Annotated in this window: 44 protein-coding genes and 1 pseudogene; 11 read left to right on the top strand and 34 right to left on the bottom strand. The window is 58.3% G+C overall.

The features are described 5' to 3' along the window. The first annotated feature begins 141 nt into the window (after positions 1-141). Positions 142-2,976: a hypothetical protein gene (locus AC33YF_RS04560; RefSeq protein WP_491776017.1), complete on the top strand. Its 2,835-nt coding sequence runs from the start codon at positions 142-144 to the stop codon at positions 2,974-2,976. 200 nt (positions 2,977-3,176) lie between these two features. Here AC33YF_RS04560 and AC33YF_RS04555 read toward each other — a convergent pair whose 3' ends face one another. Genes AC33YF_RS04555 through AC33YF_RS04545 form a run of 3 tightly spaced genes read right to left on the bottom strand, consistent with a single transcriptional unit; the run spans position 3,177 to position 5,998 of the window. Further along, entirely contained in the window at positions 3,177-3,995 is an 819-nt protein-coding gene (locus AC33YF_RS04555) for an MlaD family protein (RefSeq protein WP_491776016.1), read from the bottom strand. Positions 3,996-4,022: 27 nt separating this feature from the next. After that, positions 4,023-4,823: an ABC transporter ATP-binding protein gene (locus AC33YF_RS04550; protein WP_491776015.1), complete on the bottom strand. Its 801-nt coding sequence runs from the start codon at positions 4,821-4,823 to the stop codon at positions 4,023-4,025. After that, positions 4,820-5,998: an ABC transporter permease gene (locus AC33YF_RS04545; protein WP_491776014.1), complete on the bottom strand. Its 1,179-nt coding sequence runs from the start codon at positions 5,996-5,998 to the stop codon at positions 4,820-4,822. The genes AC33YF_RS04550 and AC33YF_RS04545 overlap by 4 nt, the downstream gene beginning before the upstream one ends. Before the next feature lie 102 nt (positions 5,999-6,100). Between AC33YF_RS04545 and dgcA the strand changes: the two genes are divergently transcribed. Then, positions 6,101-7,120, top strand: a complete 1,020-nt coding sequence (gene dgcA / locus AC33YF_RS04540) for an N-acetyl-D-Glu racemase DgcA (RefSeq protein ID WP_491776013.1) — start codon at positions 6,101-6,103, stop codon at positions 7,118-7,120. Here the strand turns inward: dgcA and AC33YF_RS04535 are convergent. The 3 genes from AC33YF_RS04535 to AC33YF_RS04525 form a co-directional block, all read right to left on the bottom strand. After that, complete coding sequence (locus tag AC33YF_RS04535) at positions 7,090-8,361, bottom strand: MFS transporter (protein WP_491776012.1); 1,272 nt, start codon at positions 8,359-8,361, stop codon at positions 7,090-7,092. The genes dgcA and AC33YF_RS04535 overlap by 31 nt on opposite strands. A 415-nt stretch (positions 8,362-8,776) precedes the next feature. Then, positions 8,777-9,850, bottom strand: coding sequence for a glycosyltransferase family 4 protein (locus AC33YF_RS04530; RefSeq protein WP_491776011.1), 1,074 nt, complete (start codon positions 9,848-9,850; stop codon positions 8,777-8,779). Beyond that, on the bottom strand, positions 9,850-10,680 hold the full coding sequence (locus AC33YF_RS04525; RefSeq protein WP_491776010.1) for a UDP-2,3-diacylglucosamine diphosphatase: 831 nt from the start codon (positions 10,678-10,680) through the stop codon (positions 9,850-9,852). The genes AC33YF_RS04530 and AC33YF_RS04525 overlap by 1 nt, the downstream gene beginning before the upstream one ends. 82 nt (positions 10,681-10,762) lie before the next feature. On the opposite strand from AC33YF_RS04525, the gene AC33YF_RS04520 reads away from it, so the two are divergent. Next, positions 10,763-11,641, top strand: coding sequence for a fructosamine kinase family protein (locus tag AC33YF_RS04520; RefSeq protein WP_491776009.1), 879 nt, complete (start codon positions 10,763-10,765; stop codon positions 11,639-11,641). 657 nt (positions 11,642-12,298) lie between these two features. After that, on the top strand, positions 12,299-13,144 hold the full coding sequence (locus AC33YF_RS04515) for a fumarylacetoacetate hydrolase family protein (RefSeq protein WP_491776008.1): 846 nt from the start codon (positions 12,299-12,301) through the stop codon (positions 13,142-13,144). Here the strand turns inward: AC33YF_RS04515 and thiD are convergent. The 14 genes from thiD to AC33YF_RS04445 form a co-directional block, all read right to left on the bottom strand. Next, positions 13,141-13,974 carry a bifunctional hydroxymethylpyrimidine kinase/phosphomethylpyrimidine kinase gene (gene thiD, locus AC33YF_RS04510; protein WP_491776007.1) on the bottom strand — a complete coding sequence of 278 codons (834 nt, stop codon included), beginning with the start codon at positions 13,972-13,974 and terminating at the stop codon, positions 13,141-13,143. The two genes, AC33YF_RS04515 and thiD, sit on opposite strands and share 4 nt — an antisense overlap. A 90-nt stretch (positions 13,975-14,064) precedes the next feature. Beyond that, a complete protein-coding gene (locus AC33YF_RS04505; RefSeq protein WP_491776006.1) occupies positions 14,065-14,799 on the bottom strand; it encodes a cytochrome c biogenesis CcdA family protein in 735 nt (244 codons plus the stop codon). Between the two features lie 9 nt (positions 14,800-14,808). Continuing rightward, a complete protein-coding gene (locus AC33YF_RS04500; RefSeq protein ID WP_491776005.1) occupies positions 14,809-15,495 on the bottom strand; it encodes an HAD-IA family hydrolase in 687 nt (228 codons plus the stop codon). Further along, a complete protein-coding gene (gene rpe, locus AC33YF_RS04495) occupies positions 15,495-16,166 on the bottom strand; it encodes a ribulose-phosphate 3-epimerase (protein WP_491776004.1) in 672 nt (223 codons plus the stop codon). Before rpe ends, AC33YF_RS04500 begins: the two co-directional genes overlap by 1 nt. Before the next feature lie 2 nt (positions 16,167-16,168). Next, positions 16,169-17,425, bottom strand: coding sequence for a phosphoglycerate kinase (locus AC33YF_RS04490; protein ID WP_491776003.1), 1,257 nt, complete (start codon positions 17,423-17,425; stop codon positions 16,169-16,171). Further along, on the bottom strand, positions 17,422-18,435 hold the full coding sequence (gene gap, locus AC33YF_RS04485; protein WP_491776002.1) for a type I glyceraldehyde-3-phosphate dehydrogenase: 1,014 nt from the start codon (positions 18,433-18,435) through the stop codon (positions 17,422-17,424). Before gap ends, AC33YF_RS04490 begins: the two co-directional genes overlap by 4 nt. Before the next feature lie 28 nt (positions 18,436-18,463). Further along, positions 18,464-20,461 carry a transketolase gene (gene tkt / locus AC33YF_RS04480; RefSeq protein WP_491776001.1) on the bottom strand — a complete coding sequence of 666 codons (1,998 nt, stop codon included), beginning with the start codon at positions 20,459-20,461 and terminating at the stop codon, positions 18,464-18,466. 41 nt (positions 20,462-20,502) lie between these two features. Continuing rightward, positions 20,503-21,459, bottom strand: coding sequence for a phosphoribulokinase (locus AC33YF_RS04475; RefSeq protein ID WP_491776000.1), 957 nt, complete (start codon positions 21,457-21,459; stop codon positions 20,503-20,505). 32 nt (positions 21,460-21,491) lie between these two features. Next, on the bottom strand, positions 21,492-22,487 hold the full coding sequence (locus tag AC33YF_RS04470) for a class II fructose-bisphosphatase family protein (protein WP_491775999.1): 996 nt from the start codon (positions 22,485-22,487) through the stop codon (positions 21,492-21,494). A gap of 134 nt (positions 22,488-22,621) precedes the next feature. After that, positions 22,622-23,542 carry an ABC transporter permease gene (locus AC33YF_RS04465; protein WP_491775998.1) on the bottom strand — a complete coding sequence of 307 codons (921 nt, stop codon included), beginning with the start codon at positions 23,540-23,542 and terminating at the stop codon, positions 22,622-22,624. Further along, on the bottom strand, positions 23,539-24,531 hold the full coding sequence (locus AC33YF_RS04460; RefSeq protein WP_491775997.1) for an ABC transporter permease: 993 nt from the start codon (positions 24,529-24,531) through the stop codon (positions 23,539-23,541). Before AC33YF_RS04460 ends, AC33YF_RS04465 begins: the two co-directional genes overlap by 4 nt. A 64-nt stretch (positions 24,532-24,595) precedes the next feature. Beyond that, positions 24,596-25,225, bottom strand: coding sequence for a hypothetical protein (locus AC33YF_RS04455; protein ID WP_491775996.1), 630 nt, complete (start codon positions 25,223-25,225; stop codon positions 24,596-24,598). A 160-nt stretch (positions 25,226-25,385) separates the two neighbouring features. Then, complete coding sequence (locus AC33YF_RS04450) at positions 25,386-25,916, bottom strand: SRPBCC family protein (protein ID WP_491775995.1); 531 nt, start codon at positions 25,914-25,916, stop codon at positions 25,386-25,388. Positions 25,917-25,942: 26 nt separating this feature from the next. Continuing rightward, positions 25,943-27,496, bottom strand: coding sequence for an ABC transporter substrate-binding protein (locus AC33YF_RS04445; RefSeq protein ID WP_491775994.1), 1,554 nt, complete (start codon positions 27,494-27,496; stop codon positions 25,943-25,945). 170 nt (positions 27,497-27,666) lie between these two features. Between AC33YF_RS04445 and bioD the strand changes: the two genes are divergently transcribed. Together bioD and bioA are read left to right on the top strand one after the other, a co-directional pair. After that, a complete protein-coding gene (gene bioD / locus AC33YF_RS04440) occupies positions 27,667-28,299 on the top strand; it encodes a dethiobiotin synthase (RefSeq protein ID WP_491775993.1) in 633 nt (210 codons plus the stop codon). Further along, the gene (gene bioA, locus AC33YF_RS04435; protein WP_491775992.1) at positions 28,296-29,645 is read left to right on the top strand and encodes an adenosylmethionine--8-amino-7-oxononanoate transaminase; all 1,350 of its coding nucleotides are present in this window, start codon (positions 28,296-28,298) and stop codon (positions 29,643-29,645) included. Before bioD ends, bioA begins: the two co-directional genes overlap by 4 nt. Here the strand turns inward: bioA and AC33YF_RS04430 are convergent. From AC33YF_RS04430 to AC33YF_RS04415, 4 genes are all read right to left on the bottom strand, one after another. Further along, complete coding sequence (locus AC33YF_RS04430; RefSeq protein WP_491775991.1) at positions 29,631-30,377, bottom strand: methyltransferase domain-containing protein; 747 nt, start codon at positions 30,375-30,377, stop codon at positions 29,631-29,633. The two genes, bioA and AC33YF_RS04430, sit on opposite strands and share 15 nt — an antisense overlap. Beyond that, the gene (locus AC33YF_RS04425; protein ID WP_491775990.1) at positions 30,343-30,972 is read right to left on the bottom strand and encodes an alpha/beta fold hydrolase; all 630 of its coding nucleotides are present in this window, start codon (positions 30,970-30,972) and stop codon (positions 30,343-30,345) included. The genes AC33YF_RS04430 and AC33YF_RS04425 overlap by 35 nt, the downstream gene beginning before the upstream one ends. Further along, positions 30,973-32,160, bottom strand: a complete 1,188-nt coding sequence (locus AC33YF_RS04420) for an aminotransferase class I/II-fold pyridoxal phosphate-dependent enzyme (protein WP_491775989.1) — start codon at positions 32,158-32,160, stop codon at positions 30,973-30,975. Positions 32,161-32,595: 435 nt separating this feature from the next. After that, a complete protein-coding gene (locus AC33YF_RS04415; protein ID WP_491775988.1) occupies positions 32,596-33,225 on the bottom strand; it encodes a hypothetical protein in 630 nt (209 codons plus the stop codon). 353 nt (positions 33,226-33,578) lie between these two features. On the opposite strand from AC33YF_RS04415, the gene bioB reads away from it, so the two are divergent. Continuing rightward, the gene (gene bioB / locus AC33YF_RS04410) at positions 33,579-34,634 is read left to right on the top strand and encodes a biotin synthase BioB (protein WP_491775987.1); all 1,056 of its coding nucleotides are present in this window, start codon (positions 33,579-33,581) and stop codon (positions 34,632-34,634) included. A 16-nt stretch (positions 34,635-34,650) separates the two neighbouring features. Next, positions 34,651-35,505: a D-amino-acid transaminase gene (locus AC33YF_RS04405; RefSeq protein ID WP_491775986.1), complete on the top strand. Its 855-nt coding sequence runs from the start codon at positions 34,651-34,653 to the stop codon at positions 35,503-35,505. Here the strand turns inward: AC33YF_RS04405 and AC33YF_RS04400 are convergent. Together AC33YF_RS04400 and AC33YF_RS04395 are read right to left on the bottom strand one after the other, a co-directional pair. Next, positions 35,472-35,666, bottom strand: a complete 195-nt coding sequence (locus AC33YF_RS04400; RefSeq protein WP_491775985.1) for a hypothetical protein — start codon at positions 35,664-35,666, stop codon at positions 35,472-35,474. The genes AC33YF_RS04405 and AC33YF_RS04400 overlap by 34 nt on opposite strands. Before the next feature lie 68 nt (positions 35,667-35,734). After that, positions 35,735-36,760, bottom strand: coding sequence for a methyltransferase (locus AC33YF_RS04395; protein WP_491775984.1), 1,026 nt, complete (start codon positions 36,758-36,760; stop codon positions 35,735-35,737). Between the two features lie 1,058 nt (positions 36,761-37,818). On the opposite strand from AC33YF_RS04395, the gene AC33YF_RS04390 reads away from it, so the two are divergent. Continuing rightward, on the top strand, positions 37,819-39,777 hold the full coding sequence (locus AC33YF_RS04390) for a response regulator (protein WP_491775983.1): 1,959 nt from the start codon (positions 37,819-37,821) through the stop codon (positions 39,775-39,777). A 205-nt stretch (positions 39,778-39,982) separates the two neighbouring features. Here the strand turns inward: AC33YF_RS04390 and AC33YF_RS04385 are convergent, their stop codons facing one another. Further along, positions 39,983-40,480: a hypothetical protein gene (locus tag AC33YF_RS04385; RefSeq protein WP_491775982.1), complete on the bottom strand. Its 498-nt coding sequence runs from the start codon at positions 40,478-40,480 to the stop codon at positions 39,983-39,985. After that, positions 40,470-40,595, bottom strand: coding sequence for a hypothetical protein (locus tag AC33YF_RS04380; protein WP_491775981.1), 126 nt, complete (start codon positions 40,593-40,595; stop codon positions 40,470-40,472). The genes AC33YF_RS04385 and AC33YF_RS04380 overlap by 11 nt, the downstream gene beginning before the upstream one ends. Before the next feature lie 147 nt (positions 40,596-40,742). Between AC33YF_RS04380 and AC33YF_RS04375 the strand changes: the two genes are divergently transcribed. Next, positions 40,743-41,027 (top strand): hypothetical protein, encoded by a 285-nt coding sequence (locus tag AC33YF_RS04375; RefSeq protein ID WP_491775980.1) that lies wholly within the window; start codon positions 40,743-40,745, stop codon positions 41,025-41,027. A gap of 499 nt (positions 41,028-41,526) precedes the next feature. On the opposite strand, the gene AC33YF_RS04370 is transcribed toward AC33YF_RS04375, so the two are convergent. Together AC33YF_RS04370 and AC33YF_RS04365 are read right to left on the bottom strand one after the other, a co-directional pair. After that, entirely contained in the window at positions 41,527-41,976 is a 450-nt protein-coding gene (locus AC33YF_RS04370; RefSeq protein WP_491775979.1) for a nuclear transport factor 2 family protein, read from the bottom strand. 1,065 nt (positions 41,977-43,041) lie between these two features. Next, complete coding sequence (locus AC33YF_RS04365) at positions 43,042-43,197, bottom strand: hypothetical protein (protein ID WP_491775978.1); 156 nt, start codon at positions 43,195-43,197, stop codon at positions 43,042-43,044. 525 nt (positions 43,198-43,722) lie between these two features. On the opposite strand from AC33YF_RS04365, the gene AC33YF_RS04360 reads away from it, so the two are divergent. After that, entirely contained in the window at positions 43,723-43,908 is a 186-nt protein-coding gene (locus AC33YF_RS04360; protein WP_491775977.1) for a hypothetical protein, read from the top strand. A 152-nt stretch (positions 43,909-44,060) separates the two neighbouring features. Here the strand turns inward: AC33YF_RS04360 and AC33YF_RS04355 are convergent, their stop codons facing one another. The 4 genes and pseudogenes from AC33YF_RS04355 to AC33YF_RS04340 form a co-directional block, all read right to left on the bottom strand. Continuing rightward, positions 44,061-44,315, bottom strand: a complete 255-nt coding sequence (locus AC33YF_RS04355; RefSeq protein ID WP_491775976.1) for a hypothetical protein — start codon at positions 44,313-44,315, stop codon at positions 44,061-44,063. Between the two features lie 5 nt (positions 44,316-44,320). Then, entirely contained in the window at positions 44,321-44,533 is a 213-nt protein-coding gene (locus tag AC33YF_RS04350; RefSeq protein WP_491775975.1) for a hypothetical protein, read from the bottom strand. After that, positions 44,530-45,117, bottom strand: a complete 588-nt coding sequence (locus AC33YF_RS04345; RefSeq protein ID WP_491775974.1) for a DUF2939 domain-containing protein — start codon at positions 45,115-45,117, stop codon at positions 44,530-44,532. Before AC33YF_RS04345 ends, AC33YF_RS04350 begins: the two co-directional genes overlap by 4 nt. 290 nt (positions 45,118-45,407) lie before the next feature. Continuing rightward, positions 45,408-45,626 (bottom strand): annotated as a pseudogene (locus AC33YF_RS04340) (hypothetical protein); the annotation flags it as partial.

Genomic DNA, 45,626 nt, shown 5'->3' with positions numbered 1-45,626 from the left:
GACAAGACGCTTACCGAGCGCACCGAGGCCCTTACCAGTGTTGTCGCCGAAAGCGCGGTAACGCTCGACAAGACGCTTACCGAGCGCACCGAGGCCCTTACCAGTGTTGTCGCCGAAAGCGCGGTAACGCTCGACAAGACTATGAGCGAGCACACCGAGGCATTCACAAATCTGGCTGCCGAAAGTGCTATTGCCCTGGGACAGACGTTCACTGACAAGACCGCCGAGCTCACAAACCTCGTGGCCGAAGGTGCGGTTGCACTTGAAACAACTCTGACGGAGAAAACACAGGCCTTCACCAACGTTGCAGCCGAGAGTGCCGTCACGCTCGATAAGATGCTCTCCGAGCGAACCGACACGCTGAACACTGTCATTACCGACAGTGCAGTAACGTTGGATCAGTCGCTGAGCGAGCGCACGACCGCCTTCACTAATGTTGTGGCCGAGAGCGCCGTGACACTTGAGAGAACGCTGCAAGATAAGACTGACGGTCTCACCAATATTGCCGCCGACTGTGCGGTTACCTTCGAAAAGACGCTTGCTGATCGGACCGAAGCGCTGACCGCCACCGTTGCCGCGGGAACGGCCAAGCTTGGTGAGACAATTGCCCACCACACCGACGCCCTCACGGGAATTGTCGCCCAGGGCGCTGTCAGTTTCGACCAAACACTGCAGGACCGCACATTGGGCTTTGCCGCTGCCGTCGAAGAGCAAACCTCTAAGGTTGACAAGGCTCTTGCCGATCGCACGGCGCAGTTCACGTCAGCGGTCAACCAGGGCGCTGTCGCGCTCGACAAGACCTTGGCGGAGCGCTCCGATACCTTCACCCGGCTCATTACAGGCCAGGCCGACGCTTTCACGCAGACGCTGCTTGAACGCGCTAAAGGCTTGGAATCATCGATCACCGAGCAAGCACAATCGTTCGACACGGTCATGAACGAACGCGCTCAATACGTAATCAATGCTCTCGCGGAACGGTTGAAAGTCATCGAGACTGCGTTTGGTCAGAATACGGCCGAAACGGACAAGATGCTCGGCGAGCACACGCGTATGGTTGGCCAGGTCTTCTCCTCGCAAACCATGCAGCTCAACGAGGTCCTGGCGAACAACTCGCAGATGATGCAGCAAACCGCTGAACAGGTCGGCGCGCAGTCCACTGAGGCCGTCAACATTCTGACGAGTCAAACCGGAACGCTGCGTGAGGTGTCTCGTGGGCTGCTCGATCAGATTCATGGTCTCACTCAGCGCTTTGAGAGCCAAGGACAAGCGATCCTGACCGCAGCGAAGGCGCTCGATTCATCCAATGCTAAGATCGACTCAATCCTTGAGGGCCGCCATCAAGCCATCATCTCTCTCCTCCACACGGTGAACACCAAGGCGCAGGAACTCGACGGCATGATGCAGAACTATTCCGGTCTCATGGAGAGCGCCCTCACCCACGCAGAGGAACGCGCGAAGCAGCTCACCACGTCGCTTAGCAACGAAACGAGCGGCCAGGTTCAGCAGACCCTCGGCCAGATCCAAAAGCTCCGCGACGAGGCGCAGGCTCATACCGCACGCGCGGTCAGCGACCTCAAGGGTAACTTCGACACGGTGATCACGCAGGTGGGCCGTCAGCTTGAGCAGATCCGGGGTCAGTTCGACAATACCTCGCGCGGCATGCGGGAGCAGGCGCAGAAGACTGCTGTGGATCTCGACTCGCTTCGCCAGAACATGCAGTCCCGCTTGGAATCCATGCCCGACCAAGCCGCTCAGGCGACAACAGCCATCCGCAAGGCTCTCAACGATCAGCTGCGTGAGATTGAGGCGATGACGCCGAACTTGACCCAAGCGGTTTCACAAGCCGCGTCCGTAGCGGCGACACAAGCGGCGTCCAGCGCTGCTACGCAAGCCGCAAAGGACGCCGCAAGACAAGCTGCGACTGAGGCGGCAACGGTTGCCGCATCTGAGGCCGCAAAACGCGCGGCGTCTCAGGCTGCGAGTGAGGCGGCTCAGCAGGCAGCATCTCAGGCCGCGACACAGGCTGCATCACAAGCAGCAAGTGAAGCAGCCCAGCTGGCAGCATCGCAGGCCGCGACACAAGCAGCGACGCAAGCTGCGAACGAAGCGGCCCAACAGGCCGCAACACAAGCGGCTAACGAAGCAGCACAACAGGCTGCAACGCAGGCGGCGACACAAGCAGCTAATGAAGCGGCTCAACAGGCAGTCTCGCAGGCGGCTTCTCAAACCGCTCAGCTTGCGGCTGCAACGCTTGCCCCGCAGGCCCCATTTGCAGAGGCCCCACCCGTTGCTAGGCCACCCGCCGCTGACCCTCTTGGCTCGGCGCCGCTGACGCTAACTCCCGAGCCAGCCCTACAGCAGCCCGTTCCACAGCAGCCACCGGTCCAGCAGGCACCGGTCCAGCAGCCGTCTCAGGCCCCATATACACCGCAACCTGAGGAAACCCGGCCGGCGGCGGATGACTTCGGGCTCGCGCCAATGCCTAGCTTCGACGCTCAGGGGCGCCAAGTGGCGGGCACTCAAGAAGCCACCGATTTAGACCAGGCTGCCGGCGGCTTGCCTCCGCAGGTGTCCGGCGGCCAAGGCGGCCAGGGTTGGGCTCCTGCAGAAGCAGAGCCGCGTGGCGGCTACGCCTCAACTGGCGCGGGCCAGCTTCGCATCGACGAGCTCGCGCGTTCGATCGACATCCGGACAGCCACGGAAGTCTGGTATCGGATGCGGGCCGGCGAACGGGGCGTTCTCGGACGTCACATCTACACCTATGAAGGTCAGACCACGTTCGATGAGATCTCGAACCGATTTGAGCGCGACCCTGAGTTCCGCAACACCGTTGACCGATATGTCGCCGACTTTGAACGCTTGCTGGCTGAAGCGGAACAATCCGATCCAACCGGCAACATGCTTCAGAACTATCTGACGTCGGAGACTGGGCGCGTTTACCTGCTTCTCGCGCATGCGAGCGGTCGGCTCCAGTAAACACGGCAAGACGGCGGGCAAGCGGAGTCAAAGTTCCGCGGCCCAACTCCCCCATACTAATGACCCCCTCCTCCTTGTTTGTGAGCGAGGGGGTTTTCTTCTACTTAAGAACCGACGGGAGCGGAGCAAGCGACAGTCGAAAAGCCCTGGGAGGCGCTTGGCGCCGCGCACCTATAAGCCAGTCACTTGAGCGTTTGCGGTTACCGGCGCTGTGCTGTGCCGCCTCGCGATCCACCGAACAAGAAGCTGGCCGGGTTAGCTTCGAACTTCCTGAGAACCCGGTCCATCGTCGCGGCCGTCCGGCGCGCCTGCTGCATCGCTGCGCTGAAGTCTTGCATGCCCTTCTTCGCCTCAAGCGCTAGCTCGTCCAGGTTCTTGTCGAGCTTGTCCGTGATCTGACTGAAGTCCTCAGCGCCAGCACGCAGATCCACGATAGCCTGCTCGATTTCCTCGTTCTTGCCTTCCAGCATGGTGGTCACCGCCTCGACATTCTTCATCGTGTCGGTGATTTGTTGCTCATTCGCCACAACAAGAGCATCCAAACGCTTGATGAAAGCGTTCGCCGTATTGAGCGCGGCCGGCGCCGCCTCGAAAATGCCAGCGCCCGCCATCGGCGCCGCTCGGATTGTTGGGATCGGCACGGCTTCCGACGCCAGGAGCAGCGGTGACTCTGGGGACCCCGGTGAAATCTCGACGCCGCTTCCACCGGCCAGTCCCATGGACTTGATGGTCGCGAGTGAATCCTCGCGGATCGGCGTATCGTCCGTCACGCTGATGACAACGCGAACTTTGCGCGCGTCTTGCGGATCCAACTCAAAGGATTGGACTTCCCCGACTTTGATGCCATTGAAACCAACGCGAGAGCCCGTCGTCAGACCGGCGACCGAGCTATCAAAGATGATCTGGTAGCGGTTGCCGCCCCCAGCGATGTTGGCGACCCAAAAAACAAACATGAAGATGAGCGCAAGCGCACCGAGGATGAAACCGCCGATCATCAAGTAGTTGGCTCGAGTTTCCATCGGATCCTCTTAATGGGCACGCGCCGGTTAGCCAACCTCGCGCCGCTCAGCCTCGGGGCTCGCAGCGCGGGCTCGCTCGCCGCAAAAATAGTCCTTGATCCACGGGTGGTCAGGCTTGGCTTGAAGCTCCGTGGGAGACCCCGTCCGGACAATCCTCTTGTCTGCCAGAACCGCCACCCTGTCACATACAGTGAAGATGGTATCAAGGTCGTGGGTCACCATATAGACCGTGAGGCCAAGTGTCTGTTGTAGCTTCCGAATAAGATGATCGAATTCTGTGGCACCAATCGGGTCGAGACCAGCAGTGGGCTCGTCCAGAAACACAATTTCGGGATCTAGGGCAAGTGCGCGTGCAAGACCCGCACGCTTGCGCATGCCTCCGGACAGCTCCGACGGAAATTTGTGGGCGGCCTCAGGCTTCAATCCCACCATAGACAGCTTGAGGAACGCGAGATCGTCCATCATCGCCTGGGGAAGATTCAAGTGCTCACGCATGGGAACCTGGATGTTTTGCAAAACCGTGAGAGACGAAAATAGTGCGCCGTCTTGAAACAAGATGCCCCAGCGCTTTTCGATCTCAAGCCGTGCTGCGGGCGTCAGCTTGTGTTCCTCTTGCCCGAATAATGTGACAACGCCGTCGTCGGGCTCAACCAAGCCGGTAATCACCCGCATCAACACGGACTTGCCTTGACCCGATCCACCCACAATGGCCAAGATCTCTCCCCGATATACATCGAGGTTGAGTGACTCCCAAATCTGATGAGATCCGAAACTCTTGGCGAGTGAGCGCACGCGGATCACGATCTCTCGTCCATCTTCAACGATCACTGGCCAATCCCCGCAAGGAACATGGCAAAGATGCCGTCAATCACGATCACTAGAAAGATGGCCTTAACCACAGCAGCGGTCACATGGGTGCCCAAAGACTCGGCACTGCCTTGCACGCTCAATCCCTCAAGGCAGCCAACCAACGCGATGATGACGGCCGCAAAAGGCGCCTTGATCATGCCAACCATGAAATGGCGGAAGCTGACGATCTCTTGCAGCTTGTCAACGTAGAGCGGTGGATCGAGCCCCAGCATGACCCAAGCCATGACACAGCCGCCCATGAGCGCCGCGATATCTCCCATGAAGGTGAGGAGCGGCAAGGCTACAACAAGCGCCGCGACGCGTGGCAGGACGAGCGTATTGATCGGATCGATACCAAGCGTACGCATTGCGTCGATTTCTTCTCGCATCTTCATGGATCCGATCTCAGCGGTAAAAGCCGAACCGGATCGGCCAGCGACCATGATGGATGTCAGTAGGATGCCAATCTCTCGAAGGGAGAGGATGGCAACCATGTTCACGGCCATGACCTCAGCACCGAAATAGGAGAGCTGAACCACGCCCTGCTGCATCACGACCGCGCCGATCAAGAAACAGATCAAGAAGATGATGGGCAGCGCGCGCAGACCCGCGTAGTCGAGGTGATGGATGAATGATATTGGCCGAAACCGCCAAGGCTCCCGAACAAGGCGTATTGCGGCAACGGTGACCTCGCCAAGAAACGCGGTCAACGCAACGGTGTCTCTCCAAACGCTCGATGCGCTTGTCTTCGTTGTTTCGATAAACTGTTGAAGTGGCGAAATCTCATCGATCTCGGGCAACTCGCCCTGACCGCGTCGATGCACTTCCTCGATAAGAATGCGAAAGCTGTCCGTCGCCCCCGCGTAACGTGTCTTCAAGCCGCCACGCTGCCAGGCCGCCGCTGTTCGTTGCAGGAGCCAAGCACCAGATGTATCGATCTCAGCGATGCCCGAGATGTCCATCTCGCCGGTGAACTCAGATGTCGGCGGGATCGGCACCTTCAGGCGCCTCAGCTCTTCGTCGAGAACACCAGCCTCGGAAATCGTCCAGGCGCCTGTCGCGACCAACCGGAAAGTCGTCCCACGCAACTCGACCCGAAATCCGGGAGCTTCGGTTTCGGTCTGGAGGACGAATTGATTATCGCGCTTTAGCATGTAAGGGCTTGGCCTGGCTCAGAAACTAAGCTTCTTTGTGGCATTCGGCTCAAATTGCAACAGGACCGTTTTGGCCGAAAACAATGGAGAAATAAAGCTACGATGGCATGCGAACGGGCCGGGCGTATCGGCGACGGCAAGCCATTAACCCTTTCAGTTCAGGTGCAACACTGGCCTATTCGCGGGCAATTTGCCATCGCACGCGGATCGAAGAGCGAAGCAGTCGTCGTCCTTGCGGAGATATCCGAAGGCACCGTGACCGGTCGTGGCGAGTGCGTCCCTTATGCTCGCTATGGTGAGAGCATCGAGGGCGTTGTTGCTGCCATTGAGGCTCTTCGTCCGGCGCTCCAGCAAGGCCTCGATCGTCAACGCCTCCAACAACTGCTGCCACCTGGCGCCGCGCGCAACGCAGTCGACTGCGCGTTGTGGGACCTCCACGCCAAACAGGTACGTTGCTCGGTTGCGGAACTGGCCGGATTGACGCCTCCGGGCATCGTTCCAACAGCCTACACAATTTCCCTTGGAGATCCTGACGTCATGGCCGCGCAAGCACGCCAGGCCTCACAATACACACTACTGAAGCTCAAGCTGGGCGGCACCGACGACGCTGCCCGGATGCGCGCGGTCCGCGATGCAGTGCCGGCATGCCGCCTGATCGTCGATGCGAATGAGGGGTGGCGCGCGAACCAAATTCATCGACTTCTCGCAGTGGCAGCCGACTGCAACATCGAGCTTGTCGAACAGCCTCTTCCAGCAGATCAGGACAGTCTGCTAGCCGACGTCTCTCATCTGGTACCGATCTGTGCGGACGAGTCGGCCCATGACTGCACCTCGCTTGAGCGACTGATGGGGCGCTATGACGCGGTCAATATAAAGCTCGACAAGACAGGCGGTCTGACTGAGGCACTGCGCATGACCGAACAAGCACGCACGCAGGGCCTTAAGATCATGGTGGGCTGCATGGTGGCGACGTCACTTGCTATGGCGCCGGCAATGCTGGTCTGTCAGCATGCAGACTGGGTCGACTTAGATGGCCCGCTTTTGCTTCTTCGCGATCGAGAACCCGCGCTGACATACAAAGCCGGAGATGTCTATCCGCCCTTGCCTGCACTTTGGGGCTGAGCCGAGGGCTTTGGGTCGGCGACGACGATTCCGCCGTGCCAACGTTGCCGAAGCACCATCGCCGCCAGGGTCCCGATCCCTGCGACAAATGCCATGGCTGCATAGGCGTCGCCCCCAAAGCGCTCATAAAGCGGCCCGCAGGCAAGTGTAGCTGTTCCCATTACAAGCCCTGCAACGACCGCCGAAAAGACGCCTTGGGCTGTCGCCGCACGATCCTCGGGAATGGCATGGGTCAGAAAGTGGATCGCGGCAAGATGCGCGGCGCCAAAACTCATGGCATGCAATGTCTGCAGAATTGCGGTTGCCCAAAAGGGTGGACCGAACGCCATGAAGCTCCAACGCAGCACCGTGAGGAATCCTGCCAAGACAAGCAGCCGCGCCGACCCGATGCGCCCAATGATCCGTCCGGACACGGCAAACAACAGAACTTCCGCAATGACGCCGATCGACCACAACATGCCGATCGTCCCACCAGAAAAACCTTGCGCCTTCCAGTGAAGCGAACCGAACGCATACAGCAATGCGTGACTTCCATGCAGGAGGCTCGTGGCCACAAGGAACAACAAGAAAAGTGGTGATCGCACGAGCGCAACAGCGTCGGGCAAACGCAGATGTCGGGTGTCGTTTTCCTTGTTGGCTATGGTTCGGTTTGGTGCGGCCAAATCGCGGGGGATGAAGTAGGTTCCGACGATCATCAGAACCGTGGCCCCCATTAGCAAAGGCACGACAAGCTGTGCCCCGACTTGCTGGATGACGACGCCCACCCCCAGGCTGGCGGCAATGAAACTGAGCGAACCCCAAAGTCGGACCTTGCCGTAGTCAAGCCGGGCGCGCCGGATGCCTGTGATCGCGATCGTCTCGGTCAGGGGCATCAGCGTGGTTGATGCCAGAGCAACGAGGAGCATGGCCACGAACATCTGCCAAAAGCCGCTCGAGACCCACAGCGCCCCGTATGCCAAGAGGGAAGCCCAGGCGGATATGATCAGGACGAAGCGCCTGTCGCCCAGGCGGTCCGCAACAAAGCTCACCGAGGGCGCGATAACGATGCGGCCGAAGAGCGGTGTGGCAAGCAGAATGGCGATTTGGTCTGGCGTGAAAGCGCGCGATGCAAGCCAGACCGGCAGGTAAGGCAGGTAGCAGCCGATGATTAAGAACAAAAACGCATAGAGAAAGCCCAAACGCCAAGCAAGCGAGCGGTCGCTCGTCTGAGTTTTGTTCTCCGATGAGGCAATACCGAACATAACCGCTTGGGTTCCCTCTGAGACGATGACCAGTTTTGGGCAACGTTCTCTTGCACAATTTTAGCGCATGCTTTTCAAATACTTAGCCTCGATCTGCGGAAAGATTGCTCCCAGCCCTTGAAAGCAGAATAGGCCTTACCCACTTACGGCCAGACGCAAACTTCCCCCAACGCGTCCCCCAAACTGACGCATGACACATGCGAACGGCTCGGTTTCCCCCAACCGGGCCGTTTTTTTGTCTGCACACAGGCGGGTCCCGAAGCAGAAAATCGAGCTGGGCACTTGAGAGCGGGGGCGCAGCCAACCCTCTACCGAGAGACGCACGATCCCGCAACGCGTCCCCCAAATTGACGCATAACATATGCGCACGGCCCGGTTTCCCCCAACCGGGCCGTTTCTTTTGTATAGGTAGGTCTCAGGCAGCCGTTTTCTTGCGGGTCAGCCGACTGGGCCGCAAGCGGTGAAGCAAGCGCCGCCGCTCGGGAAGACCCAGATTGTGGGCCGCCAGAACGTTGTCCAAGAATTGCTGTGCTGAGTTCTCCCAGCTGAAGTTCAGAGCATGGGAGCGTGCATCGTCACCATTCAATTCAAGTGCTCTAAGTGCTGCGGTCTGAAGGTCACTGTGAAGGACGCCGGCTTTTGGATCGGACACGACGTCTTTCGGACCGTGAACGGGATACGCTGCGACAGGGACGCCGCTTGCCAGTGCCTCCAGCAGTACGAGACCAAACGTGTCCGTAAGGCTCGGAAATACGAACACATCGCCTGATGCATAGGCTTGCGCTAATTCCTCACCCTCCTTCGACCCTGTGAAGTGAACGTCGCGGTACCTCCGCGCAAGCTCGGCAAGCTGCGGTCCGCCACCCACAACGACCTTTCGTCCTGGGAGATCAAGATCCAGAAAAGCTTGGATATTCTTCTCAACCGACACGCGGCCCACATACATAAAGACGGGACCATCGCCATACAGTCGAATATCCCGCGGCCGAAACAGATCGACATCGACACCGCGCGTCCATCGCATCATGCGTAGAAAGCCCTTGGCCCCGAGATCCTCTTCCACCGACGGCGCGGCCACGAACATGCCCGCACCGCTATTGTGGAACCGGCGCTGGAACGCATAGCACCATGACTCGGGCACCGGCAGGCGCGCCGCGACATATTCCGGGAAGCGGGTGTGATAGCTCGTGGTAAAGGGGCGATTATTCTTGCGGCAATGTCTGCGTGCCAAGAAGCCTAAAGGTCCCTCAGTCCCGATATGCACAAAATCAGCGTCAACATCTTTGATGTAGCGATCGACCATACCAGGTGTGGTCAGCGCCAGCCGTATCTCTGGGTAGGTCGGACATGGAAGCGTGCGATACTGCGACGGCACGAGAAAACTGATCTCCGCGCCAAATTTGGGAATTTCCTGCGCCAGCCTCTCGTAGCTGCGCACAACCCCGTTGACCTGGGGATACCAGGCGTCGGTGACGACAAGAACGTGCATTAGGCGGCCGCCTCGAGCTCCTTGGAGGAGGTCTCTGGTTTACGCACACCAGTATGAGGATTCCAACGAATGATCTCGAAGACTCCCTCTTCCGTCTCAACGACAGCCGTGCAGCTCTCGACCCAATCGCCCGTATTGATGTAGACGACGTCCTCGAGCTGACGCATAGCGGTATGATGGATATGCCCACAAATCACGCCCTCGGCCCCTGCTCGGCGCGCTTCCTGCGACAACGCTTGCTCGAATTCACCAATAAAATTCACGGCTCGCTTTACTTTGTACTTCAAATAGGCAGACAGCGACCAATACGGCATTCCAAACCAGCGTCGCACAGCGTTCAGGTGGGTATTAAACCACAACGCGGTGACATACCCCCAATCTCCAAGAAAAGCCAGCCATTTGGCATAGCGGACGACAACGTCGAATTCATCACCATGCATGACCAGATAGCGTCGCCCGTTCGCGCCAGTGTGCATTGCCTGACGTTCAATCGCGATACCGCCAAATTTCGACCCGCAATATTCGCGCATGGCTTCGTCGTGATTGCCGGGGATGTAGATGATTTCCGTGCCCTTTCGGACCTCGCGCAGCAACTTCTGCAGCACATCGTTGTGCGGCTGTGGCCAATACACGCCGCGCCGGATGCGCCAGAAGTCGACAATGTCGCCGACCAAATAAATCCGCGGCGCCTTGTGTGTCTTTAGGAAGTCGAGGAAGGCTTCGGCTTGGCAAGCCTTGGTTCCAAGATGGATGTCGGAAATAAAGAGCGCTCGGTAACGTTTCACCTCAGCGTCAGATTTCCCCGCATCTTCTCGTTGAGTGTCCAGCATATTGAACCGGCGAATAAGCTGATTTTGTATCAGCCTTGTGACACCTCACACCTTCTGTGTACGACCAGAAACTGCTTCTGAAATGAACCATCACGGTGACGAGCTAAACCATCGACTACACAAGATTCTCGGCGCACGCGTTGTGTCTAGCGAGCCGCTTGCAGTTGGCTTCGGCTTGAAGGGAATCGTGGCACGACTCAGCGACGGACGCCGAGTCGTCGTCAAGTTGCGCACAGCCGATTCGCCGCCTGGGCCGAGCCTCGCCCAAGAAGGAACGATGCTCGCAGATCTCGTTCGCCTTTCGCAGCTTCCAGTACCGCGCGTATATGCGACCGAAGCGGACCTGCTCGTGATGGATTACGTTGCCAATGATGGCGGTCCTATTCGCCCTGCCGCTGAGCTTCACGCCGCCTCGCTGATTGCGCAGCTTCATGCTGAACCACGCCCTTACTTTGGTTATGAACGAGACACGCTGATCGGTCCCTTGCATCAGCCGAATCCCCCCAGTGAACGCTGGGTGCCGTTCTTCCGCGATTACCGTCTGCTCTTCATGGCAAAAGCCGCCCGGGGCGAAGGCGCGCTGCCTCAGGGTCTGAACGAGCGGCTCGAACGCCTTGCAGACGTTTTGGACGCTTATCTAACCGAGCCCTCGCATCCTAGCCTGCTCCACGGAGATCTCTGGACGGGCAATGTGCTGACCAAGAGCGATCGCATTGCGGGTCTTATCGACCCTGCCATTTACTACGGGCATCCGGAGATCGAGTTAGCGTTCACCACGATGTTTGGTACGTTCGGGCGCGCGTTTTTCGAGGCCTACGGCGCCATCGTGCCTATCGAGCCTGGCTTTCACGAGGTGCGGCGGGACATCTACAATCTTTACCCCACACTGGTCCATGTTCGGTTGTTCGGTGATGCGTATTTGGGTCGCGTAGAGCAGACGCTCGCGAAGCTGGGCCTGTAATTCTTTACGCCAACGCGGCAGATTCTGAGATCCCAAAAAAGAACCGGCCCGAACAAAGTCGGGCCGGTCTTCCCTGCGAACGAGTCGAAAGCTAAAGGCCTGAAGCCCCGAAGAGGTCTCGACTCGCCCCCCCATTTTATTCCTGAGCCGTAGCCCGAATTCACTTCCCTCAGCGGCGTCGCCCGCTTTGTCTTCTCCCGCAGAAGAAGGCCCCCCAGCCCGTCCCCCGTGGTGTGATGCAAAGCTACCCCACCGCACCGCCGACCCTCAACAAAGCGAAGGGCTCTGAATGCACTTCCTTGAGGAGTGTTGCGGAAATGCAAAACTCAAGGATGCACTATCGAGGACGTTCGTAATTATTGTTTTATATCCTGATGTTACTGTCTAAACGCGGAGTGATTCCAGGGCGGGCATCGTACGCTTGGAGGCGCAGGCCAAGGCTCGGCGACGCCCGCGATGTCCAAATCTTTCGGAGTGTCTGTGGTAAATGCGCAACGCAGCACATCGTGTCAGCCACAGCAGCACCAATCCAAGTAATCGGCACAACTCGCAGCGTTGGCGTTTTGCGTGTCCGGAGATCAGCGAAATCCACTTTCCCGACGTTGCGTGTTCTCACACCGTGTGCATCATGCGCTAAACAGTTTGCAGGGAGAGACGATGAAGCTCGTACGTTTCGGTGAATTCGGCCAAGAGAAGCCTGGTCTTCTGGATGATGGCGGCACGATACGGGATCTGTCTGCGGTCGTGAACGACATTGCAGACGACGTACTGTCCCCATCAGGCCTGCGTCAGCTCCGCGAGATTGACCCTCATTCCCTGCCGGCGGTGGACGGGAACCCTCGCCTCGGCGCACCGGTCGGTAATGTCCGCAAGTTCTTCGGCATTGGCCTCAACTACCGCGATCATGCAGAAGAAACTGGATTGCCGATTCCCGAAGTACCCATCGTGTTCGTGAAGGCAACGTCTTCGATCTGTGGCCCCAACGATCCCGTTATGGCTCCCCCGGACTTCAAGCGTATGGATTACGAGGTCGAACTCGGCTTCGTTATCGGCAGCACCGCAAAACGCGTGGCCGTCGAGAACGCGCTCGACTATGTAGCGGGCTATTGTATCGGCAACGACGTCTCCGAGCGCAGCCTGCAGAAGGGTGGCCCTGGAGAGTGGATCAAAGCCAAAAGCTATGAGAGCTTCGGCCCGCTTGGCCCATGGCTTGTCACTACCGACGAAATTCCGGACCCTCAGAATCTTGATCTCACCATGGACCTGAACGGTGAGCGCATGCAGACGGGCAATACGTCGACCATGATCTTCTCGGTGGCCGAGCTCGTCAGCTATATCAGCAAGTATATGACGCTTGTTCCTGGCGATGTCGTCGTAACAGGAACGCCGCCGGGCGTTGGCATGGCGCGAAACCCGCGCGTGTTCCTCAAACCCGGCGATGACATGGTGCTGCGCATCGCAGGCCTCGGGGAGCAACACGCAACCGTCGTTGCCGAGGATTAGCGGCTGCGCCTATCTGGCTGCGGCCACAGCGCGTGAAAGTGGTGCAGTGGCCCCGCCCCCTGCCCGACAGCTATCTCGTCTGCGGCAATAATCGCGGCCGTCACGTACATTTTCGCAAGCTTGATTGCCTTCTCAAGAGGCTCGCCCTTAGCAAGCTCCGCCGCAATGGCGGACGACAAGGTGCAGCCGGTGCCGTGGGTGTTTTGAGTAGCGTGCCACGGCGCCTCGATCCGCTTAACGCCAGCCTCGCTCGCAAAGATGTCGAGCGCGGTCTCTGCCATCGACTCGCCGCCGGTGAGAAGCACGGCGTCTGCGCCGATTGCGAGCAGTCGCTTGGCGCGGCCTTCCATCATCTGTTCCCGGCTCTCCGGTGGCTCGTTGAGCAAGACCGCAGCCTCGGCGAGATTGGGGGTAACGACCGTCACGCGCGGTATCAGCCTCTCGCGCAGAACGCCAACCGCGTCCTCGTCGAGCAACAAATCGCCGCTTGTCGCGACCATCACCGGGTCAAGCACAACTGGCACGCCAGGGAAAAGATCGAGGCCGCTCGCAACCGCCTCCACGGTTTCCGCAGTGGCCAACATCCCGATTTTCACTACCCTGACATCGAGATCGCGTACGACAGCCTGCATCTGGGCCAGGACAAACTCTGGCGGCACTGCCATTATTCCCTCAACACCCAGCGTGTTCTGCGCGGTCAGCGCTGTGATTGCGCTCGCCCCATAGACACCGAGTGCAGAGAACGTCTTCAAATCGGCCTGGATACCCGCACCGCCCGACGAGTCCGATCCGGCGACAGTCAGGGCGATTGGGGTCTCGAGTGTCGTCATGTCGGAGTTCATCCCGGGATGTCAGCGCCCGTCGCGCCGTGTCGAAAGCGAGCCGCCGTCGCGAGCATATTCCAAGCCAGCGCAGCCAGGTCAGCCGATGGTGGCCAAAGACGGGAAGGCCTGAAGAATCCAACCTGCAATTATCGTCATGGAATTCGTCAGGAAAAGTATTCCCGTTAGAACGAGCAGTCCGCCAAGAATCTTCTCGACCTTTCCGAGGTGCTTCTTGAAGCGGTCTAGAACTCTCATAAACGGCTTGATGGCGACAGCTGCCAGAATGAAGGGAATTCCGAGACCCAGCGAGTAGACCAGCAGAAGGCTTACCCCATTGCTCACGGTGGCTTCACTGGCCGCAACAGCCAGAATTGCACCGAGCACTGGGCCAATGCAGGGCGTCCAACCAAAAGCGAAGGCGAGGCCGATGATGTAGGCGCCAAACAGACCCGCCGGGCGCGTATCGGCGTGGTACCGCGCCTCGCGATGAAGGATTGGAATGTGGATGACCCCAAGAAAATGCAGGCCAGCGATGATAATCACGACGCCCGCGATCTTTGACAGGATCGGCAAATTGGTCACCACGATCTGCCCAAGAACCGTCGCGGTCGCGCCCAGGAGCACAAAGACCGTCGTGAAGCCAAGCACGAAGGCGACCGACGACAGAACGACCGTCTGGTAGACGTGCGCCGGCGTTTCGTCCTCGCCCGTGAGTTGGTCGAACGTGGTGCCGCCTAGGAAGCAAAGATAGGGCGGAACGAGCGGCAAGACGCACGGGCTGAGAAAGCTCAGGAACCCTGCCAAAAGCGCGCCGTAGTAGGTGACGTCCATAAGACTTTGCTAATCGGGTTCCGATGCGAGAGCAAGACCAGCCACCAACTCGTGAAAATCGTTGATAACGGCGTCCGGCTTCAGAGTCGCTACGGGTACCGAAGAATATCCATACGTCACGAGGGCAGCGCGCAGCCCGGCGGCGCGGGCCGTTTTCAGGTCGATTTCGCTGTCTCCCACAATGAGGGTGGTCTCCGGTCTGGCGCCAAGCGTCTCAACGAGGCCGAGGGCGCTGGCCGGGTCTGGCTTGCGCGGGGAGCCCGCCTTCTCACCATGCACGGCCTTGAAAAAATCCCCAATTCCCAGTCCCTGCAGTACGTTGCGGGCAATTGGTTCCAGCTTGTTGGTCAAAACGGCACAATTGATGCCGGCGGCATCCAAAGTCTTGAGCGTATCCCAAACACCTGGATAGAGCTTCGAATTTTCAAGCGGATCCGCGCTGTAATAATCCACCAGGTGCGCAAAGGCCTTCTCATGACCCGCTGCGTCAAGTGTCACACCGTGACGGGCGAACGCGCGCTCAACGAGCTTTTTGAGACCATTGCCGGTCATGCCTTGGACAACGTCGCGGTGATGCGAAGGCAAGCCAAAGTCGGCAAGTGTTCTCTCGACTGCCAACGCCAGATCGCCCACCGTGTCCGCGAGGGTGCCGTCAAGATCGAAGATGACGGCTTCACACGGCTGAATGCTCTTCATCAGGCGGCGATGCCTGCTTTTGCGGCATCGCGGATGGCTGCGATGTTCTTCGCGTAGTGGCCGTCTTTAAAGACAGCAGAACCCGCCACCAGCGCATTTGCACCGGCTTCGACAATAAGCCCGGCGGTATCGACGTTAACGCCGCCATCGACCTCAAGGTGGATAGGCCGCCTTCCGATCATTTTGCGGATGGCGCAAATTTTCTCCAGCTGGGCCGGGATGAACGCCTGGCCGCCGAAACCGGGATTCACTGTCATCACCAAGATAAGGTCGAGCTTGTCGAGCAAGTACTCAATGGCGCTTTCCGGCGTGGATGGTGTCAGGCTCACGCCGGCCTTCTTGCCCAGACTACGAATGTGCTGCAGTGAACGGTCGATATGAGGGCCGACCTCCGCATGCACGATAATGTGGTCTGATCCTGCCTTAGCGAAAGCCTCTATATAAGGGTCGCATGGAGCGATCATGAGATGCGTATCGAATATTTTGTTCGTGTGCGGACGAAGAGCCGCAACCACATCCGGACCGAAAGTAATATTCGGGACGAAATGGCCGTCCATCACATCGAGATGAATCCAATCACATCCATCGCGGTCAATGGCCTCGACTTCCGCGCCGAGCTTGGCAAAGTCAGCCGCTAGGATCGAGGGCGCGATGATGATTTCCCTGGACATCGTCAAGCCACCGCTGACTGCTTCGGGTTAGTGTCACCCGCAAGAACGATAACCCCGGGCAGTTGCTTGCCCGCAAGCCACTCAAGGAAGGCACCGCCTGCCGTCGAGATATAGGTGAACTTGTCCGCGGCCCCCGCCATGTTAAGTGCGCGGACCGTGTCGCCACCACCGGCGACGGAAACCAATGTCCCAGCCTTCGACCGGTCCGCCGCGGCTTGCGCGAGGGCAAACGTCGCCGTGCCAAAGGGCGTGATTTCAAACGCGCCAAGCGGGCCGTTCCAAAGGATTGTTTGGACCTCCTTGAGCTTGTCTTTCAACATCGCGACGCTTGCCGGTCCCTGGTCCAATGCCAAGGCATCGGGTGGGATTTCATCGACACCGCACACGGATGTCTCGACGCCTTCGGCAAGACTATCCGCAACGACGACGTCGACAGGCAGAACAATCTCGCAGCCAGAAATTTTTGCCTTCTCCGCAATCTCTTTGACGGTTTGAACGAAGTCTGGCTCGCAGAGTGACTTGCCGACGTCGACCCCGTCAGCAAATAGAAATGTGTTGGCCATACCGCCACCGACAACAATCATGTCCATGCGCTGCGCGAGATTGGTGAGCACCTCGATTTTCGTCGAGACTTTGGCGCCGCCGACTACAGCCATGACGGGTCGCTTGGGGTCCTCCAACGCAGCACTCAACGCATTGATCTCGGCCATCATCGCCATTCCTGCGTAGGCTGGCATCAGATGAGCAATAGCCTCGACAGAAGCGTGGGCACGGTGCGCGCAAGAGAATGCGTCATCCACATAAATATCGCCGAGCGCAGCGAGCTGTTTTGCAAAGCCAGTGTCGTTCTTCGTTTCGCCTGCGTGATACCGCAAGTTTTCCAACAGAGCGACGTCACCGTCCTTGAGCAACGCAACACCTGCCTCGATCTCTGGACCGACACAGTCGTCGAAGAACTGTACGTCCGTGCGCAAAAGTTCCGCGAGTTTCGCCGCCACGGGCTTGAGTGAGGTCTCGGGGCTGCGCTCGCCCTTTGGCCGGCCGAAATGAGACATCAGAACGACCTTTGCACCGGCTTTTGTCAGGCTTTTGATCGTCGGTAAAACGCGCTCGATCCGCGTCGCATCGGCAACGGCCCCATCGTCGACCGGTACGTTTAGGTCGGCGCGGACAAGGATGCGCTTGCCCGCCACATCGACCCCATCGATGGTCTTGATATTGGCAAGGTTGATGTCGGCCATGCCGCTGCCAGAGGTCATAGAAGACGTCCCATCGCCACTGCAGTATCGCTCATCCGATTGGAGAAGCCCCACTCATTGTCATACCACGCGACAACGCGACAGAATGTGCTGTCGATAACCTGCGTGCCGGTTGCATCGAACACCGAGCTCAAAGGGTTGTGATTGAAATCCGAGGAAACAAGCGGCTTGTCATTGACACCGAGCACGCCCAGGAGCGGCGCCTTGGACGCGGCCTCCGCGACAGCCTCGTTGATTTCTTCGACGGTTGTCTCACGCGCTCCTTGAAAGGTGAGGTCAACCAAGCTGACATTGGGAACTGGTACACGGATCGAGGCGCCATCCAGTTTGCCATCGAGCTCAGGCAGGACAAGTCCAACAGCCTTTGCCGCACCTGTTGACGTAGGTATTAGGTTCACAGCGCTCGCACGGGCCCGGCGTGGGTCCTTGTGAAGCGTATCCACTGTCCGCTGGTCGCCGGTATAGGCATGAATCGTCGTCATATAGCCACGCTCGATCCCCACCAGCTTGTGAAGAACCTCCGCTACCGGCGCGAGGCAGTTGGTAGTGCAGGACGCGTTCGAGACAACCAGATCCGCCTCGGTAAGCTTGGAGTCGTTGACGCCATAAACCACGGTCAAATCCGCGCCTGAGCAGGGAGCAGATACGAGCACACGCTTTGCACCCGCCTCTAAGTGCTGAGCCGCGGCCTCACGCTTTGCGAAGCGACCAGTACACTCCATGACAATGTCGACACCAAGCTCGCTCCAAGGCAGCTGCTCGGGATTGGGCTCGGCCAAAACTGCAACATCCTTGCCGTTGATACTGAGACTGTTGCCATCCACCGAAATCTCACCCGGGAATTTTCCGTGTACGGAGTCAAACTCAAGCAACAAGGCATTCATGTCGGCAGAGCCTAGATCGTTGATCGCGACGAATTCGAGATCGTCGCGGCCTGCCTCCATGAAAGCCCGGAACGTCAAACGGCCGATCCGGCCAAATCCGTTAATGGCAACGCGTGGTGTGCCCATATTCTCCTACCCTTTATGCCAACCTGATTTAGACAATGAGCTCACGCGCCGCTGCCGCGACAGCTTCGGGCGTGATCCCGAAATGCTTATAAAGATCTCCGGCGGGCGCGGAAGCACCAAAACCGTGCATCCCAATGAACGAACCCTTGGGCCCCAACCATTCTTGCCAGCCGAATTCGACCGCTGCTTCTACACCAACTCGTGGCGCCGATCCCAAGACGGCTTCCTGGTAGGCCGGATCCTGCGCTTCGAACAATTCCCAACACGGCATGGACACAACTGCGGCCTCAGTGCCCTGCTCCGCCAACAGTTTCGCGGCCTCTACCGCGAGCGAAACTTCAGATCCGGTGGCCAGGATGGTGACGTCGCGACTGGCCTCTGGCTCTAGAAGCACGTAAGCCCCTTTTGCGCACAGATTGTCGTTGGTCTGCGCAGTCCTAAGGAGCGGCAGACCCTGGCGTGTGAGGGTCATAATGGTCGGCGTGGACTTGGTATTCAGCGCGATCTCCCAGCACTCAGCGCATTCGACCGAGTCCGCTGGCCGCATCACGTTGAGGTTGGGAATGGCGCGCAGTGCGGCCAATTGCTCGACGGGCTGGTGCGTTGGGCCATCCTCACCCAGGCCAATGGAGTCGTGGGTCATGACATAAACGACACGCTGTTCCATCAGAGCTGAAAGCCGGATCGATGGACGGCAGTAGTCGGAAAATACCAAGAAGGTTCCGGCATAGGGTACAATACCGCCATGGAGCGCCATGCCGTTCATCGCCGCGCCCATCGCATGCTCACGTACGCCGTAGTGAATATAGTTGCCCGCGAAGTCGCCCGTCTTCAATGTGCCGTGTTGCTTTGTCAGCGTACCGACGGAACCGGTAAGGTCCGCCGAACCACCTATGAGCCCCGGCACGACCGGCACCAGGCGCTCAAGCACTTTCTGCGAAGACTGACGCGTCGCCAGTTTCGCGCCCTCGGCCGAGAACTCGGCCTTGATAATGGCGACGGCCTCAGAAATCGCCGCGGCCACCTTTGCATCCACGGGGTCAATCAGATGCGCACGGGCTTCCGCATCGAGCTTCTGGGCAGCCTCCGTCCAACGCTCAAACAAGGCCCGATTCTGAAGGCCTGCATCCCGCCAGACAGCCAATATCTCATCGGGGATTACAAACGGTGCATGCGGCCACCCCAAGGTCTCTCGGGCCCCCGCAATTTCCTCATCACCCAAGGGCGCACCATGGGTCGAAGCCGTGCCCTGCTTATTGGGTGCGCCGTAGCCGATCACGGTGCGGCATGCGACAATCGATGGCTGGTCCGTAACGTTGCGTGCGTTTTCGATGGCAAGCGCGACAGCCTCCGGATCGTGACCATCGACAGCCGCGGTATGCCAGCCTGACGCACCGAAACGCTGAAGCTGATCGTCGCTCACCGCAAGGTCTGTCGATCCATCGATAGAAATTTGGTTGTCATCGAACAGGACGATCAGCCGACCGAGCTTCAAATGACCAGCCAAAGAAATCGCCTCCTGGCTGATCCCTTCCATGAGGCATCCATCGCCAGCCATGCAGTAGGTGAAGTGGCTCACAATGTCGTCGCCGTAGCGAGCATTCTGAAGACGCTCCGCCAGCGCCATACCGACGGCGTTGCCGACCCCCTGCCCCAGCGGGCCTGTCGTTGTTTCTATACCAGGTGCGTGTCCGTATTCGGGGTGGCCAGCTGTGCGTGATCCGAGCTGCCGAAAGCGCTCGATTTCGCCAATATCCATATCAGGATAGCCGGTCAGGTAGAGCAGCGCATAGAGCAGCATCGACCCATGGCCCGCGGAGAGCACGAACCGGTCTCGGTCCGGCCAGTCAGGGTGAGCGGCGTCGAATTTCAGAAACCGGGTAAAAAGCACCGTGGCCACGTCCGCCATGCCCATGGGCATTCCGGGATGACCCGACTTCGCCTGTTGTACAGCGTCCATGGCGAGCGCCCGAATGGCATTGGCCATGTCCTTGTGTGTTACGTCCGCCACTGCCTGATCCTGCATCGATGGCCTTGCGCCCCGTGTTGTTATGGTGCGCCCCAACCCTAGTAGGCACGGACGCCCATCGCCGCCTTGACCGCGTGATAGCCCACAAGAAGTTGGGTCAGCGCAAGCGGGTGGCTCTTGCTCGCTCCATTGGCACCGTTGGCGACATCGATACGGCCTACCTGGTCGCGCAAGTGACCCGCCTCCGGAATGAGATTCCACAGCAGATCTTCGATCCGCTCGGCCCTCTTGTCGGAGATATTGCCGTTGATCTCAAGTACGTCGACGGGTTTTCCATCCTTATCGCGTGCCAGTTCCAGATGCAGACCCGCGTTGCTGCTACCGTCGAACAAAGGTGTGAAGTCCGGGTGCGGTAGCGTGGGACGTAGGAGATGCCGCACATCGAGGCGCATATCCGCGCCATTTGCCTCTTCTCGCGGCAGCTTTTCCTGGGGGGTCTGAAACCGGATAACAATATCGGCGAAGGTGCGCTGAGGGTGAATGAAATTAGGGCTATCCTGTTTCCGACGCTCCAACGACGCGACGACGTCTTCAAGCCGGTAGTTCCGTTTCGCAGTGTCCCTATGGATTTTCCACTTAATCCGGAGATCGTCCTCAGGATCGAGGTAAATCTTCACGTCATAGCAGTCGCGCATTGCACGCGTCGCGTAGCCCAAGAGCCCCTCGACGATCACGAACTCGGTCGGCTTGAAGTAGCGCGGGCGCCCGAGCGTGCCTGTCTTGTGGCAATAGACCGGCTTCAGGACCGGCTCGCCACTGCGAAGCAGGCGCAGGTGCTGCTCCAAGATATCGATGTAGTTGGCGCGCGGGTCGAGCGCGGAAAGGCCAGCCTCGTTGCGCTCCTTGCGTTCAAACGAGTGGTAATCGTCCGTGCAAAAGACCGAGCAGTGCTCTTCGCCGAGAATCTGCGCGACTCCGGCCGACAAGGTCGTCTTTCCAGACGCCGAATCACCCACAATGCCGAGGATGATCGGATGATCAACTCGCTTGGGCATGTTCCTTCCCAGGCGTTTCCAACCGTGGCTTCTTAGGCGACGTCGCGAGCCGCCACGCTCGCAAGGCGGTCGGTCGGAATATAGCTCGTCATAATCTGCCGCTCGCCTGTCGCCCCAGTTATCATCATTGTTTGCACCTTATAGTGCGATCTCTTGCGTTCCACGCCTTCCAGCATGAGACCGGTTGTTATACCCGTCGCGCAAAAGAAGACGCCATCCGACGTAATCAGCTCATTGCGCTCGTACCAGCGCTGCGTGTCGATACCCGCATCCTGCACCGCTTGAGTCTCCGTCTGAAGCTGCGGGTCGAACCGGGCTAGAAACTCGCCACCTATGGCGCGCACGGCACAAGCGGACATGATCCCTTCCGGCGTGCCGCCTGTTCCCATCAAGGCATCGATTGACGATCCGGGGACTGCGGCCATTAAAGCACCTGCCACATCGCCAGCCGGATACATCGCCACGCGAGCGCCCGCCTCAAGGATCTCATTAACAAGGTCGCGGTGCCGCGGCTTTTCGAGCACGAAGATGTTTAGGTCATAAATGTCCTTATCCAAGACCTTGGCAAGCTCTTCGAGTTTCTTGGCCGTGGGCCAGGATGGGTCGATCTTGCCGCGTGCGGGCGCTGCGGCCACAAACTTCTCCATGTAAAAAGCCGGGCCCGGATCCATCATCGCGCCGCGCGGCGCGACGGCGAGCACGGCGAGAGCATTCGTAAGCCCTCGCACCAAATAGCTGGTCCCCTCGACGGGATCGACGGCGATGTCGGCCTTGAAGGCCGCGCCTGGGCGGCCGAGGCGCTCACCCCGCTGCGGCTGTGGCGCTTCCCCAGCAGTGGCTTCGCCAATGACAACGACGGCATCGAGGTCGATCTCCGAGAGCGCGGTTCTCATGGCTTCCAATGCCGCATTCCCACCGTCGCCCGCATCGCCCCTGCCGATCCAGTTGAAGGCGGCGCAGGCCGCGCGCTCAGTCACACGACGCAAGGCAAAAATGAGATCCGGACTGGCCGAGCTCGGGGTCTCCATAACTTCTCCTCCGCGATACCTGAGAGGCACTTTTCCGCCCAGCGTGGCGGGACCTGGGCCTTGTATATCTTATGGGTCGCTGGGGCCCAAATTATCAAGGACTTTGACGGTTTAGCCCGCAGCGCTACCCATGATCATCCGGTGCTGCGACGCGGATCCAGGAAATCCCGCAAGCCGTCTCCCAGAACATTAATGGATATCAACAACGCAACCAGGACGAGCCCGGGCAAGACCGTCACCCACCAACTGCCTGCGAATATGAGGTCGTAACCGGAGCGAATCAGCGTTCCGAGCGACGGCTGGGTGACCGGCATACCGAGGCCGAGGAAGGACAAAGCCGCCTCGGCCATGATCGCGCCGGCCACTTGCGTCGTCGCCAAGATAATCAGCGGAGAGACGCTGTTAGGGAGAATATGCCGGCGAAGGATGGTGATGTCGCTGCCACCAACTGCCCGGGCTGCTCGCACATAATCTTTCGTGGCCTCGACAAGCACCGCAGAACGCGCCGTACGGGCGAAAATGGGCCACTCGGCAAGGCCAATCACGATGACCAGAAGCGGAACCGCGAAGGCGCTCAAGGCTTCACCGCCGAGGCTCGCTCGAACCAACGCCATAACGACAATGGCCATCATGAGTGTAGATAGCGCGAGCTGGATGTCCGCCAGGCGCGTGATGATCACATCCGTTCGGCCGCCGAAATAGCCCGCAAGCAAACCGAGCGTGATCCCGATCGAAGCCTGAATCAAGACAGCCAAAACACCGATCTGAAGCGAGATTCGGGCACCGTAAAGGATCGCGCTGAGTAGGTCGCGCCCCTGGGCATCGGTCCCCAGTGGAAACCGTTGATCGCCCCCCTCAAGCCAGGCAGGGGGCAACTCCGCGTCCATGATATCGAAGCCAGCCAGGTCGAAAGGGTTCTGAGGCGCAATCACCGGTGCGAGAAAAGCGGGTACCGCAATCGACATCAGTACGATCAACGCGAGCCCGACCCCGGGGCGGCCACGCGTGAAACCGACGATGCTGCTCGTTGCGGCCACGGCGGAGCGTTGACTCATCGGCTGTCCTCCAAGCTCACACGCGGGTCAAGCGCCAAGCTCGCCAGATCAACCAGCGTGTTCACCACGACGAACAGGAGCCCCACCAAGACAAGATAGGTTGTGATGAGCGGGATGTCGGAGCGTGTGACCGCCTCAAGAAACAGAAAGCCCATACCGGGCCATTGGAAGACGGTCTCCGTCAGAAGCGTGTAGGCGACAAGCGTGCCGATCTGAAGCCCTCCCACGGCAACGAGCGGCAACAGCGCATTACGTAACGCATGGACGAACCACACCCGATAAGGCTTCGCCCCTTTCGCCCAGGCTGTCCGCACATAGTCATGTCCGAGTTCACCGAGCATTGCGCTACGTACAAGCCGTACAAAAAGCGGCAGCATGATTGAGGAGAGCGTGAGCGCCGGCAGCACAAGATGTGTGAGCCCATCGCGTGTCAGCAGTCCCGTTTCCCAGGGACCTAGAGCAACGGTTTCGCCGCGTCCGAACGCGGGCAGCCACCCCAGCCAGACGGCGAAGACGGTGATTAGCAAGATACCGGTGAGAAATACGGGAATGGAAATCCCAAGCACGCTAAGGCTCAGAATCAGCCTGGCGCCCAACCGATCTGGCTTTACTGCACAGTACACGCCCGCCGGCACACAAAACACCAGCACAATCAGGCTGGCGCCCAGGACCAGCTCGAAGCTGGCGGGAAACTTAGCCAACACAACGTCTACCGTCGGCCTCTTGTAGATGAAGGAGGCTCCGAGGTCTCCTTGCAGCGCCCGACCCAGATAGTCGGTCAACTGAATTGGCCAAGGACGGTCCAGGCCCAACTCCTTGCGCAGTTGGGCTCGCTCCGCATCGGAAACAACTTGCCCGGTAAACTCGCGGACCGGGTCGCCAAGACTCTCACGTACAGCAAAGGCAATGACGAGGATCGCGAGCATGACCAGAAGCGCCTGGCTCAAGCGCCGCGCAGCGAAGCCAATTGCAGAGAGAAGCGTGCGCATGTCAGCGGATGAATCTTGTCATGGAAGCAGTCTTGTCACGTCGAGAGCACATGCGAATGCTGCTCTATCGTCGTTGCGTCAGACCAACACCGATCGAAGCAGCCACCATAGCTTGCCATGGGACAAAGATCAGATAGGGCCAGCGTAATGCAGCAGCGGGGTACAGCATGACTCCGACGAGCGCGCCTATAAGCACAATCGGACTCCAGCTTTGATGCCGGCGTATCGCCTTGGCTGGAATACCCGCACCGAATGCGGTCAGCCCCGCACCGACTCCGCCAGCGACCACGCCGCCAAGCATGAGTCCAACGGCCTCCCTGCCCTCCTTCGCACCCGTTGCGGTGCCGAATGCCCCAGAACCAATCAGTAACTGATAAAGATCGTTTGCAGTATTCACTGCGGCGAGCCAGCCAAGAAGAACCAGTAGTGCAGTCAACAGGCACTTCCCTAAGTCGCGGGATACCCAGGCCCACATGCAACTGGCTATGCCTGCGGCGAATGCAATGCCGGCATGGAGCGGGCTTCCTGGCGTGTTCAGAATGAGCCCATCCTCTTCGAGCCGAATTTCCGGAATTGGCAGCGGTAGGCTGGAAACAAGTCCGGTTAGGACTCCGACCAAGGCCATGGTCAGAACAACACGCCTGCGAGCCGGCAATCGCGGCTCTATGTCGTCCTTCAGGAAGTCCCAAACCATGACTGTCCGCGGGCAATGCCGATGACGCTGCCGCGCCCCCCTAAGCCATCGCTACACGTAGCCGCGCACGCCTGGATCTGCTCACAAGCGAGCCGCGCTAAGAAACTATAGCCCAGTCAACAATCTGAGACCAATTGCCCCAACAGCCGCACGCCTTTGATCAGGACTGCTCGACAACAGTCTTCAACTGGGCAAGACCTTTGTCGATATTCTTGCCCATCATCCCGCGGCCGTCGAAAACGACGTTGTAGACCTTTGCTACGAAACCGTGCGTTCCGTGCATGGCCCAAGCGACTTCGGTCTGATCGCCTTTTGGCACAAAGCGAAAGTCAGAGTTGGTACCTCCTTCAAAGGGCCGCGTGAATGTGACCTCGATGTTGATCGCCTTGCCTGGATCGCTCTCGACGATCGTCATCTTGCCGGCGCCCACGTTGTCATCGCCATCCCAAGTCATAGCGGCGCCTTTGCCTGCACGAGGACCTTCAAATGCCAGCTTCGCATCGGGATCGATCTTGGCCCAAGGCGACCAAGCCTCCCATTTCTGTAGGTCGTTGACGTTCTCGAACACTTTCCCTGCTGGCGCGGCCATGGTGACCGTGCGCTCAACACGATATTCGTCAGGCTGCAGGGTGATATAGATCGCGAACACCGCAATCAGCGCCAACAGTACCAGTAGAATTTTCTTGAACACGACCAGCCCTCCCCAAGCGACCCACCTTAGTCGACTACGAGGTCGGCAAGATAAGGCATATCGATGGCATTAACGATGGGCTCAATATTCACATTGTCGCGCGCGGCCCATGCCAAGTGCTGCCATTGAATCGGCAATAGTGCAGCATCGTCGTGAAGGAGGCGCTCGACCTTTTTGAGCACCTTGGCGCGCGCATCCAAGTCCGTCATGGACTGCGACAGCATGGTCAACCGGTCTACCTCCGGGTTGGAATAATGACCCGCATTATATTGTCCGTAGCCGGTCGCCGAGTCGGGCGTCATAGCCAGGAACTCGAAAAAGTTCCCTGAATCTTGTGTGTCAGACTGCCAGCCGATCATCAATATGTCGCCGTCGCGCGCATCGTAGCGCTGCCAGTACTGCGCTTTCGGCATCGTTTGAAGATCGACCTTGATGTTGATTTTGGCGAGCATCGCAGCGACCGCCTCAGCAATACGGGCATCGCCCACGTAGCGATTGTTGGGCGCAATCATCGTCACCGAGAAGCCATCCTCGTAGCCAGCTTCTTTCATGAGCGCTCTGGCTTTTTCGACGTTGTGCGGTGGAGCGATGTCGGGATCATGCCCCGCATAGCCTTCCGGGCTCAGCTGACCCGCGGGCGTTGCGAAGCCGCGCATGATCTTCTTGGCAATGCCTTTTCGGTTGATGGCGTAGCTCATGGCTTTCCGAACGCGTGGGTCCTTGAAGGCCTCGACGCGATTCTGATTCAACTGGAAGGTCAATATCCGCGTCGACGGCATGGTCACCAATGTGCAGCAAGGCGCCGCTTCGAGGCGCCTGAAGTCCGTGGGCGGAACTGGCGCAATAAAATCGACATCGCCAGCTAGCAGCGCTGCAACTCGGGTCGCCGGCTCTTTAATCGGCGTTAGAACGATCTTTTTCACGTTGCCCGGCGACTCGGTATCCCAGTAGTCGTCGACACGCTGCAGCTCCAGCCGAATCCCCTGCTCGCGCTTGGTCACGCGAAACGGCCCCGTCCCGCTGATATTGGCTGAAGCAAACGACGATCCGTGCTTGACGACCGCATCCTTCGGCCGCCCATTCTCATCCGTTCCTGTGTAGAAGGCGTGGTCCATGGGAAAGATGTAGGTGGCCAGGTTCAGCGTAAGCGGGTACGGCCCCTTGGTGACGATGTCGACAGTGTGGTTGTCGACAGCCCTTGCCTCTTGAAACGGCTCGAACAAAGCTTTGAAGTCTGGGCTCGTCTTGAGCCGATCGAATGTCCAGACGACATCGTCGGCCGTCAGCGGTCGGCCCGAGTGAAACGTCACGCCGTCGCGCAGATGGAACCGCAAGGTAACCTCGTCAATTTGCTCCCAACGCTCGGCTAAGCGCGGCTCAAACGTGTTGTCCTGGCGCCGACGAATTAGCGGATCGAAAACCAGATGAGAAAGCTGGAGCGTCGCGCTGGCAAGCTGCTCATGCGGGTCCAGCGAGGTCGGATCGGCATCATAGGCCACCCGAAGGGTCTTACCCTCAGCGGCGGCGAGCGTGGTGCATCCGAGGAGAACTGCAAAAATGAACGTCAGAAACCGGCACATGGATGGAGTTTCTGGCCCAACTCTATTGTTGCCGTCCAGAGACAAAGCGAACGGACGCGCATTTGTAGCACCCCAGCCTTCGTTAGATCCTAGTATCCGATCCCTTGCCTCCTGGGCCCCGCCCGATAAAGTCGCCCACCCGCCGCCCGAACAACATCAGGAGTGCTGTATTGCCCGGCTTTTTCGTCACAGGCACTGATACCGAGGTAGGCAAGACGCTCGCATCTGCATGGCTGCTGACGCAACTCGACGCCGTTTACTGGAAGCCAATTCAGGCGGGTACCGCGCCGACCACAGACTCGGCGACCGTACAGCACCTGGCGGAGCTTCCCGCTAGCCGTATCCTGCCGGAGGCCTACCTCCTACCCGAACCGATGGCCCCACACGAATCTGCGCGACGAGCGAACATTGTGCTGGACATGGAGAAGATTAAGTTGCCGCTGCAAGACAAGCTCGTCGTCGTGGAAGGCGCGGGCGGACTTATGGTACCAATTTGCGGCGGCGCCTTCATGATCGATCTGGCGGACTCTTTGGAACTGCCTATCATTCTTGTGGCCCGCTCAACGTTGGGGACCATCAATCATACTCTGCTGTCACTGGAAGCCATTCGCCGCCGCGGCCTGCCATTTGCAGGCGTGGTCATCAGCGGTCCTGAAACGCCGCATAATCGCGCGGCAATCGAACGTTTCGGACAAGTCGACGTACTTGCGGAGATTCCTTTCCTTGAGACCATCAACCGCGAGACGTTGAAGGCAATTACGCCCGAACTCGACCTCCTGAAGCTTGCAACGGGAAGACCGTGAACGAACATTCAAACCCACTGGGCTCACAGTCCGCAAAAGACATCGTCGCACGCGACAAGCGGCATGTTTGGCACCCCTACACGCAACACGGCATCGAAGTCGAACCACAAGTGATTGCACGCGCCCAAGGCGCATCATTGTTCGATGCAAGCGGCCGAGAAATCTTGGATATGATTTCGTCCTGGTGGACGTGCACGCACGGACACTCTCACCCCAAGATCAACGCAGCAATTGCGCGACAGGCGGAAACACTGGACCATGTCATGTTCGCGGGTTTTACCCATGCACCCGCAGCCGACTTAGCCGAGACGCTTGCCCGGCTGCTGCCCGGCGATCTCAATCGCGTTTTCTATACGGACGATGGCTCTACGGCGGTCGAAGCCGCAATCAAGATCGCGTACAAATCATGGGTCAATCGCGGGGAACAGCGCCGGACGCTGATTGCCTTCGACGGCGGTTATCATGGCGACACGCTGGGCGCCATGTCCGTTGGCCGCGGTTCGCAGATGTTTGGCGCCTTCAAGGACCTGATGTGCGACGTCCGCGTCGTGCCTTATCCTTATACGTTCGAGGGTGACGACGCAGCTGAGCAACGCGAGGCGGGTGCATTGTCCGCTCTCGAGTCTGTGTTGGCCAATCACAAGCAAAGCATCGCTGCGATGATTATCGAGCCAATGATGCAAGGCGCGGCCGGCATTCGTATCTGCCGCCCAAGCTTCCTGAAGCGCGTGGTCGAGATGGCGCGCGAGGCTCAAGTGCTCGTCATCTTCGACGAGGTCGCGACCGGTTTTGGGCGGACCGGCAAGTTGTTCGCAATGGAGCTTGCGGATGTGGTCCCCGATATCGCTTGCTTCTCCAAGGGCTTGACGGGGGGCTATATGGCGCTCGCGGCCACGGTCGTGCGTGACCGGCTGTTCGACATCTTTCTCGGGCACGACTTTGACCGTGCTTTGCCGCACGGGCATTCATTCACTGCAAATCCGCTGGCCTGTGCGGCGGCGCTCGCGGCACTCGACCTGTATGAGGAAGAGCACACCATGACGCGGATCGCCGAGATCAATGCGCATCACCAAACTATGCTCGATGTCTTGGCTACACGGCCTGACGTGATGAGGCAGCGAACCCTCGGCCCCGTCCTCGCTTTCGATATCGGTGACGATACGTCTTATCAATCAGAGTTGAGCTTGAGGCTCCGAGCTTGGTATCTGGCGAACGGTCTAAACATCCGGCCACTTGGCTCGACGATTTATCTGATGCCACCCTATTGCATTACGGATGAGGAACTCGCCCGCGCTTACGCTGGTATCATCGAAGGGCTCGACAAGGCTTCATCAGGCTCGCTTTAGACGCCCGTAGACAATGTGCCACGTCACCTGTCCACCAAAGCGGATGTTGGTAGCTCGGATTGCCTTACGAAGTTCGCCCGCCGAGAGAGGTTCGTAGCCATCGCGCGGATGAAGACCGCCAACAGCCTTCATGCGCCGTAAAAAGGACAGCGAGTCCCTGTCCGGTGCTAAGTGCTCCTCGTCGACAACGCCTGGCATCTCGGGCAGGTCAGGAATGCCGCACGGCAGACCCTCGGTAGCAAGGACGGTCCGCCACTCGGCGAAACAATGAGGTCCCGGCGTTGCGAATAGGAGCATGCCGCCAGGTGACAGTTGGCGGCGCAGACGCGCCAACGTAGCCGTCGGGTCGGGGAGCCAATGAAGCATCATGCTTGTGACGATGAGATCGAGGTTGTCGTAAGAAAATGGCGCTGTCGCATCCATCACCTCGAAGGATGCATTCTCAGCCGAAGCTTCTAAATTGCGCCTGCAAACCCCAATCATCCCCGGTGCGGCATCGGTCAAATACAGCTGGCCTCGTGGGTATTGCGAGACGAGGTGGCGGCTGAACAGACCCGTGCCACAGCCAAGTTCAAGAACCCTGGGCGCTGCAAGATCGGGCAGGTACTTCGCAAGCCGTGCAGCGATGCGGGCTTGCAGGCTTGCGTACTCGTCATACACCTCGGCCTTCGCGTCGAACTGCGCTGCGACAGCAGCGCTACGACGAGACAGAATTGGCGAATTTAATGACATGCGTGGCACACCACTCTGGAAACTTGTACGGCAAGACATGCCCACCTTCGGGCAACCAAACCACATTCTCCTTGCCCCATATGGTTTCGGTCATCGCTGGCGGGACGATGACATCGTCTTGGGTTGCAAGGCTAAGAATCGGACATCCAAGAGATTTCCTGGCGTCCTCTGCGTTCCACTGTATTAGCCAATCAAGCCCTTCACGCAAGCGGTCAGGGTTCAAGGCGGATGGCGATGCAAAGCCCGGCGCCCTGCAGGAGGTCCAAAAAGCCTCCATCGTACCGGCCGGATCGCGATCGATCCCTCGCCTCAAGGCTAGGACCCGGGACTTTGACACATGCGGGCAATAACGGTCGAAGCCTTGGATGGAGACTAGCCCGCGGAAGCGGGCTCCGCCCTGCTTCAGGAGCCACAGCACGCCGAGCGAATGTCCAATGGCCACGGCATCGTCCGGCCATTCCTGCCTGCCCGATGTGTCTCCACTTCCGATAAAGCCAAGATCGATTGCAGTCACTTCGGCATTGCCTAGCTGGGCAACCAGGGGCTGCCAGATCGATGGAGTAAATCCCCAGCCATGAACGAGAACGAGTTGCATCTACGTCGATGCCACATCAGTCAGGTGACGCGCCGAGGCCGCCAATGCCTCCGACAAGCCGTCCACATCCTCCGACCCATGGGCGGCAGTGAACACGCAGCGGACTCTCGATGTCCCCTGCGGCACTGTCGGGGGGCGGATCGCGGTCGCCCAGTATCCCGCTTGCCGCAGGGCCTCGCTCAGCCGAAGGGCTGCATCGGCGGTACCGGCGACCACGGGCACGATCTGGGTCGAGGAGCCCGCCGTCCCGTAGCCGAGCCCACGCGCCTCGCGGCGGAAATGGGCCGAGAGGTCCGCAACTCGTTTCCGCTCGTCGTCGAGTGACGGCAACAGGTCGAGTGCTGCATCGATTGCCCCTAAGACTTGCGGCGGAAGGGCCGTGGAGTAGATCAAAGCCCCGCAACGATTCACGAGATAGTCGCGCATGGTCTCAGAGCAAGCGACATAGGCCCCGAAACTTCCGAGGGCTTTTGAGAACGTGCCGATCACCAGATCGGCACCGTCGGAAAGTCCGCGGCCGCCCTCACCCAGAATGCCGGTGGCATGCGCATCGTCCACCACCAGCATCGCATCGTGTTCGCGGGCGAGCTTTGCGATTTCGGCGATGGGCGCTACATCGCCGTCCATGGAAAACACGCTCTCCGTCAGAATGAATTTCGGGCGCGGGTCGGTGGCATGCCGATCGAGGAGTTCGGCGAGATGCGCCGTGTCCAAGTGCCGATATCGGACTTGGCTGACGCCAGCGGCCTGACAACCGAAATGCATGCTGGCGTGGTTGAGGCGGTCGGCGAAAACAAGCGGCTCGGCGCCGATCACCGTCTTGTCGAAGAGCGCTTTCAGAACGCCGGCATTCGCCTGAAAGCCCGAGGCCATGACAAGCGCGGCCGGCTTATTTTTGAGCGCAGCGACCTTCCTCTCGATACGTACGAAAAGCTCCACATTGCCTGTAACGAGACGCGAGGCCCCAGAACCCGTTCCGAACTCCCTCGCCCAGGCGCAGGCCCGCTCGATCAGGGCCTCATGAAAACGCAAACCGAGATAGTCGTTACTCGCGAGATTGACATAGCGCCGGCCGCCGACCTCCAGAGTCCGCGCGTTCCTCGCCGCAACATCGGTGAGGTTCCGCCGCAGATTGTCCCGGCTCAGCTTCTCGAGGAAGGCCCCATATCGGCTTTCGCGTCCCCGCATGATCCTGTCTTAGCGGCAAATCCAGAATTGTACGAGCAACCTCAACTGGACGTTTGTTATCTCGATTGAAGCTAGGCGTGGCGCTTCGAGAGAAGGCGTGTGCTGTGAGGCGACCGAAGGCGTCGGCGAGGTCAAGTTTGAGGTCGCGTTCTGTCGACCCCGTTTTTGCAGCGCAGCAATTGGGTTCGTTTCGTAAAACAGCTTCTCCCGCGCGGCTCTGACGCGTCCGATGCTTAGGAGGGTTGCTCCTCCTGACTGAGGCGAACGCCCGGCCCCTTGCCGGCCCCCACGGCCATTGAACTCCACTTCCGAGTCGCTCCACCAAATCTAGTATTGTGTCCGTTTCTCGTCACTAATTGGAGTACTCAAATGGCAACCAACAAGCAGAGGGCAGCCACTCAGAGCGCCGCCGTTGATTTTTGGTCACACAGCGTGTTATTTGGGCCACGGTGATGGGTCTTCCCTCCCCATCACCTGGTTCCCCCCAAAGGAACCCGAAGAAGCCCCGCGACCCCCGTTCGGGGCTTCTTCTTTGTATCGAGTGTTCACGTGCTCATCTCGGGTTGGCCGACCCCGTCGAGAGGCTTGAGCCGCAGGGCTCAGCTTCTGCACCATCGCCAAGAGCTGATCGAGGTTGGCCTGATCGACCAGCAGCGTGACATTCCTGGGATCGAATTCTAGAATTTCAATGTTCTGGAGATCTTGACCCCTCAGGTCGAACGTCGTGCCCGAGTTGAGGTCGAGCTCCTGTGCGTCAAAGTCGCCGGCATCGGGGTCGAATGAATCACTAGCGGTCAAGTCAGTCGAATCTCCAACTTCGAAAAGATCCGCTCCGCTACCACCGGTAATCGTCTCTTGGCCACTGCCAAGGCGGAAGGCATTCCTGTCGTCGCCCTGGTCAGAGCCATGTGTCGCGTCGTTTGTAGCGCCGCTGGCATCGATTGTTGTGGTTGAGTTGTCACCAATATCGAAGTTAACCTCGACATTGTCCCAACTGACGACGAAGTTCGTGATGGAATTGTCGTCAAGCAAGAAGTTGGCTTCTGTCTCTACAAAGCTACTCATGAAATCTACGGAAGCGTTTTCGCGGAGGTCGAATTCGTTAGCCCCGCTGCGGCCGCTGCTAGAGCCCGAGCCGTTACTGACCGTGACCGTTGAAGTCGATCCCGCACCTATCTACAGTTGATTGATATCCTCGGCCTGAATCGAGACATTCGCATGAATCGGCAACCCAAAAGCAGGCGTTGCACCGACGATAACCAGTCGACACCGAGCACGCTGTTGCCGCCCTGCGATCCAATCACTAGAACGAAACAGGGTATGAACACGCTTGCAAGACGCATGTCTCTGAGCTGAAACGATAATCGACTGTTCTTCGCTAATCCTGTATTAGCGTTACCTCTAATTCTAAGGAATCAATGGCTTGGGGTCCCGTGACAGAAACGTTGGAAAGCTTGAGTCCTTTCAAGGGCCTAATTCGCCAGGCGGAACATGAGGGCGAACCGCGCGCCGCGATCCGCCATGACTGGCAAACATCCGAAATCGTGGACCTGCTGCAGTCGCCGTTGTTCGACCTGCTGGACCAGGCCCGCGCGATCAATCGCCGCTACCACGCGGATGGACAGGTCCAACTCGCAAGCCTGCTCTCGATAAAGACCGGCTCCTGCCCCGAAGACTGCAAGTACTGCCCGCAGTCAGCGCACTACGCGAAGGAGACGGGCCTAGATCGCGAGTCCCTGCTCGATGTGGACGACGTTCTCGCTAAAGCCAGGCTTGCCAAGGATGCGGGCGCAACACGTTTCTGCATGGGCGCTGCTTGGCGGCAGGTCAAAGATGGCCCGGACTTCGACAAGGTCTTGGATATGGTGCGCGGCGTCCGGGCCCTCGAGATGGAAGCATGCGTCACATTGGGCATGGTGACCAAAGACCAGGCGGACCGCCTCGCCGACGCGGGACTGACGGCCTACAACCACAATCTCGATACGTCGCCCGAGTTCTACAAAGAGATCATCACAACACGCACATATGAAGACAGACTGGAGACAATCGCCAATGTACGCAGCGCCGGCGTCGAGGTGTGTTGCGGCGGCATTATCGGCATGGGCGAGAGCATCGAGGATCGAGCACGTTTGCTACAGGAACTGGCCACACTGGAGCCACACCCGGAGAGCGTCCCAATCAATGCGCTCGTTCCGGTTCCCGGCACGCCTCTAGAAAGCCAGGCCCGGGTCGAACCACTTGAGCTCGTTCGCATGGTCGCGACCGCACGCATCCTGATGCCGACCTCGTTCGTGCGCCTCTCCGCCGGACGGGAGTCGTTGAATAAGGAGGCGCAGATCCTGTGTTTTCTTGCGGGCGCAAACTCAATCTTCTACGGCGACAAGCTATTGACCACTGCCAACAACGATGCGGCCGACGACCGGGCTCTCATTGCGGAGGCTGGCTTGAGGATCAAACCGGTCTGCGATTCTTAAGGGTGTCGCCACGCCCATGTCCCGCATCGTCTATGTGAACGGCGCCTTCGAGCCTGAAGAAGTCGCGAAGATTTCAGTCTTCGATCGGGGCTTTCTGTTCGGTGATGCCGTCTACGAGGTCACGGCTGTTCTCGACGGGAAGCTTGTGGACTTCGACGGGCATCTGGCGCGCCTCGACCGCTCTCTTGGTGAAATCCACATTCCCCGACCCATGCCGGACGAGGGTCTACGCGAACTGCATGAGACCCTTATCGCCGAGAACAGCGTCGATGAGGGAATCGTCTATCTGGAAATCAGCCGTGGGTCTGCTGAGCGCGACTTCGCCTATCCCGCCTCGCCGTCTCCGACGGTCGTGGCCTTCACGCAGACCCGTCCGCTTGTGAACCATCCCCAAGCAGAGACTGGTGTCACGGTAATCACAATTCCCGACATCCGCTGGAAGCGCCGGGACATCAAATCGACGTCTATGTTGGCTCAGGTAATGGGCAAACAAGAGGCCAAAGCCCGCGGCGCTTACGAAGCGTGGATGTTTGAGGATGGTGCCGTAACTGAGGGCACATCATCCTCGGCATTCATAATCGATGCGAACGGTGTGCTCCGAACTCAACCGCTGGGGCCGCAGATACTGCCTGGTGTGACACGCCGAGCGATCCTGAGATTGGCGCAAGAAGACGGCGTTGCCATCGAGGAACGCCCGTTTACCCTCGAAGAAGCTCACGACGCCCGCGAAGCCTTCTTAACAGCGGCATCCGCCTTTGTGCTGCCCGTCGTGACAATCGACGGTCACACCATCGGCACAGGAAAACCGGGGCCGATCGCACGCGCCTTTCGCCAATATTACATCGACGAGGCGCGCGCCTCGTTCAGCTGAGTGAGGCGCTTATGCGGCGTCAGCGCCGAGTAGTACTCCTTTGTGGTATTGTCGACGACGCAGGACAACCAGTCCTCGCTCCCGAATTTACAACCATGCCGCTTGCTCTGGATCAGAGCCATGATCGTGAACACTACGATTAGCAAAAGCAGAAGCCGCATCGATCCCTCACCACATTCTAACGACCCAACCGCACTGTAACCGACGACAATGAAGGGTATCGTCACAATCAAACTGGCAAAGCCTCAATCACGCAGATCGGCCGTTCGGTCTGCACGATGCGGCTCAGGCGAAAACCACATGATGCAAGAAGCTCAGCGAATTCATCCTTAGTCCGCTCTTTGCCGCCCACGGTGACGAGCAGCATCTCGATGTCGAGGATCTTTGCCGGGGACGGTTCGGGCTCATCGGTCACAACCATCTCGCACAGGAGCAAACGCCCATTCGACACGAGATTCTCGCGCACAAGGCTGAGAATCGTCCGGCAATGCTCATCGCTCCAATCGTGAATAATGTGCTTCATGATATATGCATCACATCCCTCTGGGACGCGCTCAAAGAAACTTCCGCTCTCAAAAGAAATGCGGTCTTCGCAACCGGAGAATTGCTCGCTCGTCACGGCGCCAACGATTTCGGCGCGATCGAATAGAACGCCGTGCATATTCGGATAGTGACGCAGAATCGACGCCAGCAACGCACCATGGCCACCGCCAACATCCGCGATACGCTCGATGCCACTGAAGTCATAGGCACTGACCACCGCATTCCCCGCCAAGGTCGAGGAACTTGTCATCGCCGACTGAAATGTCTTCAGTTCCTCCGGGTGCTCTGCAAGCACATCGAACACATGCTGCCCGTAGGCCTGGGTCACACCATCCACACCAGTGCGCAGAGAATCGGCAAAGTGCTCGTACGCTCGCGTCGTCCAGCGGTCGCCGAACATCATGGCAGTATAACGCATTGAACTCGGCGTCTCGGATCGCAGCAGCTCGCCCGCAGGCGTCAATGAGAACTTCCCGCCCTGCTCTTCCTTGAACACGCCCATCCCGGAAAGCAGCCGCATCACGCGGTAGAGCGAAGGCGCGTGAGCCCCGACCGTAGCTGCAATCTCCTCCACCGACATCGGCGTTGCGTTCATGTGGTCGGCCACACCAAGCTGCGCTACGGCCGAGAGACTGTAGGAGAGTTGCTTGCCGGAGAGAATTTGCCCGAGAATTTGCCGCGGATCGGGACTTTCCGTGTGGTCATCCGACATGAGCGCTTCCCTTTCTCTATCTAGCCAGGAACACCCTATCGCCTAAAGAGACGCCACGCAGTCAACTGCTTCACACAGCCCCGTGAAGCAGCGCGAGGTTCTGAGCACGTCGTTCTGACACAGCGTTATTGGCAATCCGCGCGGCCAGTTTCTACCTTCTAATCATGACAAGCCCAATCGCAATCTCGCAACCGGGGCACAAATTAGGAGATTCGAAAATGAAAGCCACAATGCTCGCTCTTGCTCTTCTCGCATCGTCTGGCGCACCTGTTCTGGCCGATGGTTTCCCGAACCCCTTCCAGACTAACTTTGATCGCTAAGCGATTGAGTTGAGAACAAGACCCCCCGGTCCCCCCTCCCTGGCCGGGGGTTTTTGTTTGCCTATTCGTCTTCGCGAAATGCTGTTGAGCGTTCCGGCTTGCGGTATCTCAATCGTAGAAAGATGTCAGGCCGCGAGGTCTGGCGGCACTAAACAACGCGCTCCTCGAGCCATTCTATTCTCATCAGCCGCAAACAATCTTGCGATGACCCGGCATGAATTTGCCTTGCTCAAGAACTGCGTCCTGACTGGTAGTGGCGCGGACTCGTGATCTGCCATTCTTTCGTAGCAGGAGGCTAGGCGCCTGTATCGCTCTGAGTCTTTTCCCATAAGTGTAGGCTGCGCCTCGTATGGTTAATTTGGCGTTAACACGCGTCCCATTGTACATCGATCTCGCCATGCCTCATTGCTGAGAGCCACACGGTGCTGAGGTGTCCGAGTGCTTTGGTGGGCGCACAAAAACTCGAACCTTGGACCCGCTGATAGGCTATCAGAGGGTCGGTAATTGTGCGTTGGGCGCCTAGGAACTCAGAGCGAGTCCATGAACTCCGGAAAACGACTGAGCGGCAATGTCCGCTTTTGGTAGCGAAATGGACATCAGCGCAACGGCACCCAATGTCTGCTTCTGACCCAAAGCGGACATGCTGCATTGCAGCTTGAGCCCAGGACTGCCTCGCTTAGACTGGGCAGCGCACAGGGCCGCTGAGATCTGCGGGCAGTACGAGAACTAGGCGATCCAATGCGAAGCGGGTCGGCGATGCTTGGTAGCAAAACAGAAGGGGTAGAGACCCGCCTTCAACTGACTAGCCTGCGGGGCATTTTGGTCGGGCTCGTTTTGCTCTTTCTCGTCTGTTTCGGGCTGTCGTGGTACCTCGTCGCGAATATCACTTCCTATGGCGAACGCATCCAACGTCAATCGATGATTGCTCTTGCCTCGGCGTCTGCAGCAACACTCGATGCAGAGTTGCTGAAAAGCCTTAAAGGGAGAATTGAGGATAAGAATAGTGCGGCGTTTTCGAACGTACGAAAACGACTACAGCGCATTCGCGCAGCTATTCAAGATTGCCGCTTTGCCTACGTAACATCCGCTCGAAAGAGTGACGTTGTTTTTCTGGCCGACGCTGAGCCGACGGACTCGCCCGATTACTCGCCGCCAGGCCAAGTCTACGACGAAGCATCAGACATACATCGCAGTGTCTTTTTGACCAAGGAGCCCGCTGTTGATGGGCCTTACACCGATCGGTGGGGGACCTGGGTCTCGGGGCTCGCACCGATCGTAGATCCAGAGTCTGGGAAGGTGGTCGCCGTCCTTGGCTTCGATATAAGTGCCAAAGATTGGGAGGCGATGATCGGGCGCTTCCGCTGGGCAGCACTCACCATTAGCGGACTTGTCACCGTGGCGGTGATGCTGTTGGGCCTGTTTGGCTTAATGCAATACCAACGCGCCACCGAAAGAAAAAAAGCAGCGCTGGAGCTTGTCACCGCGAAGAAGAAGGCAGAGGCAGCTAGCGAGGCCAAGTCCAAGTTTCTTGCCACGATAAGTCACGAGGTTCGCACGCCGCTGAATGGTGTGATCGGCATACTCGGAATGCTGAAAGATACCGGTCTCACGGAAGAGCAGGAGAGGCTTCTTAAGACGGGGCGCCAATCCAGCCAGTCCCTGCTGGGGCTGATCAACGATATCCTGGACTTCTCCAAGCTTGAAGCGGGTAAACTAAGCCTGCAGACCGGATCATTCAGCACCGAAGAAATCATTAAATCCGTATACAGCCTCATTGGCCCGCGGGCCCAGTCCAAAGGGCTGGAAGTGAGCTACAACATCGATCCCGAAGTGCCGCCCGTTCTGATTGGTGACCCGGATCGTTTAGGACAGGTTCTTATGAATCTCGCCTGGAATGCGGTGAAGTTCACGTTGTCCGGCTTCGTGAAGCTAAATCTGGAATTGGCCGACACGAGCCAGGATCCGCCGGTATACCGGTTCTCCGTTGTAGACAGCGGCGGCGGTATTCCCAAGGACAAGCAAGAAGACGTCTTCTCGGAATTCGAAACGTTGGATGCTGGCTACTCGCGGAAGTTTGGCGGAACGGGATTAGGCCTTGCGATCTGTAAGGCGCTTGTCACGGCGATGGGTGGCCGTATCGGCGTCCACAGCGAGGAAGGCATTGGTTCGACATTTTGGTTTGAAGTAGCCATGGAGACGGGTCAGTCACGCCTAGTCCCGACGGAAGAAAACGACGACCACCTCCCGGTGACATCAGCTATCGCGGGCACTCATATCCTTGTCGCCGAGGATGTCGCTACCAACCAGCTCATCGTTGCCGATATGCTGGAGCGTATGGGTTGTACCGTGGATGTAGTCTCGGACGGAACCGAAGCCGTCCGCAGCCTGGACCAGCGGAGCTATGATGCAATTCTAATGGACGTATCTATGCCGGAAATGGATGGCGTCGAGGCCACAAAGATCGTCCGTGCGCGTGATGACGAGCACGCCGCCACTCCGATCATTGGCGTAACGGCTTATGCATTTGACGAGGACCGGGAGAAGCTCCTGGCGGCGGGCATGAACGATGTGGTGTCCAAGCCGATATCGCGATCGACTTTGTATCAAAGCCTTTGCCGACAAATTGTTCCAAGCCAGGCGGCGTCAGTGGAAGGAGTTGGTCCCGCCCATGGCGGCAATAACTCTGCAGTGGGCTAGTGGAACCTAACGGTCGGCTGATGTCCGCTATTGGCACTTAGCGGACATCAATCTGGATGCGGCGAATGTCCGCTTTTGGGAGTAAAGCGGACATTGTCTCGCGCTGACGGCACGCACGCCTCAGTTCGCCCCCAACAGCCCAGGCAGCTTAGCAACACTCACAGGGATACGCCGCGCCTCATCAAAGGTCAGAACCTGCGCTATGTCAGCGTCTGCTTTTCATGCTCGCTGCCCTCAGCGCTTGATAGGTCGGAGAGTTGGCGGTCACGTTTTCCTCACCACTCAGAAGGTTCACCTTGCCTTGCGTGAGTAGCCGCTGAGCCAGAGTTTCAAGTTCTGACCAGTGGCTCTCCACTAGTTGTCGCGTCTCGCAGACCATCTCGTTGATGAGGGCTTCGGCTTGATCAGCATTCTGGTTGCAAGCCAGGAGAGCAAGCTTCTTTGCCATCAAGCGGTCTTCGATATCGCCCCAACTCTTGCGACCTAGGTGAAAGCCTTCAGAGAGGCTGGCCGCCATGAGTACTTTCAGTGCGTCTTCAATCTTACTGCCACGGCCTACGACCATCGGGTCTTCGCAGCAAACATGACCTAGCCGGTCACCGTCGGGAATTATCGTGACATAAAGGCACGCGTAACCAAGCTTCATCGAGATCAGTGCGTGCCCGGCTTCATGATACGCGATGGCTTCTCGTTTATCCGTCATGCAAATGCTCAACTGAATATCGGCGCTCAATCATATCGATCACCTTGTGGTCCGGCCCGATGTAGCCCTGGATCAAGCCCTTCGCTGTCTCGCGTGCTTTATCGTCGTCTGTCATAGGAAGCCCCTCTGTGCTTCCCCCCGCGCAGGCTAAGTGTGGCCCCCTGCGTGGCCTTAGACTTAATCAATCCTCAATTCAAACACAGTGAAACGGTCAAAGGCGCGCCGAGTGAGGTGCAACACCTAGTCATTGGAGGTTACGACCATGCACGCGACCGTAACGCTCGACCAGTTTGAGGTCCGAGATGGTTTGGTCTTACACAAACCGACCGAAGCAGAATTTACGCCGCATCCTAAGCGCGAAGATTCTGTCCTCGGTTGGACGGGCCGGATTAGGGAGAATGTTTTCTGGAAAGAGAAACACTTTCGACAGCCACCGACTCTCAGCGGCAAGCACCGCATCTGGCACTCCGCCCTTGTCGCAACGGATGGGACCGAGCGCCTCTCGCGTGCCGTCCGATCTGACAACAGCGAGGTTGCGCGTAAATAGCTGGGGGCGACAACTCCGCCAGTTGAACAACATTCACCGCTGGGCGCCGCGCTAGTAGCCACTGGTCATACGTTCATATGAGGTACACCGTTTTCGATATCAGCCTTCTTCGTACGGTCCTCCCGGTGGGGGCGCAGGCGGCACGGTCTTAGGCTTGGTGACACCTTCCACGGCCTTTGATGTTCTCTTAGCCGCTGGCGAGTGCGGCCCTCGTTGGGTTCTTTCCGACATGGGCGCAAGCGGCACGGTTTCGGGCTCGGCCACCCGTTTCGCGGCCTTTGGTGTTTTCTTAGCCGCTGGCGAGTGCGGCCCTCGTTGCGTTTTCTCCGACATGTCTCACTCCCAAAAACTCCAGCAGCTCTACAACATTCGCAGCAATGCGGCGCGCCTCATCGAAGGTCAGCACCTTGGCTGTTTTGGCTTCGGCGCGCTCAGCTTACCACGGTGCCATTGGTCGCCAGCGGGATGGAGTTCACGCGACCGCCGAGTCAACGGAGTTTTATTGCCGTAGGGTCGTAATCTGGAAGAACCGTTCGATCCACTTCCCGTCACGCTTCACCAAAGTCTCGTTGACAAATGCACGTGTTGGAAGGGGCTTGCCTTTGAAGCTTCCCTTCAGGTCAGCAATGAAGGTCCGCAACGCCACATCAGGCGAGAGCAACACGATGGACGGTTTGCCCACAATGGTCTGCCCGTAGTCAAGTTCTGAGAGCGAGGCAATCTGATCGGCAACGGATTGCGGTCCATCGTAGTAAGGCGTGACGGTAACGTGGTCGGGCGTCATGAGAGATTTAATTGCCCCAACGTCCCTTTTGGCGAACGCCTCATCCAGCGCGTCAGAGGAAGCATTGATCGCTGCAAAGGTTTCGGCGTCGCTCGCATTTACGCCAGAGCCCCCAACTGACGCAAAGAGCCAAATACCCAGAACGGCGGTAGCTATTATTCGCATGTGAGCCTTCCCTCATGGACGGGTTATTGCCCGTCAAGCCTGCGCCTGCTCGGCCGACTAGGGTGTCGGCAACTGGCACGGCGACGTCATGAAAGCCTCCCTCATTGGCTCCCTGCAAGATTCAAGATGCCAAAAGTTCACGGCGACGGCGAGAGGCAGCCGCTCAGAAAAGCCAATTATGACATGAGGAAGCCTGATACAGGTAAGGGCGGCTCGAAAGCCGCCCTCCCTGACATCCATCTCTGGACGTCGCGCCCCACCCGAAGGTGCGGCGTAGTGATAGTCCACTACTAAAGGCATCGGCTGTCAATCTTGCGCCGCAGCAAAAGCTAGGCCGCCCCGGGGCATCCGGCAGGCGTGCGGGCAAAATAAAGCCCCGCACGGGGGGGAGCGGGGCTCTTGGTTCCGTTTGGGGGGAACCATGGATGAGGGGACATCCGACGGATGGAGGGAACATCCGTAGCTTTCATATTGGGTCTAGCCCCAATGGTTCAAGAGCGTCCCGTTAACTTTTTTTGGGCCAGCCCAAACTTTGCCCAGTTTGGGAACTCTCATTACTAAATCGACTCCGGGGGGAATCGAGGGAAACGGGGGGAGCCTGGCCTTTATGGCTAGGCTTCTTCTGCTTTAACGACCACCCCCACGAACTCCGGCAGCTTCGCAACATCCACGGCAATGCCGCATGCCTGAACGTGCGAGCCCATGCCTAAACTTGTCGATACCTCATTCACGGTTAATCAACCCGGCTGGGGTTCTCTGGGCGTATGGATATAAAGACTAGCCAACGGAGCGAGCGTGCAGCCTGCTTTCAGAAGATCGCTGAGGACCCCAGTACGCGTCCAGAAGTTCGGGCATGGTTCGCTCAGCAGGCTCACATACTTGGCCTGAAGGCCAAATTCGCGGAGCCTCACGATAGGCAAGCCAGCAGACACTAATCGATCTAGCTTGGGAGTAATTTCCGTGTGCGTTGCCCCGACAGGTGCGCGTCCCAGAGCGTCTGCACCAGCGTCGCGTACAACGCCTTCATGTCGATGACCTTGTGGTCCGGCCCGATGTAGCTCTGGATTAGCCCTTCCTCTGCAAGAGCAAGGCGCCTTGAAGCGTCCGCGCCTCGTCGAAGTTGAGCACCTCGGCGATGTCGGCTTCGGCCTCCCTAATCGTCTTTAGCCAGAGCGTGAGCCGGGTGCCGTGTGTCGCCGCGTCGGTTGGAACGGCGAACATACATGATAGCGGCCTCTGGTCGCTCCGCTTTCACTTTAAGTGCCGCTATGAGCGCGTCTTCAGCATCGACGACGATTCGGTCCGCCTTGTCATCGGATCGAAGTCCAACAGTGAACTGCCACGACATTTTTTTCCTTCCTAGATTTTGAGATTGGTCTCAGGAGTTGTTCTGCGTGATCGGGATTTCCCTCGCTAATTCATTCAAGGCATCGTTCAAGGTCGGCCCGCGCTCGAAGGGCACCCGAGTGAGCTAATAGCAACTGCAATCAGAGACTTTCGAGTGACATGGTTAGGTTGCCTTCCACTCCGGTTCACTCAGTCCCTAACAACTCCGGCATCGTAGAGCATTTACGGCAATGCGCTGCACTTCATCGACGATAAACGCGTTAATTGTGTTACCGTGTATTTGCGACTCGCGAGCAACTGCCGATCTCGTCCGTGTGGTTTTCATTGTCAGTCCAGCCAAGGAAGCACGTTCGAGACCGTTCTATGGCGCAGAGAAAACTTTTCTAAGGGGAGAGAGCGATGGCAACGGCGAAGAAACTTACGCCCGGTCAGAAAGCGGCGCAAACGCGGAAGCGCCGCGCAGCAGCGCGCAAGGCAGCAGCGACCCGCAAACGTCGGGCTACCGCTGCCAAGGCCGCAGCCACACGGAAGAAGAATAAGGCTTTAGCAGCGCGCAAGACTGCCGCTCGTAAGAAGGCCGCTTAGTGGAAATAGGAGAACCTAGGCAATGCTCAAAGCTATGTAATGCCTCGTTCACTTCGCTGCTTCCCTAAGCGCCTGCACCAGCGCCGCGTAGAACGCTTTCATGTCAATGACCTTGTGGTCTGGACCGATGTTGGTGCGCTCTTGCGGACTTCTCACTTTTGTATCCAGCAACCGGATGTATCAAAGATGTGCTGGCTGAAGCAGATGTCTGGTATGTCCTCTGTATCAAGTGGCTCGAAGCCCGCTGCCGCCATACACGCGAGTATGTAATCAGCGTCTTGGCTCTTATCAGTCTCGGCTCTGCACTCCGCCATCGACTGCCGCCAAGCCTTTTCATCGGGGGCTTTAGGAGTGTCGTCACAGCCGAACAAAGCCAACGTCAGAGCAATCATTGCGGCTCGGCGCATTGAGCCTATCCTCTTGAACGCAGCAGCCCCGGCAGCCTAGCAACATTCACAGCAATACGCCGAGCCTCGTCAAAGGTCAGGACCTTGGCGATCTCGGCTTGGTCCCTGGTGTCTCTCGCGTAGATGTAGGCCAGCGCCTGCCCAGTGGCGTCCAGCACCTTGTAGCCGCCCGTTATCTGTCCGACTTGCTCTTGTTCCGAAGCACGACCAAGCGTCACTCTTTCGCTGCATTTTCTCGCCGCTCAATCTCCCTGGCCAGCCGGACCCGTAAAGAATCCGGAAGCTCTATGCCTGTCAGCTTCCACTGCCAGTCTCGGAGGCTGAGCCGAAGCCCATACTGATCGGCTCGTGCCTTGTCGGGTGGAAGATAGATATAAAAGTTTCTGATGTCGTTCCGTGAATTCCACCAGACATCCCACGCATTTCGCCATGAAGAATTCGAGAAGGGTGCATCTGGTAACGAAATCTCGTTACCCTTGCCGGTATCGCCTTTGATGAGAATATTCATCAACGATTCTGCATTGAGATATTTGGCGATGATCGGGTCAGCAAGCATTAGAACGAAGCCGGTTGGAACACCCCCGAACGTACGCTTTTGCTTGCCTGTAAGGCTCTGGTATTCCTTGACGACCTGCTCCGCAAGCGATTGGCGTAATCGGGGAAAGTCCACGCGCTCTTCGAGAGCCGCGGCATCCCTGGACTGGACCGCCGCAGCAAGCCGGTAGAATCCAATGAATGGTGAAAATGCGAAGGCCACCCAAAGGAGTACTCCGACCAAGAGAATCAATAGCGAGATTCTCATACGCAATGCCGAGTTTTCATGGTTGGTTGCCTCAATGCTTCCGCATGGCTGCAGTGTCGTAGAGGTGAAACCTAGCAGCTAGGTCATTTGGTTTGTCGTCTAGGTTATGGGTCCCCTATTTCTTGACCCCAGCGGGTATTTCGCGGCTCCTTACTCCTTACATAAGTCTACTTCGACCATCATGCGGAGTACCCGATCTTGTCGGACATTTAGGTTAGTAGGTTTTTTGGCCAGCAAGAGCGAGTCTGAGCAGCGTGCACGTCGAGTACTTGTTCATAGACAATATGTTCTCAAGCAAAGCCCTTCCAACAAAGAAACGCCCCTATCGTGATGACGAGTACTCCGCTGATAAGAAGAACCTCCGGCCACCCAGCCACCATTTTGCGGGCGAGATCTTCGACCTGTTGAGGAATAATGATGCGCAAACTGCCACGGACGATCATCAGCCAGCCGACAATGGTGATGATCACCGGCCAGTCCCACACCCAGACATTATGGGTGAGTACAAT

It is taken from the genome of Methyloceanibacter sp. (assembly GCF_058506495.1).
The sequence above is the reverse complement of the archived record's forward strand: the minus strand, read 5'-3'. Positions and strand labels throughout refer to the sequence as shown.

What these genes read in the sequence shown, in the direction of transcription:
- AC33YF_RS04560 (WP_491776017.1), top strand. Translation starts at nt 142, where the DNA reads ATGAGCGAGCACACCGAGGCATTCACAAATCTGGCTGCCGAAAGTGCT.
- AC33YF_RS04555 (WP_491776016.1), bottom strand. Translation starts at nt 3,995, where the DNA reads ATGGAAACTCGAGCCAACTACTTGATGATCGGCGGTTTCATCCTCGGT.
- AC33YF_RS04545 (WP_491776014.1), bottom strand. Translation starts at nt 5,998, where the DNA reads ATGCTAAAGCGCGATAATCAATTCGTCCTCCAGACCGAAACCGAAGCT.
- dgcA (WP_491776013.1), top strand. Translation starts at nt 6,101, where the DNA reads ATGGCATGCGAACGGGCCGGGCGTATCGGCGACGGCAAGCCATTAACC.
- AC33YF_RS04535 (WP_491776012.1), bottom strand. Translation starts at nt 8,361, where the DNA reads ATGTTCGGTATTGCCTCATCGGAGAACAAAACTCAGACGAGCGACCGC.
- AC33YF_RS04530 (WP_491776011.1), bottom strand. Translation starts at nt 9,850, where the DNA reads ATGCACGTTCTTGTCGTCACCGACGCCTGGTATCCCCAGGTCAACGGG.
- AC33YF_RS04525 (WP_491776010.1), bottom strand. Translation starts at nt 10,680, where the DNA reads ATGCTGGACACTCAACGAGAAGATGCGGGGAAATCTGACGCTGAGGTG.
- AC33YF_RS04520 (WP_491776009.1), top strand. Translation starts at nt 10,763, where the DNA reads ATGAACCATCACGGTGACGAGCTAAACCATCGACTACACAAGATTCTC.
- AC33YF_RS04515 (WP_491776008.1), top strand. Translation starts at nt 12,299, where the DNA reads ATGAAGCTCGTACGTTTCGGTGAATTCGGCCAAGAGAAGCCTGGTCTT.
- thiD (WP_491776007.1), bottom strand. Translation starts at nt 13,974, where the DNA reads ATGACGACACTCGAGACCCCAATCGCCCTGACTGTCGCCGGATCGGAC.
- AC33YF_RS04505 (WP_491776006.1), bottom strand. Translation starts at nt 14,799, where the DNA reads ATGGACGTCACCTACTACGGCGCGCTTTTGGCAGGGTTCCTGAGCTTT.
- AC33YF_RS04500 (WP_491776005.1), bottom strand. Translation starts at nt 15,495, where the DNA reads ATGAAGAGCATTCAGCCGTGTGAAGCCGTCATCTTCGATCTTGACGGC.
- rpe (WP_491776004.1), bottom strand. Translation starts at nt 16,166, where the DNA reads ATGTCCAGGGAAATCATCATCGCGCCCTCGATCCTAGCGGCTGACTTT.
- AC33YF_RS04490 (WP_491776003.1), bottom strand. Translation starts at nt 17,425, where the DNA reads ATGACCTCTGGCAGCGGCATGGCCGACATCAACCTTGCCAATATCAAG.
- gap (WP_491776002.1), bottom strand. Translation starts at nt 18,435, where the DNA reads ATGGGCACACCACGCGTTGCCATTAACGGATTTGGCCGGATCGGCCGT.
- tkt (WP_491776001.1), bottom strand. Translation starts at nt 20,461, where the DNA reads ATGCAGGATCAGGCAGTGGCGGACGTAACACACAAGGACATGGCCAAT.
- AC33YF_RS04475 (WP_491776000.1), bottom strand. Translation starts at nt 21,459, where the DNA reads ATGCCCAAGCGAGTTGATCATCCGATCATCCTCGGCATTGTGGGTGAT.
- AC33YF_RS04470 (WP_491775999.1), bottom strand. Translation starts at nt 22,487, where the DNA reads ATGGAGACCCCGAGCTCGGCCAGTCCGGATCTCATTTTTGCCTTGCGT.
- AC33YF_RS04465 (WP_491775998.1), bottom strand. Translation starts at nt 23,542, where the DNA reads ATGAGTCAACGCTCCGCCGTGGCCGCAACGAGCAGCATCGTCGGTTTC.
- AC33YF_RS04460 (WP_491775997.1), bottom strand. Translation starts at nt 24,531, where the DNA reads ATGCGCACGCTTCTCTCTGCAATTGGCTTCGCTGCGCGGCGCTTGAGC.
- AC33YF_RS04455 (WP_491775996.1), bottom strand. Translation starts at nt 25,225, where the DNA reads ATGGTTTGGGACTTCCTGAAGGACGACATAGAGCCGCGATTGCCGGCT.
- AC33YF_RS04445 (WP_491775994.1), bottom strand. Translation starts at nt 27,496, where the DNA reads ATGTGCCGGTTTCTGACGTTCATTTTTGCAGTTCTCCTCGGATGCACC.
- AC33YF_RS04430 (WP_491775991.1), bottom strand. Translation starts at nt 30,377, where the DNA reads ATGTCATTAAATTCGCCAATTCTGTCTCGTCGTAGCGCTGCTGTCGCA.
- AC33YF_RS04425 (WP_491775990.1), bottom strand. Translation starts at nt 30,972, where the DNA reads ATGCAACTCGTTCTCGTTCATGGCTGGGGATTTACTCCATCGATCTGG.
- AC33YF_RS04420 (WP_491775989.1), bottom strand. Translation starts at nt 32,160, where the DNA reads ATGCGGGGACGCGAAAGCCGATATGGGGCCTTCCTCGAGAAGCTGAGC.
- AC33YF_RS04415 (WP_491775988.1), bottom strand. Translation starts at nt 33,225, where the DNA reads ATGAGTAGCTTTGTAGAGACAGAAGCCAACTTCTTGCTTGACGACAAT.
- bioB (WP_491775987.1), top strand. Translation starts at nt 33,579, where the DNA reads ATGGCTTGGGGTCCCGTGACAGAAACGTTGGAAAGCTTGAGTCCTTTC.
- AC33YF_RS04405 (WP_491775986.1), top strand. Translation starts at nt 34,651, where the DNA reads ATGTCCCGCATCGTCTATGTGAACGGCGCCTTCGAGCCTGAAGAAGTC.
- AC33YF_RS04400 (WP_491775985.1), bottom strand. Translation starts at nt 35,666, where the DNA reads ATGCGGCTTCTGCTTTTGCTAATCGTAGTGTTCACGATCATGGCTCTG.
- AC33YF_RS04395 (WP_491775984.1), bottom strand. Translation starts at nt 36,760, where the DNA reads ATGTCGGATGACCACACGGAAAGTCCCGATCCGCGGCAAATTCTCGGG.
- AC33YF_RS04390 (WP_491775983.1), top strand. Translation starts at nt 37,819, where the DNA reads ATGCGAAGCGGGTCGGCGATGCTTGGTAGCAAAACAGAAGGGGTAGAG.
- AC33YF_RS04385 (WP_491775982.1), bottom strand. Translation starts at nt 40,480, where the DNA reads ATGACGGATAAACGAGAAGCCATCGCGTATCATGAAGCCGGGCACGCA.
- AC33YF_RS04380 (WP_491775981.1), bottom strand. Translation starts at nt 40,595, where the DNA reads ATGACAGACGACGATAAAGCACGCGAGACAGCGAAGGGCTTGATCCAG.
- AC33YF_RS04375 (WP_491775980.1), top strand. Translation starts at nt 40,743, where the DNA reads ATGCACGCGACCGTAACGCTCGACCAGTTTGAGGTCCGAGATGGTTTG.
- AC33YF_RS04370 (WP_491775979.1), bottom strand. Translation starts at nt 41,976, where the DNA reads ATGCGAATAATAGCTACCGCCGTTCTGGGTATTTGGCTCTTTGCGTCA.
- AC33YF_RS04365 (WP_491775978.1), bottom strand. Translation starts at nt 43,197, where the DNA reads ATGTTCGCCGTTCCAACCGACGCGGCGACACACGGCACCCGGCTCACG.
- AC33YF_RS04360 (WP_491775977.1), top strand. Translation starts at nt 43,723, where the DNA reads ATGGCAACGGCGAAGAAACTTACGCCCGGTCAGAAAGCGGCGCAAACG.
- AC33YF_RS04355 (WP_491775976.1), bottom strand. Translation starts at nt 44,315, where the DNA reads ATGCGCCGAGCCGCAATGATTGCTCTGACGTTGGCTTTGTTCGGCTGT.
- AC33YF_RS04345 (WP_491775974.1), bottom strand. Translation starts at nt 45,117, where the DNA reads ATGAGAATCTCGCTATTGATTCTCTTGGTCGGAGTACTCCTTTGGGTG.